Annotated in this window: 61 protein-coding genes (2 of these 61 only partly in view); 27 read left to right on the top strand and 34 right to left on the bottom strand. The window is 51.7% G+C overall.

Annotated features, from left to right (window positions below; translation table 11 throughout):
• A protein-coding gene (locus tag ACQ0MK_RS17865) for a response regulator transcription factor (protein WP_430473751.1) crosses the window boundary here: on the top strand, positions 1-48 show its 3' end. Its footprint begins 642 nt before the window's first position; only the last 48 of its 690 coding nucleotides appear in the window; the start codon falls outside the window, past its left edge; it ends in the stop codon at positions 46-48.
• 223 nt (positions 49-271) lie between these two features.
• Here ACQ0MK_RS17865 and ACQ0MK_RS17860 read toward each other — a convergent pair whose 3' ends face one another.
• Positions 272-967 (bottom strand): YggS family pyridoxal phosphate-dependent enzyme, encoded by a 696-nt coding sequence (locus ACQ0MK_RS17860; protein ID WP_430473750.1) that lies wholly within the window; start codon positions 965-967, stop codon positions 272-274.
• A gap of 81 nt (positions 968-1,048) precedes the next feature.
• Between ACQ0MK_RS17860 and ACQ0MK_RS17855 the strand changes: the two genes are divergently transcribed.
• Complete coding sequence (locus ACQ0MK_RS17855; protein WP_430473749.1) at positions 1,049-1,699, top strand: thiamine phosphate synthase; 651 nt, start codon at positions 1,049-1,051, stop codon at positions 1,697-1,699.
• A gap of 324 nt (positions 1,700-2,023) precedes the next feature.
• Complete coding sequence (locus ACQ0MK_RS17850; RefSeq protein ID WP_430473748.1) at positions 2,024-2,941, top strand: glycosyltransferase family 9 protein; 918 nt, start codon at positions 2,024-2,026, stop codon at positions 2,939-2,941.
• Positions 2,942-3,050: 109 nt separating this feature from the next.
• On the opposite strand, the gene ACQ0MK_RS17845 is transcribed toward ACQ0MK_RS17850, so the two are convergent.
• Positions 3,051-4,091 carry a porin gene (locus tag ACQ0MK_RS17845; RefSeq protein ID WP_430473747.1) on the bottom strand — a complete coding sequence of 347 codons (1,041 nt, stop codon included), beginning with the start codon at positions 4,089-4,091 and terminating at the stop codon, positions 3,051-3,053.
• Positions 4,092-4,692: 601 nt separating this feature from the next.
• On the bottom strand, positions 4,693-5,715 hold the full coding sequence (locus tag ACQ0MK_RS17840) for a porin (protein WP_430473746.1): 1,023 nt from the start codon (positions 5,713-5,715) through the stop codon (positions 4,693-4,695).
• Positions 5,716-5,968: 253 nt separating this feature from the next.
• Here ACQ0MK_RS17840 and ACQ0MK_RS17835 point away from each other — a divergent pair, with 253 nt between their 5' ends.
• The 5 genes from ACQ0MK_RS17835 (at position 5,969) to ACQ0MK_RS17815 (ending at position 10,560) form a co-directional block, all read left to right on the top strand.
• Positions 5,969-6,535 (top strand): DUF3576 domain-containing protein, encoded by a 567-nt coding sequence (locus ACQ0MK_RS17835; RefSeq protein ID WP_430473745.1) that lies wholly within the window; start codon positions 5,969-5,971, stop codon positions 6,533-6,535.
• Positions 6,536-6,761: 226 nt separating this feature from the next.
• Positions 6,762-7,223 carry a hypothetical protein gene (locus ACQ0MK_RS17830; protein WP_430473744.1) on the top strand — a complete coding sequence of 154 codons (462 nt, stop codon included), beginning with the start codon at positions 6,762-6,764 and terminating at the stop codon, positions 7,221-7,223.
• Positions 7,220-7,726 (top strand): LPS assembly lipoprotein LptE, encoded by a 507-nt coding sequence (lptE, locus tag ACQ0MK_RS17825; protein WP_430473743.1) that lies wholly within the window; start codon positions 7,220-7,222, stop codon positions 7,724-7,726. The genes ACQ0MK_RS17830 and lptE overlap by 4 nt, the downstream gene beginning before the upstream one ends.
• A 64-nt stretch (positions 7,727-7,790) precedes the next feature.
• The gene (gene holA / locus ACQ0MK_RS17820) at positions 7,791-8,822 is read left to right on the top strand and encodes a DNA polymerase III subunit delta (RefSeq protein ID WP_430473742.1); all 1,032 of its coding nucleotides are present in this window, start codon (positions 7,791-7,793) and stop codon (positions 8,820-8,822) included.
• A 253-nt stretch (positions 8,823-9,075) separates the two neighbouring features.
• A complete protein-coding gene (locus ACQ0MK_RS17815) occupies positions 9,076-10,560 on the top strand; it encodes a hypothetical protein (protein WP_430473741.1) in 1,485 nt (494 codons plus the stop codon).
• An 80-nt stretch (positions 10,561-10,640) separates the two neighbouring features.
• Here the strand turns inward: ACQ0MK_RS17815 and ACQ0MK_RS17810 are convergent, their stop codons facing one another.
• The 7 genes from ACQ0MK_RS17810 to ACQ0MK_RS17780 form a co-directional block, all read right to left on the bottom strand.
• Positions 10,641-11,837, bottom strand: coding sequence for a ParB/RepB/Spo0J family partition protein (locus tag ACQ0MK_RS17810; RefSeq protein ID WP_430473740.1), 1,197 nt, complete (start codon positions 11,835-11,837; stop codon positions 10,641-10,643).
• The gene (locus ACQ0MK_RS17805) at positions 11,834-12,661 is read right to left on the bottom strand and encodes a ParA family protein (protein WP_430473739.1); all 828 of its coding nucleotides are present in this window, start codon (positions 12,659-12,661) and stop codon (positions 11,834-11,836) included. The genes ACQ0MK_RS17810 and ACQ0MK_RS17805 overlap by 4 nt, the downstream gene beginning before the upstream one ends.
• Entirely contained in the window at positions 12,658-13,293 is a 636-nt protein-coding gene (rsmG, locus tag ACQ0MK_RS17800; protein WP_430473738.1) for a 16S rRNA (guanine(527)-N(7))-methyltransferase RsmG, read from the bottom strand. Before rsmG ends, ACQ0MK_RS17805 begins: the two co-directional genes overlap by 4 nt.
• Positions 13,294-13,690: 397 nt before the next feature.
• Entirely contained in the window at positions 13,691-15,592 is a 1,902-nt protein-coding gene (gene mnmG / locus ACQ0MK_RS17795) for a tRNA uridine-5-carboxymethylaminomethyl(34) synthesis enzyme MnmG (RefSeq protein ID WP_430473737.1), read from the bottom strand.
• A gap of 130 nt (positions 15,593-15,722) precedes the next feature.
• Positions 15,723-17,096, bottom strand: a complete 1,374-nt coding sequence (gene mnmE, locus ACQ0MK_RS17790) for a tRNA uridine-5-carboxymethylaminomethyl(34) synthesis GTPase MnmE (protein ID WP_430473736.1) — start codon at positions 17,094-17,096, stop codon at positions 15,723-15,725.
• A 155-nt stretch (positions 17,097-17,251) separates the two neighbouring features.
• Complete coding sequence (locus tag ACQ0MK_RS17785; protein ID WP_350045048.1) at positions 17,252-17,578, bottom strand: (2Fe-2S) ferredoxin domain-containing protein; 327 nt, start codon at positions 17,576-17,578, stop codon at positions 17,252-17,254.
• Between the two features lie 4 nt (positions 17,579-17,582).
• Positions 17,583-17,840, bottom strand: a complete 258-nt coding sequence (locus ACQ0MK_RS17780; RefSeq protein ID WP_430473735.1) for a DUF6489 family protein — start codon at positions 17,838-17,840, stop codon at positions 17,583-17,585.
• 323 nt (positions 17,841-18,163) lie between these two features.
• Here ACQ0MK_RS17780 and ACQ0MK_RS17775 point away from each other — a divergent pair, with 323 nt between their 5' ends.
• Positions 18,164-20,203 carry a thioredoxin domain-containing protein gene (locus ACQ0MK_RS17775; protein WP_430473734.1) on the top strand — a complete coding sequence of 680 codons (2,040 nt, stop codon included), beginning with the start codon at positions 18,164-18,166 and terminating at the stop codon, positions 20,201-20,203.
• Positions 20,204-20,253: 50 nt separating this feature from the next.
• On the top strand, positions 20,254-20,742 hold the full coding sequence (locus ACQ0MK_RS17770) for a methylated-DNA--[protein]-cysteine S-methyltransferase (RefSeq protein ID WP_430473733.1): 489 nt from the start codon (positions 20,254-20,256) through the stop codon (positions 20,740-20,742).
• On the opposite strand, the gene ACQ0MK_RS17765 is transcribed toward ACQ0MK_RS17770, so the two are convergent.
• Positions 20,737-21,132 carry a VOC family protein gene (locus ACQ0MK_RS17765; protein WP_430473732.1) on the bottom strand — a complete coding sequence of 132 codons (396 nt, stop codon included), beginning with the start codon at positions 21,130-21,132 and terminating at the stop codon, positions 20,737-20,739. The two genes, ACQ0MK_RS17770 and ACQ0MK_RS17765, sit on opposite strands and share 6 nt — an antisense overlap.
• 280 nt (positions 21,133-21,412) lie before the next feature.
• On the opposite strand from ACQ0MK_RS17765, the gene ACQ0MK_RS17760 reads away from it, so the two are divergent.
• Positions 21,413-22,387, top strand: coding sequence for a quinone oxidoreductase family protein (locus ACQ0MK_RS17760; RefSeq protein WP_430473731.1), 975 nt, complete (start codon positions 21,413-21,415; stop codon positions 22,385-22,387).
• A 55-nt stretch (positions 22,388-22,442) separates the two neighbouring features.
• Here the strand turns inward: ACQ0MK_RS17760 and ACQ0MK_RS17755 are convergent, their stop codons facing one another.
• From ACQ0MK_RS17755 to ACQ0MK_RS17695, 13 genes are all read right to left on the bottom strand, one after another.
• Positions 22,443-22,997 carry an HD domain-containing protein gene (locus ACQ0MK_RS17755; protein ID WP_430473730.1) on the bottom strand — a complete coding sequence of 185 codons (555 nt, stop codon included), beginning with the start codon at positions 22,995-22,997 and terminating at the stop codon, positions 22,443-22,445.
• A gap of 211 nt (positions 22,998-23,208) precedes the next feature.
• Positions 23,209-24,471 carry a transcription termination factor Rho gene (rho, locus tag ACQ0MK_RS17750; protein WP_350041078.1) on the bottom strand — a complete coding sequence of 421 codons (1,263 nt, stop codon included), beginning with the start codon at positions 24,469-24,471 and terminating at the stop codon, positions 23,209-23,211.
• Between the two features lie 379 nt (positions 24,472-24,850).
• Positions 24,851-25,210 (bottom strand): helix-turn-helix domain-containing protein, encoded by a 360-nt coding sequence (locus ACQ0MK_RS17745; protein ID WP_350045054.1) that lies wholly within the window; start codon positions 25,208-25,210, stop codon positions 24,851-24,853.
• Complete coding sequence (locus ACQ0MK_RS17740; RefSeq protein ID WP_430473729.1) at positions 25,207-25,734, bottom strand: Smr/MutS family protein; 528 nt, start codon at positions 25,732-25,734, stop codon at positions 25,207-25,209. The genes ACQ0MK_RS17745 and ACQ0MK_RS17740 overlap by 4 nt, the downstream gene beginning before the upstream one ends.
• A 100-nt stretch (positions 25,735-25,834) precedes the next feature.
• Complete coding sequence (locus tag ACQ0MK_RS17735; RefSeq protein ID WP_430473728.1) at positions 25,835-26,539, bottom strand: LutC/YkgG family protein; 705 nt, start codon at positions 26,537-26,539, stop codon at positions 25,835-25,837.
• Positions 26,536-27,972, bottom strand: a complete 1,437-nt coding sequence (locus ACQ0MK_RS17730; protein ID WP_430473727.1) for a LutB/LldF family L-lactate oxidation iron-sulfur protein — start codon at positions 27,970-27,972, stop codon at positions 26,536-26,538. Before ACQ0MK_RS17730 ends, ACQ0MK_RS17735 begins: the two co-directional genes overlap by 4 nt.
• Entirely contained in the window at positions 27,969-28,763 is a 795-nt protein-coding gene (locus ACQ0MK_RS17725; protein ID WP_430473726.1) for a (Fe-S)-binding protein, read from the bottom strand. The genes ACQ0MK_RS17730 and ACQ0MK_RS17725 overlap by 4 nt, the downstream gene beginning before the upstream one ends.
• A gap of 147 nt (positions 28,764-28,910) precedes the next feature.
• On the bottom strand, positions 28,911-29,858 hold the full coding sequence (locus ACQ0MK_RS17720; protein WP_430473725.1) for a substrate-binding periplasmic protein: 948 nt from the start codon (positions 29,856-29,858) through the stop codon (positions 28,911-28,913).
• A gap of 1 nt (position 29,859) precedes the next feature.
• Positions 29,860-30,567, bottom strand: a complete 708-nt coding sequence (gene dnaQ, locus ACQ0MK_RS17715) for a DNA polymerase III subunit epsilon (RefSeq protein WP_430473724.1) — start codon at positions 30,565-30,567, stop codon at positions 29,860-29,862.
• A gap of 17 nt (positions 30,568-30,584) precedes the next feature.
• Positions 30,585-31,160, bottom strand: a complete 576-nt coding sequence (gene coaE, locus ACQ0MK_RS17710) for a dephospho-CoA kinase (RefSeq protein ID WP_430476044.1) — start codon at positions 31,158-31,160, stop codon at positions 30,585-30,587.
• A 30-nt stretch (positions 31,161-31,190) separates the two neighbouring features.
• Positions 31,191-32,057 (bottom strand): shikimate dehydrogenase, encoded by an 867-nt coding sequence (locus tag ACQ0MK_RS17705; protein WP_430473723.1) that lies wholly within the window; start codon positions 32,055-32,057, stop codon positions 31,191-31,193.
• Between the two features lie 46 nt (positions 32,058-32,103).
• Positions 32,104-32,703: a Maf family protein gene (locus tag ACQ0MK_RS17700; RefSeq protein ID WP_350041068.1), complete on the bottom strand. Its 600-nt coding sequence runs from the start codon at positions 32,701-32,703 to the stop codon at positions 32,104-32,106.
• Positions 32,704-32,718: 15 nt separating this feature from the next.
• Entirely contained in the window at positions 32,719-33,543 is an 825-nt protein-coding gene (locus tag ACQ0MK_RS17695; RefSeq protein ID WP_350041067.1) for a pyruvate, water dikinase regulatory protein, read from the bottom strand.
• A 672-nt stretch (positions 33,544-34,215) separates the two neighbouring features.
• Between ACQ0MK_RS17695 and hemE the strand changes: the two genes are divergently transcribed.
• From hemE to hemJ, 3 genes are all read left to right on the top strand, one after another.
• A complete protein-coding gene (hemE, locus tag ACQ0MK_RS17690; RefSeq protein ID WP_430473722.1) occupies positions 34,216-35,253 on the top strand; it encodes a uroporphyrinogen decarboxylase in 1,038 nt (345 codons plus the stop codon).
• A gap of 164 nt (positions 35,254-35,417) precedes the next feature.
• Positions 35,418-36,521, top strand: coding sequence for a ferrochelatase (gene hemH, locus ACQ0MK_RS17685; protein WP_430473721.1), 1,104 nt, complete (start codon positions 35,418-35,420; stop codon positions 36,519-36,521).
• A 124-nt stretch (positions 36,522-36,645) separates the two neighbouring features.
• Entirely contained in the window at positions 36,646-37,074 is a 429-nt protein-coding gene (hemJ, locus tag ACQ0MK_RS17680; protein WP_430473720.1) for a protoporphyrinogen oxidase HemJ, read from the top strand.
• 123 nt (positions 37,075-37,197) lie between these two features.
• Here the strand turns inward: hemJ and secB are convergent, their stop codons facing one another.
• Together secB and ACQ0MK_RS17670 are read right to left on the bottom strand one after the other, a co-directional pair.
• Entirely contained in the window at positions 37,198-37,692 is a 495-nt protein-coding gene (gene secB / locus ACQ0MK_RS17675) for a protein-export chaperone SecB (protein WP_350045066.1), read from the bottom strand.
• Between the two features lie 329 nt (positions 37,693-38,021).
• On the bottom strand, positions 38,022-38,588 hold the full coding sequence (locus ACQ0MK_RS17670) for an FxsA family protein (protein ID WP_430473719.1): 567 nt from the start codon (positions 38,586-38,588) through the stop codon (positions 38,022-38,024).
• Positions 38,589-38,928: 340 nt separating this feature from the next.
• Between ACQ0MK_RS17670 and ACQ0MK_RS17665 the strand changes: the two genes are divergently transcribed.
• The 3 genes from ACQ0MK_RS17665 to ACQ0MK_RS17655 all read left to right on the top strand — a co-directional run bounded on the left by ACQ0MK_RS17665 (position 38,929) and on the right by ACQ0MK_RS17655 (position 41,443).
• The gene (locus ACQ0MK_RS17665) at positions 38,929-39,633 is read left to right on the top strand and encodes a Tim44/TimA family putative adaptor protein (RefSeq protein ID WP_430473718.1); all 705 of its coding nucleotides are present in this window, start codon (positions 38,929-38,931) and stop codon (positions 39,631-39,633) included.
• 182 nt (positions 39,634-39,815) lie between these two features.
• Positions 39,816-41,081: a murein transglycosylase A gene (mltA, locus tag ACQ0MK_RS17660; RefSeq protein WP_430473717.1), complete on the top strand. Its 1,266-nt coding sequence runs from the start codon at positions 39,816-39,818 to the stop codon at positions 41,079-41,081.
• Positions 41,078-41,443: a Dabb family protein gene (locus ACQ0MK_RS17655; RefSeq protein ID WP_350045069.1), complete on the top strand. Its 366-nt coding sequence runs from the start codon at positions 41,078-41,080 to the stop codon at positions 41,441-41,443. Before mltA ends, ACQ0MK_RS17655 begins: the two co-directional genes overlap by 4 nt.
• A 266-nt stretch (positions 41,444-41,709) precedes the next feature.
• Here ACQ0MK_RS17655 and rlmN read toward each other — a convergent pair whose 3' ends face one another.
• From rlmN to ACQ0MK_RS17625, 6 genes are all read right to left on the bottom strand, one after another.
• Positions 41,710-42,957: a 23S rRNA (adenine(2503)-C(2))-methyltransferase RlmN gene (rlmN, locus tag ACQ0MK_RS17650; protein WP_430473716.1), complete on the bottom strand. Its 1,248-nt coding sequence runs from the start codon at positions 42,955-42,957 to the stop codon at positions 41,710-41,712.
• Positions 42,958-43,218: 261 nt separating this feature from the next.
• Positions 43,219-43,779 carry an invasion associated locus B family protein gene (locus tag ACQ0MK_RS17645; RefSeq protein ID WP_430473715.1) on the bottom strand — a complete coding sequence of 187 codons (561 nt, stop codon included), beginning with the start codon at positions 43,777-43,779 and terminating at the stop codon, positions 43,219-43,221.
• Between the two features lie 292 nt (positions 43,780-44,071).
• Positions 44,072-44,629, bottom strand: coding sequence for a hypothetical protein (locus tag ACQ0MK_RS17640; protein ID WP_430473714.1), 558 nt, complete (start codon positions 44,627-44,629; stop codon positions 44,072-44,074).
• Between the two features lie 5 nt (positions 44,630-44,634).
• Entirely contained in the window at positions 44,635-45,342 is a 708-nt protein-coding gene (locus tag ACQ0MK_RS17635; protein ID WP_430473713.1) for a bactofilin family protein, read from the bottom strand.
• A 69-nt stretch (positions 45,343-45,411) separates the two neighbouring features.
• Positions 45,412-46,092 (bottom strand): EI24 domain-containing protein, encoded by a 681-nt coding sequence (locus ACQ0MK_RS17630; RefSeq protein ID WP_350041053.1) that lies wholly within the window; start codon positions 46,090-46,092, stop codon positions 45,412-45,414.
• A 519-nt stretch (positions 46,093-46,611) separates the two neighbouring features.
• A complete protein-coding gene (locus ACQ0MK_RS17625; RefSeq protein ID WP_430473712.1) occupies positions 46,612-47,301 on the bottom strand; it encodes a LolA family protein in 690 nt (229 codons plus the stop codon).
• Positions 47,302-47,536: 235 nt separating this feature from the next.
• On the opposite strand from ACQ0MK_RS17625, the gene gshB reads away from it, so the two are divergent.
• The 5 genes from gshB (at position 47,537) to ACQ0MK_RS17600 (ending at position 51,902) form a co-directional block, all read left to right on the top strand.
• On the top strand, positions 47,537-48,481 hold the full coding sequence (gene gshB / locus ACQ0MK_RS17620; RefSeq protein WP_350041051.1) for a glutathione synthase: 945 nt from the start codon (positions 47,537-47,539) through the stop codon (positions 48,479-48,481).
• 201 nt (positions 48,482-48,682) lie between these two features.
• Complete coding sequence (locus tag ACQ0MK_RS17615) at positions 48,683-50,212, top strand: alkaline phosphatase D family protein (RefSeq protein ID WP_430473711.1); 1,530 nt, start codon at positions 48,683-48,685, stop codon at positions 50,210-50,212.
• Between the two features lie 65 nt (positions 50,213-50,277).
• Positions 50,278-50,913, top strand: a complete 636-nt coding sequence (locus ACQ0MK_RS17610; RefSeq protein ID WP_430473710.1) for a glutathione S-transferase N-terminal domain-containing protein — start codon at positions 50,278-50,280, stop codon at positions 50,911-50,913.
• A gap of 94 nt (positions 50,914-51,007) precedes the next feature.
• Entirely contained in the window at positions 51,008-51,244 is a 237-nt protein-coding gene (locus tag ACQ0MK_RS17605; protein ID WP_430473709.1) for a hypothetical protein, read from the top strand.
• Between the two features lie 187 nt (positions 51,245-51,431).
• Positions 51,432-51,902: a GNAT family N-acetyltransferase gene (locus ACQ0MK_RS17600; protein ID WP_430473708.1), complete on the top strand. Its 471-nt coding sequence runs from the start codon at positions 51,432-51,434 to the stop codon at positions 51,900-51,902.
• A 3-nt stretch (positions 51,903-51,905) separates the two neighbouring features.
• Here ACQ0MK_RS17600 and ACQ0MK_RS17595 read toward each other — a convergent pair whose 3' ends face one another.
• Positions 51,906-52,382, bottom strand: coding sequence for a MarR family winged helix-turn-helix transcriptional regulator (locus tag ACQ0MK_RS17595; protein ID WP_430473707.1), 477 nt, complete (start codon positions 52,380-52,382; stop codon positions 51,906-51,908).
• A 122-nt stretch (positions 52,383-52,504) separates the two neighbouring features.
• Here ACQ0MK_RS17595 and ACQ0MK_RS17590 point away from each other — a divergent pair, with 122 nt between their 5' ends.
• The 3 genes from ACQ0MK_RS17590 (at position 52,505) to ACQ0MK_RS17580 (ending at position 53,865) form a co-directional block, all read left to right on the top strand.
• On the top strand, positions 52,505-52,978 hold the full coding sequence (locus tag ACQ0MK_RS17590; RefSeq protein ID WP_430473706.1) for a VOC family protein: 474 nt from the start codon (positions 52,505-52,507) through the stop codon (positions 52,976-52,978).
• 62 nt (positions 52,979-53,040) lie between these two features.
• Positions 53,041-53,424, top strand: a complete 384-nt coding sequence (locus ACQ0MK_RS17585) for a YybH family protein (RefSeq protein ID WP_430473705.1) — start codon at positions 53,041-53,043, stop codon at positions 53,422-53,424.
• A 39-nt stretch (positions 53,425-53,463) separates the two neighbouring features.
• A complete protein-coding gene (locus ACQ0MK_RS17580; protein WP_430473704.1) occupies positions 53,464-53,865 on the top strand; it encodes a VOC family protein in 402 nt (133 codons plus the stop codon).
• A 7-nt stretch (positions 53,866-53,872) separates the two neighbouring features.
• On the opposite strand, the gene ACQ0MK_RS17575 is transcribed toward ACQ0MK_RS17580, so the two are convergent.
• A complete protein-coding gene (locus tag ACQ0MK_RS17575; protein ID WP_430473703.1) occupies positions 53,873-54,145 on the bottom strand; it encodes a hypothetical protein in 273 nt (90 codons plus the stop codon).
• A 115-nt stretch (positions 54,146-54,260) separates the two neighbouring features.
• Between ACQ0MK_RS17575 and ACQ0MK_RS17570 the strand changes: the two genes are divergently transcribed.
• Together ACQ0MK_RS17570 and ACQ0MK_RS17565 are read left to right on the top strand one after the other, a co-directional pair.
• Complete coding sequence (locus tag ACQ0MK_RS17570; RefSeq protein WP_430473702.1) at positions 54,261-55,088, top strand: UDP-2,3-diacylglucosamine diphosphatase; 828 nt, start codon at positions 54,261-54,263, stop codon at positions 55,086-55,088.
• On the top strand, positions 55,085-56,130 hold the 5' portion of the coding sequence (locus ACQ0MK_RS17565) for a glycosyltransferase family 4 protein (protein WP_430473701.1). Its footprint extends 49 nt past the window's final position; only the first 1,046 of its 1,095 coding nucleotides appear in the window; it begins with the start codon at positions 55,085-55,087; its stop codon lies off the right edge, out of view. Before ACQ0MK_RS17570 ends, ACQ0MK_RS17565 begins: the two co-directional genes overlap by 4 nt.

Raw genomic sequence — 56,130 nt, 5'->3', positions numbered from 1 at the left:
GCCGCAATCCTGATTACAGAGCCCGGTGGGTATAAACTGATCCCCTAATGGGTTGCGAAACAGGAGAATAAAAAAAATCCCGGTATAACGGGATTTTTTTGTCACAGATTATCTTCTCAGGCGTCATTGAATTCGGGCCAATAATCCACAAAATTCGAAAATTCATGTTTTCCGACCTATCAGCCATCATTTTAGCCGTTTTTACTGCAAGTAAACACGATTTTGGACATAAATGCGATTTTTACCCCTAAAGAACAGGGATTTTTACGAATTAATAGCCTCTGGAGCCAAAAACAGCTGTCCCAACCCGCACATGCGTGGCCCCAAGCCGGATTGCAGACGCGTAGTCACCGCTCATTCCCATACTTCTGATTTCCAAACCATGACGATCTGCGATCTTACCCAGCAGGGTGAAATGCGGTGCAGGTTCCTCATCAACAGGGGGAATGCACATTAACCCCTTGATCGGAAGCTTCAGCTCCTCACGACACATGACAATGAATGCGTCAGCTTCCTTTGGTGAAATACCCGCCTTTTGGTCTTCTTCGCCGGTATTGATTTGAATAAGCAAATCCGGGCACTGCCCCGTATTATCACGATGCTTGGCAAGTGCATTGGCCAGTTTGGGGCGATCAACAGTTTCAATCACATCAAACAGATGGACCGCATCTTTGATCTTATTCGTCTGAAGAGGGCCAATCAGATGAAGTTCGATATCAGGAAATTCTTCGCGCAAACCCGGCCATTTTCCGGAAGCTTCCTGAACACGGTTTTCACCAAACACCCGCCGCCCATCAAGCAAAGCCTTGCGAACATGATCTGCTTCGTGATTTTTGCTTACACAGACAAGCGTGACTTCATTTTTGTCACGGTTAACAGCCGCACAGGCCGCGTTGATATTGTCCTGAATTTCAGCAAGATTTTGTGCAACATCGCTCTTGGCGGATGACAGATCATGATTGCTCATGGATGATTGGCCCTTAAATCGGTGACGGTAATATGCACAGCTTAGCTCACTTCAGATCCGTGCAGAATCGGGATACTATCAATGGATGACACCCTGTTAAAGCAGGCACGCCAACTCAATCTTCGCAATGGCGGCCCGAATTGCCCTATCCCCCCGATTATTCTTCTGACTGATGATCAGCGTTTGCCTGATCCAGCACCGGCGATCAACGCCTTACCCACTGATAGCATGGTGATTTTCCGCCAATATGACCATCCACACCGTGCGAAGCTTGGTGCAAAGCTGCGCAGTCTATGCCGTGCGAAAGCCATTCCGTTTTTGGTGGCAAATGATATCTCGTTGGCCCTGACACTGGATGCCGATGGTGTTCACCTACCCGAATATCGCATTTTGACGACGCCACACATCTATCATCAGATTCCGGCAACATTTCTGGTCACGTCTGCCTGTCATGGTCATGCGACCATCCGTCGATTGGGGATCTTGCCTAAACAGTATCGACCTGATGGCGTATTGATCTCGCCGATTTTTCCAACACACAGCCATCCGGGTAAAAATCCGTTGTCACTTAACACCGTTTTGACCATGGCCGAGTTGTGTAAGCACAGTGGAATGACACCGATCGGCCTTGGGGGCATTAACAAGAAAAATGTTGGAAACCTGCGGTCTTCATCGCTTGCATCTTTGGCAGGTATCGGGTTTTCTGGCGCGAACACTTCGCCAGTTCGGTGAACGGAGATCAGCCCCACAATGCCCCGTAAACTGCAGCCATCCCGCAAGAAATTTACCCGGTTCACGTCCAAGTTACCGTTTCAATTCGGATTGCCCAATGTCAGCCCGACACTGATGCAAACATCGGATAAAAGTCCGATCTATTTCACCCGAACCACGTCTTTGCTCCGACAACAGGTTTTGGCAAATGCCACCGGGGTAAAAATCAAATCGGATACGTTCCATCTGCAGGTTTTGCCACGAGATTCATGGGCTGAGATAGACTTTGCGAAAAGCGCCATCCTGTTTCTGGTTCCCGATGACGCGCTTGGTGATTGCGTTGGAATGACCTTGTTTCTTAAGGCGCTGAAACTTCGATATCCGAATGTGAAAATCGGCGTACTCAACAGCGGTAGCGCATCAGATATCTTTGCGCTCATCCCGGGTGTTGAGGTTTTTCAGCTGTTTATTTCTTCCAAGCAGCTCGCACGGTTTGACCGCGTAGTTGATCTTAGCGAGATGGAAGGCTGGCAAAATATCGCCACCATGCCGGTTAATCCGGAAGAAGCATTATGTGAGGCGTTTGGCATTGATCTTTGTCCACTTGTTGGGCGAAACGTGTCAGTTAAGCCAAGAATGAAGATCGGGATCGTACCAATGGCCTCTTCACCTTTGCGTACGTTGCCACCTGCCTTGATCCAAAGCATTACAGAGCTTCTTTCAAAACAGGATGTGGATATCACAATTGTTCTTAACGCCTATCAGGGTGTGATGAAGACCTATAAGACAGCACTTGGGCAACTTTCAGCCAAAAACATTCGCGTTCTTGATGGCTTTAGGACAATTGGCGAACTGGTTCAATTTGTTGAACAGCAGGACTATGTTGTCGTTGCTGATAGCGGGCCTGCCCATATCACGAAACTTTTTCAAACGCCGGGTATCGGAATATACAGCTCTGCCTCTGCTAAAACCTTGCAGGGGCGTCATGCTAATTTGCGAAACTGGCAAAGCGGGTTTTCTGGCCCCTACTGCAACGCCCCCTGCGGTCTTGCAAAATTGCGGGCAACGGTAGATGGCAAGGTCGGTTGCATGGGCAGTTTGAACCTTCCTCTCGAAGCACTTAGTGAACTCCCACAAGAACATGACCCAAAATTGGCTGCCTTACTTGTAACAGATCACCCTGTGCCGTGCGTTGGAACGCTCAATGACGATACCCCGGAAATCCTGAATTTGATTCAGCGGGATCTGGGTCTTACTCGTTAAAGTCAGTGATCATCAGCAAGCAATCACCCACTTCAAACTGTGATATCCAAAAGAAAAAGGGGCGGCCAAAGCCACCCCTTCGTCGTCTGCAATTTCCAATTCCGAAGAATTAGAAGGACAGTACCAGACCGGTAACTGCGCCATAACCGTCATTGTCGGAAATGGCTGCGTTGTCTGCTTCATCGTCGAACCAGAAGACAGAAGATTTCCAGGTCACGCCTGCACCAAGGGTGTAAGCAAGACCAAGATCAACCGTGCTGATTTCGCCGGTACTGGTTGCCGAAGTGGAGCCAACCTGACGGTTGCCGTATTCGGAATATGCGTAGGAGAGCGAAACTTTCGCTGCATCCATGGCATAGGATACGCCAACGTCATAGCTGTCGGTATCACCAGCAGTTGTGGAGTTTTCACCCTGTGCGTAATCGTCTTCGATATGGCCCCAGGAAGAACCAACGACGAAGTTGCCAAAGCCAACGGTTGCACCAACGCCATACCAGTTGCCTTCGCCCTGGTTTTCACCCACAGCGGAAACGCCGAAAGATACGCCATCAAAGTCGCCCTGGTAGCTTACGCCAGCAGAAACGATGTTGTCACCGGTACCATCGGTGCCGTTATAGCTACCGCTGCCATTACGCTGATTGTCATCAGCATAGGAAACGCCAGCCTGAAAACCGCCCAAATTCGGGGTGAAGTAGGTGACGCGGTTCTGGTCGCCGCTCGACGGAACGGTATCGATCAAATATGCATCAACCCAGTTGGTGAGATCGCCGTCATTGACGCCAACCGGACCAACAGACGGTGCAGTGATGCCAAGCGAGTCGGCTGCGCTGTCGTCTTTACCCAGTTTAACTTGACCAAAGCCACCATTGACGAACAGGTACTGTTCATCGATCTGGTCTCCAGAGGTTTCACCTTCGAGTTCGATTTTCGCACCGACTTCGATACCGTTATCAAGCGTGGTTTTACCAGAGAAGTGAACTTCTGTATCGGACTGGAAAGCGTTTTTGGATTCGCCAACGTCCTGATCAGCGATACCAGCCCACTGTTCCATGTAACCACCAACTTCAAGCTGGATTTTTTCAGAAGCCTGTGCGGAACCGGCAGCAGCAACAGCGACGAGCGCGCTGGTAGCAATAAGAATCTTTTTCATCTTTACCCTCAAAAAATGACGTTTACGGGATGAAGGGTTGAACCGAGCGGCCCTTCGATCTGTCGAGGGAGATAAAGCCATTTTAATGAATATGGGTCAACTGATGTAAATGACTGATGTTTATTTATTGACATGACTGTTGCATTTTTATCACATACAATCCCGATATATTTGCAATTTGATCTATCCAAATATGATCATGGGTCATTAAACTTCGGTATCAGATATAATTTATTATCTATGGGAATATAAATATATGTTGGTCAGTAATTTAAGCCGCGAACATTTAGATGTTACAACACGCTTGATCTGAGCTGCGAGGCACCATCACTCACCCAGAATAAACCAAGAGACCATCAACAGAATTGTAAATGGCAAGTAAACGAGATTCGGAAGAGGTTAAGTGCACATTGTTAGTGCTTAGCTTAACTGTCAGGACCAACACAGCACGGTAAAGTAAGGGCTAAATCGTCGATCACGTTGATCGCGATTACTGATGTCGAACGACACAGGAAATATCTGACAGAGAAATAGAGCTTAAACAAAAAAGAAGGGGGTGGAAAATCCACCCCCTTCAATTCTTCAACTAACCCAGAAAGGATTAGAAGGAAAGTACGAGACCGGTAACAGCACCGAAGCCTTCGTTGTCATCAGCGGTACCAGCATCCTGACCTTCGTCGTCGAACCAGAAAACAGAAGATTTCCAGGTTACGCCAGCGCCGAGGGTGTAAGCAAGGCCGAGGTCAACGGTGTTGATTTCGTCAACGCCCGAGGTACCTGCAGTGTCGTCGCTCTCACCATAAGCATAGGTAAGGGAAACCGAAGCTGCGTCCATTGCATAGGAAACGCCGATATCGAAATCGGTGGTGTCGTCAACATAGGTGGTTGCTTCACCAACACCGAATTCACCATCGGTTTCAGAAACGGATGCACCAACGGTGAATGCGCCGAAGCCAACATTCGCGCCAACGCCGTACCATTCGCCTTCGCCTTTGTGCTCACCAACGAGGGAAACAGCAACAGAAACACCATCGAAGTCACCACGGTATTCAATACCAGCAGAAACGCGGTTGTCACCGGTTCTTACAGTGTCATTGGTTTCTGAATCGTCATCATCAGCATAAGAGATACCAGCTTTGAAGCCACCAAGCGACGGGGTGTAATAGGTCAGACGTTTGGAGTCATCACCTGCCGGCACGGTATCTGGAACTGCATTAACGCTAACCCAGTTGCCAAGGTCGCCATCGTTCGCGCCAACTGGACCAACAGACGGTGCAGTGATACCCATGTCAGCAGCTGCACCGTCTTCAGCACCAAGCTTAACCTGACCAAAGCCACCATTGACGTACAGATACTGTTCGTCAACCTGGTTGCTAGCCTGCTCGCCTTCGAGTTCGATTTTGGCACCAACTTCGATACCGTTATCAAGGGTGGTCGAACCGGAGAAGTGAACTTCGGTGTCAGACTGGAAAGCGTTTACGGATTCACCACGATCTTCGTCAGCAAAACCAGCCCACTGTTCCATGTAACCACCAACCGACAGGCTGATTTTTTCGGAAGCCGAAGCCTGGCCTGCGAATGCGACAGCGACGAGTGCGCTGGAAGCAACAAGAATCTTTTTCATCTTTTCCCTCAACGTCTTTGTTAGCGTATTTCACGCTACAAAAATTATTTGGACAGCTTTTGCCGCCCGGTTCGATATGGATGGAGCCATCATTTAAAAGCCACGTCAACCAATCCTGTGACCTAAATGATACATTCATCACGCACTGTGGCAAAAAAAACACACTGGTTTTCTTTGATTGCAACGAAGTTCCGCCCTATATTCGCAGCAATTCTTGGTTTCACCCCTTTTTTAAAATGTCTAAAGGCCGGAAATGGTAACCTTTTCTTCGTTCAAGCCACTGATTTCAGGCGCAGGGTTCGCTTTAATCCTTGCTGGGTGTTCTTATGGTACGGTCGATTATGATCAGTTCCCCGGATCTGCGACGACAGATGAACGCGTGAACGGGCAGGCCATGACCCGTGCTCAGGAGAAAGAACGCGGTAGCCTATTTGGGGAAGGTGGCCTGAACCTCTTTGGCGGCGAAGATAGTCAGAAAGGCGGCGGAACGGGTATTGGCGTCAACACGTTCCTGTGGCGTGCCACGCTTGATACACTTTCTTTCATGCCACTGAATTCTGCAGATCCATTTGGCGGCGTCATTATTTCAGACTGGTATACGCCTGTTGAAACACCAAATGAGCGTTTCAAACTCACGGCTTATATTCTTGGCACAGCGTTGCGTTCCGATGCCATCAAGGTTTCAGTGTTCCGCCAGGTGAATGTCGGACCGAACCAGTGGCAGGATGCCGTCGTTGAAGAAGGTACTGTGACTGCAATGGAAGACGCGATTTTAACCCGTGCCCGGCAGTTGCGCATTGACAGTGCAAACGCCCAATAGAGTTATGCTCGCACGCGCACTATATATATCGCCTGAATATAACCCCCATTCGCTGGAACGCGACTGGGGGTTCTTCGTGCGAGCTCAACGCCCGGAAATTTATGGCGATCTCCATAATGGGCTTGCTGCGCTTCGCCAAACATTGCTTAAGACCATATCGAGACACTGCGTTTCGGACATACGCTCTGGCCCCCTGACAGAACCCGGTCAGATACAGACGGCCTCCTTGGCTGCAAAGGTTTCCACCGATGCTGTTTCAAACAGTGCTTTGGAAATATACCGGGAAGTTGGGTTGGATGTTCTGATCTTATCATTGTTGGCCGATGTACCTATTCACCGACCACTCAACCTCGCCCATAGCAGTTTGGTCGGTCATTGGCGCTGGCTTCGGCAGGTTTGGCGACTCATGGCACCTTTATCAGCTAATGCAAAACCGCAAGCGCACGTCACCGCAGAAAAGGTGCATAGCAGCATCGCTGATGTTGTTGCACAGGGCCGCAACAACATCGCCATTGCGCTGCTCCGCCAAAGCTTCCAAGAGATAGAAGACGCGGATGCGGCCGAATTGGCAGATTCGCATCAATCTTTCCTTGCCAATCTAACTCTGTTTTGCCCTTTTATCGGAACCGAACTATTGTGGCGGAAAGGTCTGATCACAGCACCCAAGGCAGAAGGCTTGATTGAATGAGATTGCGGGCAGTTTTACCGGTTCTGGCACTTGTTGCACTGACAACACTCAATGCATGCGGATTTCGCCCGCTTTATGCCACAGATAGCAGCGGCCAAAGCACCGCATCAGATATGGCACAAGTTGATATTGCCCTGATCAATGACCGTGTTGGGCAGGTCACCCGGAATGCGCTTCTCGAAACCCTTACGCCACGTGGTCAGGTTTCCAATCCCCTTTATGATCTGACAGTCACATTGACCGAATCGACAAGCGGGCAAGGCTTCACCAAAGATAACGAAGCGACCATTTCCGATTATCTTGTGACCGCACAATACCAACTCACACGCAAATCCGATTCGAAAGTTTTGCGCAAAGGCACCGTTCGCGCCCGCACAAGCTTTAACATTGTCGATTCCGATTTTGCGAGTATCGAGGCCGAAAACGCCGCGCGGACCGATGCCAGCAAGCAACTTGCCCAACAGATGGCCAATCAGGTCGCGATCGGGCTGCGGTCGCAATAACCCTGCATTTTACACGGCATATCCATCGATATGACTTTAACCACAAAGATGAATAAGGGGCTCCATGAAGCTTAAGGCTGCTCAGGTCGAAACCTTTTTGCGCGCACCGGACGCAAAGGCCCAACTCGTCCTGATCTATGGAGAGGACGAAGGCCTTGTGCGTGAGCGTGCTGTCCGCCTGGCAAAAACCGTGATTGAAGACCTTAAAGACCCCTTTCGCGTCATCGAGCTTGGTATTCCCCAACTGAAGGAAGATGGCGGACGCCTGCGTGACGAGGCCGCGGCGATCAGTTTTGGTGGCGGACGCCGTGTTATTCGAATCCGCGACATTGGCGAGGCACAGGCCCCGATCATTGCTGATTTCCTGGGTGATCCGGCGGGTGATGCCCTGATCGTTATCGAAGCCGGAAGCTTGGCGACCAAATCAAAGTTGCGTCAGGCCGTGGAAAAGGCCGGAAACGGTATGGCGCTACCCTGCTATGCCGATAGCGGCCGTGATATCGAAACCCTGATCCAGTCGATCATGGAAGAACACAAACTGCGCATTGACCGTGATGCAACACGCTATCTGGTCGCAAACCTTGGCTCGGATCGCATGATTTCGCGAAGCGAGCTTGAAAAGCTTGCCCTCTATGCGCTTAAGGAAGGCCAGGTAACCCTTGCCGATGCCATGGCATGTGTTGGGGATAGTTCCGCACGTCACTATGATGATGTCGTTCAGGCCGTGTCACAGGGCAATGTCGTCAATCTTGATGCTGCCTTGACCCGATTGGTCGAAGAAGGCCTCAACCCGGTCGGCGCCCTTCGTATGATGATTGGCTATTTCCAGAAACTTCATCTGGTCAAAGGCCAGATGGCCCAGGGTACGAACGCCGATCAGGCCATGAAGTCCCTGCGCCCGCCCCTGTTCTTCAAGGCCGCAGATCAATTTCGCGCCAACCTGAACAATTGGGCCGTCAATAACCTGCAACGTGCTTTGCAAATCCTTCTGGAAGCCGAAAAAGACTGCAAAAGCGGTTTGGCAATTCCGGAAACCATTGCCCATCGGGCCATGATCAAAGTCGCGGTTGCCCGTCAGAAACAAAACCGTCGGTAAAATCTGGCGAAGTATCTGGGGCCTGAACCCCATCTTGATGCTGCACCGCACACCAAATTTACGTTCATGCCTGTTCTGTCTCTTTTACACAGAAAGACATCCCTCTTCGGTATAGCCGTTCTGTTCAAAGGCCAGATCATTTCCCATCTCAACAGGGACAGTCGCTTGAGAAGCAATAATGCCGGCACCTCGAATGTTCGGCAAACCGGGACATTTCGGCACTTACTGAACAAGTGAAGAGAGAGACATCACCATGAACAATCGATTCTATCGCGTCCTTGCTGCGGGGATCATATCAAGCTGTGCAGCCGGTATTTCTCTGAACGCATCGGCAGGAACATCCATTTTGCCCTCCGATGCGTTCAACAGCTGCCCGCTTGATAAAGCCGAGATGCAAAACTGGTTTGCTGGCAAGGAAATCACGCTTAATGGCAAGGTTATGCCTGCGAACAGCACGCTTTTCCCCGAACAGAACACCAATTGCGACTTCTTTAAATGGTCTGCTCAGATGTTTTTGTGGCTGACATCACCTGCCGAACTGAAATCCACCGGCGATATGACATACGTCTTTGATGCAGACGGGTTCTATGACATCTCGCCTGAAAATGACAAAGGTGTGCGTAGTTTCCTGAAGAACGACAGCCCGATTAACAACTTTCTGATCCGGGTCAATAAACAGGATCAGGATGTGCCAACAACCATCGGTGAAACCGGACAAGCGGGTGGAGGCGGCGTTCTGATATCGCAGGCCGGATCGCTTGTGTATTACGGCATTCACACAAATACGTTCTATGGCGCGTTTCTAACCGGTCAGAAGGCTGGCAAAATCAATCTTGGTACATTCCCGACGACAGAAGCCGACAAGCAGGAGGTCGTAGATTATGCCAAGGCCAATGGTCTTGACGATTCCGCGCCGATGGCGCTTGCCATGGAGCTTAAAACCTCCTGGGTCGATGCCAGTACGGTTGCCAATCCGGAAAGCTATGTTCAGGTAAAGGCCGAAGTTCCGAAATATGACACCAGTGTCCCGACCCAATGGACACTTGATGGCAGTGAAACCAAGACCCTTGCGCTGACCGGGATGCATGTTGTCGGATCCGTGCTTGGACATCCCGAAATGATCTGGGCGACGTTCGAACACACCAACAACACGCCCAACAAGACGTTTTATTATCAAAGCGGTGCCAATCAGGTAACGGAAACCAAATTTGACGAATCGGCGACCGACTTTACGTTTTATGCGCCAAATACGCCTGATAACGGCCTTAACGTTGAAACTGCCCATATTGATAAATCCGGGAACATCGTCCTGACGTCCCCGGCAACACGGATCGTTCCGACATCTGTTGTCAGAACAAACCCGTGGGGGTCGGCCGGCTCAGATGTTAATAGTGCGGTCGTCAATGCGCAGATCATCTCGATGAACAACAATGTTCTGGGCAATTTGATCGCGGGAGATGTCCGGGGAAATTACGTTCAGATCGGGTCCGTCTGGACGCAAACCGGCATCATTCCCCAAAGCCCGACTCCCGACCAGACCAACAGTTCTGTCGCCCTTTTGGCGCCAGAAGTGGGATCCTCACGGCTGGCCAATACCACCATGGAAACTTATTTTCAGGGGGCTGAACTTGGCAACTGCTTCCTCTGCCACAATGCAGGCGGATCACCTGCACCAGAGGCAAGCTTTGGCGATGAAGAACTTAGCCACATTTACTTCGACCTAGCACCACTGAAATAGCCGAAACCCGTTCAGGATCACATGCAAAAGGGCCACCTCAACGGTGGCCCTTTCTCTGATTTAATGCTCAGCAGTTCGGATTATTTGATCAACTCATCAAGTTCGTCTTCACTGACTTCATCGCTTTCGATCGGATCATCCCCTTCGGGACCTTCGATAACAAAATCCTCGTCATCCTCCATATCGCTTTCAGGCAATGTCGCATCGGCAATGCTTTCCAGCTCTGCCGTCAGATCAACGTCACCATCAGATGCCGACACATCGTCGTTGTCATCATCTTCAATAAACATCGAGTCGAATTCATTCTCATCCGAACTTGTCGAGTCGCTGCTCTCTTCATCGCTGGTCAAGTCACCAGCTTTCCCATGCGTCAACCGCTGTAAAATATCATCAAGCTGCTCAAGCGTTTCATAGCGGATCGATATTTTCCCAGCCGCGCCATCAAAGTCGATATTAACCGCCAACCCCAACATGTTGCTAAGGTCACGCTCCAAAGACACTGTATCTGGGTCTTTATCCACAGACGAACGTCCATATGACTTCTTCGGGCGCGATGCTTTGCCGCCATCTGTTTTGACCAGTTTTTCGGTCTGGCGAACATTCAGGCCCTTTTTAACAATCTGACCGGCAAGCTCGACAGCATTTTCAGCACCCAACAGCGCACGTGCATGGCCAGAGCTCAGAACCTTGTCAGACAGCATTTGTTTGATCGGTGCTGGCAGTGCCAGCAAACGCAAACTGTTGGCGATGTGGCTTCGGCTTTTACCCAGCGCCTGACCCAAAGCTTCCTGCGTATGGGAAAACTCGCTCATCAGGCGGTTATAGCCTTCGGCCTCTTCAAGCGGCGACAGGTCTTGGCGCTGCAAGTTTTCAATCAGGGCAATTTCGGCCGTTTCGCGATCATCGAAATCTCGGACAAGAACCGGCACTTCATGAAGCTGCGCGCGCTGTGCTGCCCGCCAACGACGTTCACCGGCGATGATTTCATAGGTGGTTTCACCGGTCGAGGATGCCCGAACGAGAATCGGCTGAATGATGCCCTTTTCACGGATCGAGGCCGCCAGATCATCAATGGCTTCGTCGTCAAAATTACTGCGTGGCTGAAACGGTGAAGGTCTCAGATCGGTAATCGCGATCAACTGGGTTGTGCCACCTGGCCCCGGATGGCCGGTCGGCGCATTTTCGCTCCCGGCAACGGCAACACCAACATCCTCGTCTTCTTCCCCAAGAAGTGCTGAAAGTCCGCGTCCCAAGCCGCGTTTCTTTGCATCACTCATGCTTTAACCCCTTCGCGTTTCAGGACTTCACTTGCAAGATTGAGATAGGCCCGTGAACCCGGGCACTTTATGTCATAGACCAAGACCGGCGTTCCGTGACTTGGTGCCTCGGACACGCGAACATTGCGCGGAATGACAGTTCGATAAACCACATCCCCGAAATAATCGCGCACATCATTGGCCACCTGTGCTGACAGGTTGTTACGCTTGTCATACATGGTCAGCACGATGCCCTGGATTTCAAGATCCGGGTTGAAAGCCTTTTTAACCCGCTTGATGGTGCGAACCAAATGACTGATCCCTTCAAGCGCAAAGAATTCGCACTGCAACGGTACAAGCACCGCATCCGATGCCACCAGCGCATTCAAGGTCAGAAGCCCCAAGGATGGTGGACAATCGATCAGAACGTAATCAACATCCTGCGGCAATTTGGCCAGCGATTCTTTTAGCTGCATTTCACGGCGCTCAAAATCAACCAGCTCAATCTCGGCACCGGACAAATCCATACCGGATGGCACAATCGACAAACGCGGGATCGCCGTATCTTTACGCGCTTCTTCCAGCGTATTTCCGTTGATCAACACGTCATAAGAACTGATCTCACGATCTGATGGACGCAAGCCAAGGCCGGTACTGGCATTGCCCTGCGGGTCAAGATCAACGATCAGAACCCGCTGTTTGACTGCCGCCAACGCCGTTGCCAAATTGATGGTCGTGGTCGTTTTACCAACCCCGCCCTTCTGGTTGGCGATTGCGATGATCCGTGGGCGGTGCCCCTTGCCACTAGACTGGGTAGAAAGCGGTAGATCAATTACATCAGTCACCGGCCAACTCCTTTTAAGATCATCACGACACCATCCGGGTCCACCAGGCTGGCATGCGTGGTTACATCAAATGTCCAACCGGCTTCGCGTGCGTCCGCCAGCTCATCCTCAAAGGCACGTCCCTTCAGCAGCACATAATGGCCACCGGCTTTTAAATGTCTTTGGCCAAGTTCAAGAAGCTTTGGCAAAGGCGCAAAGGCCCGCGCCGTAATCACGTCAGCGTCGCGCGGTGCCGCAGTTTCGATCCGTTCCCGAGCAATTTCGGTCTGATCTAACACGCCGCAAACGCGGGCTGCTTCCATCAGAAAGACGGTTTTCTTGGTGTTGGATTCCATCATCGTGACATTTCCAGCGCCTAAAATCGCTAAAACGATCCCAGGAAATCCTGCGCCAGAACCAAAATCAACGATTTTCCCGTCCGCAGCGACATCCTGCAGATACGGCCAAAGTTGTGCAGAATCCTGTAAATGACGTCCCCAAACGTCTTCTGCCGTGCTGGCGCCAACGATATTAATACGCGGCTGCCACTTAACGACAAGATCTGCATAAAGGCTCAAACGGTCCAATGTTTCACGTGAAACATTCAAATCGCGTTCAAACCATGTTTTTACGGGTGCGGAAATGGATTGCATAAATGATTTATACGTCCAGTTTTAAAAACACACCAGACTTGTTTTCCAAACTTCATCACTTTTCATCGTCCGGGAATCGATAAAACGATCAAAAACACATCAAATGTTTCACGTGAAACACACCAACCTGCATTTTTGGTCGAGCCAATTCACTTCATAGCGCATTGTTCCGGAAACGATGACGCCAACTCAAACACCCAGAAAAACAACCTTAGCCTCCCCCTACTCAGGAGCACATACTTGGTGACGTCTACATCGGTCGCTTTAATGGGAGGCGGAATCTCAACCATACGATTGAAACGCCCATCCTGACTAAACACATACCCACATCAAAAAACCCGGCTGCACAAGCAACCGGGTTGATGAAGGCCAGATGGCCGAAATTGAGTATCAGATGTTAGGCGCTGCGGACGTGGCCCTTGGCCATATGCTTATGGCTTTTAATATGACCTAGCAACGCCGTCACCGCCGCCGGGGTGACACCGGGAATACGCGATGCCGCGCCGATCGTTTCCGGCTGGATTTCTTTAAGCTTAAGCCGGATTTCCACCGACAGGCTTCCGACCTTATCGAAATCAAGATCGCGCGGCAGACGCAATTCTTCGTCGCGGCGGAAGGCCGCAACATCGGCAGCCTGACGATCAAGATAGCCTTTATACTGGGCATCAATCGCCACCTGTTCCTTGATCGCCGGATCAAGGTCTTCGAGCTGCGGCCAGACTTTTACGATGGTCGAAAAATCAATGTCAGGATATGCCAGTAAGTCATAAGCACTGCGACGTACCCCGTCCTGATTGATCTTGATGCCAAATTTGGCCAGCGCATTTGGCGTCTCGGCCAAATTGGACACCTGATCCTTGGCGGTATGAAGGGCTGCTTTTTTCGCCCCCCAAACCTGTTCACGGGCTGATGCGATGCAGCCAATATCAAGACCACGATCCGTCAAACGCTGATCGGCATTGTCGGCCCGCATCATCAGGCGGTACTCGGCACGCGAGGTAAACATACGATAAGGCTCGCGCGTGCCAAGGGTGACCAGATCATCGATCATGACACCGATATAGGCATCTGCACGATCAAGGATGAATTCACGTTCGCCACCATCTGCCACCAATGCTGCATTCACACCAGCAATGAGCCCCTGCCCGGCAGCTTCTTCATAACCGGTCGTGCCATTGATCTGACCGGCAAAGAATAATGCGCCGACCTTTTTGGTTTCCAGCGTATGGCGCAACTCACGCGGATCGACAAAGTCATATTCAACCGCATAGCCCGGACGGAAAATCTCGACCTTCTCTAGCCCCGGAATGGTGACCAGCATGGCAAGCTGCACCTCTTCTGGGAGCGAGGTTGAGATACCGTTTGGATAGATCGTCGGATCATCCAGGCCTTCTGGCTCCAAAAAGATCTGGTGCTGATTCTTTTCGGCAAAGCGCACGACCTTGTCTTCGATCGACGGGCAATAGCGCGGACCACTGCTTGTGATCTGGCCGCTATACATCGGCGCACGATGAAGGTTAGCACGAATGATTTCGTGCGTGGCTTCGGTCGTCCAAGTCATATGACACGGGATCTGCGGAACCGTAATTTCCCTGGTCAGGAATGAAAACGGTTCAGGCGGCGTATCACCCGGTTGCTCCTGAAGACTGGACCAATCAATGGTCCGTCCATCCAGACGTGCCGGTGTGCCCGTCTTAAGACGACCCAGTTTGAAATCATATTTCTCAAGCGTATCGGAAAGCCCCATAGCCGGCGCATCACCAATACGGCCGGCCGGCGTGGTCTTCTCACCAATATGAATAAGCCCGCGCAGGAATGTGCCTGTGGTCAGCACCACCGCACCGGCGCAATATTCTGTGCCATCGCCGGTGATCACGCCAGCAACCCGATTGTTCTCATCAATGATCAGGTCTTCAACAGCACCTTCAAGGATTGTGAGGTTTTCCTGATCGGCCAGAATGTCCTGAACGGCTTCGCGGTAAAGCTTACGGTCGGCTTGCGCGCGCGGCCCACGAACAGCCGGTCCTTTGGAACGGTTAAGCATACGGAACTGAATACCGGCCCGGTCAATTGCGCGGCCCATGACACCGTCAAGCGCATCAACTTCGCGAACCATATGTCCTTTGCCCAAACCACCAATGGCCGGGTTACAGGACATTTCACCAATGCGGTCTGCCCGATGTGTGACGAGCGCTGTTTGCGCCCCCATGCGTGCAGCGGCCGCCGCGGCTTCGCAGCCAGCATGTCCACCGCCAACAACAATCACATCAAAACGGCTATGCGACACATTCTGTGACATCGAATTCCTCACTCAATCCCCTATCAGCACATCTGACGGGTTTGAACCTTGTCTGGTTCGAATAGGCTTATGCGGCCCATTGACGGGACAATGTTTCACGTGAAACATTTCTAGGGAACAGTCCCTGATCTTATTTGCCGATACAGAAGTCCCCGAAGATAATATCGAGCAAATCTTCCACATCGACACGTCCGGTAATCTTGCCAATTTCGCGCACTGCAAGGCGTACATCCTCGGCAGCGAGTTCAGCGATATCGGTCTGCATTCCGCGATCCAAATGGTCGCTGGCACTTTCAAGTGCCCGCCGGTGCCTGATACGCGTTAGGGGCACTGGCCCGGCAAAATCGAGCCCCTCTTTTACGCGAGTCTCCAGCAGTTGCAAGAGGGTTTCCATCCCAAGCCCGGTCATGGCCGATATGGTCAAAACGGGAAGCTCAAGACGATGTCCTTCAACCGAAGCGCCCTGCCAGACTTTGGGGATCGCCGTCCCATCGTCTTCATCGACCTTGTTGATCAGGATAAGAGTATTGGCATCAATCACCCGGGCGGCTTCGGGATCAATATTTGGCCAACCTTCCCGGTCAATCACAACCAGACGCAGATCGGCATTTTCCGCCCGTTCCGTCGCCCGGCGGACACCTTCGGATTCAATGGCATCAACGCTTTCGCGCAGGCCCGCCGTATCAACCATGGTCACCGGAAAACCGCCAAGATCAAGATGCACTTCAATCATGTCCCGCGTAGTCCCGGCGATCTCGGACACAATGGCGGCATCGCGCTGGGCCAGACGGTTGAGCAAGCTGGATTTACCGGCATTGGGCGCACCGAGAATAACAATCTGGAACCCTTCACGCAGGCGCTCCCCGCGGCGGTTATCAGCAAGATGGCGTTTAACGTCCTCATTCACCGCAACCAAGTCACCCCGCACGACCGGGACAATGCCATCAGGTAAATCTTCATCCGGGAAATCAATATCGGCCTCGATATGGGCCAATGCCTTCATCAGACGTGCCCGCCAGCCTTCATACAGGCTGCCGAGTTCACCGGCCATCTGGCGCACGGCTTGACGGCGCTGGGCGGCGGTTTCAGCATCAATCAGATCGGCAATACCTTCGGCCGAGGTCAGGTCCATCTTGCCGTTCTCGAACGCGCGGCGGGTATATTCGCCGGGATCAGCGACCCGCAAACCGTCCTGGCGCGACAGGCAATCCAGAACACCTTCAATCACCGCCCGCCCGCCATGGACATGCAATTCAACCACGTCTTCGCCGGTAAAGCTTGCCGGACCCCGGAAATAGATCGCCACCGCATCATCAAGCCGTTCACCCGAGTGCGGATCACGGATCGGCGCATAGACCGCATGGCGCGGCTTGGGCACGTCACCCCGGCCCAAAAGCGCACAGATCGTTGGCCCTGATAACGGCCCGGACAAGCGAATAACGGCGACCCCCGCACGCCCGGCCCCCGATGACAGGGCAAAGATGGTTTCTCGGCTTGCAATCATGTTTCGTCCGTCATTCTTGTGGTGGTAGACCAAGGTAATCCTGCGGTCTGGCAATAATGAAATTCTGTGCTGTCGATATCGTTCAGACCGACCCAAAGGTCAACATGCAGCTTCGTCCAAAACTGAAAACGGCCCCATTTTCGGGACCGTTCACATCATCCCTGATCGGGGGAAAGCTGTAATCTTTTAACCACCTGCCCGCCAAGCAAATGATCGGTCAGGATGGTGTCGATGTCTTCCATCGTTTCATAGCGATACCAGGTCCCTTCGGGATAGACCACCATCACCGGGCCCAACTCACACCGATCAAGGCATCCTGCGGTGTTAATCCGGGTCATCGGAAGACCAAGTTCCTTGGCCCGTATCTTCATATAATTGCGAAGCTTGGTCGCACCCTTGGACTGGCAACAGCCCCGCTCATGGCCGCTTGGGCGTTCGTTCTGGCAAACAAATACATGTGCCTGATAGTAATGGTCACTCACGAATTCAGTCCTTGTCGCCTTTGGGGCCGCCATTGGCGCCATTGAACTGGCCCCAGAACGCTTTTTGCAACTGTTCCCAATTCTGAATGCCTTGGGGCATCCAGGTATTGATCATGGTTTCCGGGTCCATCGCCGAAAGATTGGCTTTCATCCGGTCTTCAACCTCTTTCATCATTGCCTGCTGCATCGGCTGAACATCAGGTAGACCAAAGAAGGTACGCGCCTCTTCCGGGGTGCATTCGATGTTCACGGTTACTTTCATCGCCCTGATCTCCTGCTTTCTTTTCTGTTCTTCTATGTTTCTATGTGTTTGGCCGGTTCATTATGACGACGCCTGCGGGCATCTCAATCACAATAACGGTTTAAAGCACCATATTGGCCCGTAACCCGGCAATATCACGATTTTGCGACAAATAATTACAGCCATTTGCCTTTATGGATGATGGCGTTACCCTTAGAGTCCGTCAAACATTCTGGGCGCCATACATTTTTACAGGATCAGGGTCCGCATTGATCGTGTAATTGCCCACCCAAAACAATAAAGCAGCTCAGGCTTCACCGCCTAACGGGCAGCAAGGAAGTGACATGGAACGCGCACGCAACAATCTTGGTTCGGAAACCAGCCCCTATCTCCTGCAGCACCGCGACAACCCTGTGCACTGGCAGCCCTGGAGCACAGAGGTGCTGGCAGACGCCAAGGCCGCCAACAAGCCGATCCTGCTTTCGGTCGGGTATGCTGCGTGCCACTGGTGCCACGTCATGGCCCATGAAAGCTTTGAAGACGACGCCATGGCCGGGCTGATGAATGATCTGTTCATCAATATCAAGCTTGACCGTGAAGAACGGCCGGATTTGGATGCGCTTTATCAAAATGCCCTTGCCCTGCTCGGCCAACAGGGCGGCTGGCCGCTGACCATGTTTTTGACCCCTGATGGGGAACCGTTCTGGGGCGGGACATATTTCCCGAAAACCGCGCGCTATGGCCGACCGGGTTTTGATGATGTTCTTAAAACGGTTGCGAAAATCTATGCCGAAAAACCCGACGACGTACGCCATAACGTCACACAGATTTCAAATGCCCTGATTAAAATGAACAGTGCAGCAACCGGCTCTGTGCCAAGCCTTGATATGATTGATCGGTGTGGTCATGGCAGCCTGCAAATCATGGATGGTGAAAATGGCGGCACGTCCGGTGCGCCAAAGTTCCCACAGCCCAGTCTGCTGGCGCTGTTGTGGCGTACAGGTGTGCGGACCAACGACAATGATCTGCAACGCATCGTCAAGCACAGCCTTGATCGCATGTGTCAGGGCGGGATTTACGACCATCTTGGCGGCGGCTTTGCGCGATATGCGGTTGATGACCAATGGCTCGTCCCACATTTCGAAAAGATGCTCTATGACAATGCCCAGCTGATTGATGTTTTGTGCGATGTTTGGCGCGTTGATCCCAACCCGCTTTATGCCAAACGGGTTGAAGAAACCATCACCTGGATATTGCGCGAAATGCGCATTCCCGGTGGCGCCTTCACCGCAAGCCTTGATGCCGACAGCGAAGGCGTCGAAGGCAAGTTCTATGTCTGGTCCGAAGCCGAAATTGACGACCTTCTGGGCGATGATACGGATCTGTTCAAGAAATTCTATGACGTCTCAGCCAACGGTAATTGGGAAGGCAACACGATCCTGAACCGCACGGCGTCGGGTCTTGGTCTTACGGATGAGGCGACCGAGGAAAAACTGGCAAAGCTTCGCGCAATTTTGCTGACCCGACGGGCCCACCGCATTCGCCCGGGTTGGGATGACAAGGCCTTGACCGACTGGAACGCCATGACGATTGCCGCCTTTGCCGAAGCCGCCATGACGTTTAAACGCGCCGATTGGCTTGATTACGCCAAGCTGGCCTATAATTTCGTCACCAGCACGCTGATGGAAGGAAACAGGTTCCTGCACAGCTACCGCGATGGCAAGGCACAGCATGCCGGCATGTTAGAAGACTACGCCCACATGATCCGGGCGGCATTGCGCCTGTTTGAATGTTTTGGCGAGGATGCCTATCTGCGCGAGGCCATTGCATGGTCGGAAACCGCTGAAACCCTGTTTGCCGATCCGAAAGGCGGTTACTTCCAATCGGCATCGGATGCCAGTGATCTGATTGTCCGCCAAAAACCCCACATGGACAATGCAGTACCGTCGGGGAATGCGATCATGGCCCAGAATTTGGCAAAGCTTTATGCCCTGACCGGTGATACCAAATATCGGGACCGGGCGGAAATTACGATCGCAGCCTTTGGCGGACGGCTTGAAGAACAATTCCCCAATATGCCCGGCCTGCTACTGGCAGCAGAAATGCTGCAAAACCCGGTGCAGATCGTTTTGATCGCCAAAGACCGCAGCCAAAACTATCTTGAAATGCGTCGGGCGATCTTTGCGGCATATCTGCCCAACCGGGCGATTACCATTCTAACTGACGGTGATCCCCTGCCCGACAGCCACCCGGCCCACGGCAAAACCGCACTTGATGGCAAGGAAACCGCCTATGTCTGTCAGGGGCCGGTATGTTCCGCCCCGGTCACGTCCCCAAATGACCTTGCCAAATTGCTTGCCGATCTGCCCGCCAAGGCGGCATAAGGCAGAAATACTGTAACGCCACCCACATCATCGTTCGGAAAGATCCCAACATGCCGCAAATTTCGATCAACAGCCCAATTGGGGCTCTGACAATTTTCGAGTTCGATGATCAAATCGTTGCACTTGATTGGGGCTTTGTCGACGAGATGGAGCCAAGCCCGGTCTTGGAAGAGGCAAAAAAACAACTTAACGCCTATTTTTCCCACACTCTGAGCCGCTTTGACCTTCCTTTGGCGCCCGATGGTACCGATTTTCAAAAAGCCGTCTGGGAGGCCATGTGCAAGATCCCGGCAGGGCAAACCGCAACCTATAAGGACCTTGCCGCCGCCGCAGGATCGCCTAAGGCCTTCCAGTCTGTGGGAACAGCATGCGGCCTGAACCCGATCCCGATCATTATTCCCTGCCACCGCGTTCTGGCATCGGGTGACAAACCCGGTGGTTATTCCGGTCAAGGTGGGCTTGAGACCAAGCGCGCCCTGCTTAAAATCGAAGGTGTCGAACTTCCGCTTGAGACCGATCAGGGGACTTTACCGTTATAAATCAGGTTTATAGCACACGGCCTGTAATTTATTGCCATCGGGATCGCGGACATAGGCAGCATAGTAATTCGGGCCATAATGGGCGCGCAGTCCCGGTTTTCCTGCATCCATGCCGCCATGCGCCAAAGCAGCGGCATGAAAGGCATCCACCTGCTTGCGGGTATCGACGTTAAAAGCAACATGAGTGCCATTGCCCCAAGTCGCCGGACGTCCGTCTTCAGGGGTATAAATATAAATCGTTGGCATTTCACCATTGCGATCATAGGCCAATGGTTTTTCTGCGGGCTTGGGCAGGCGTTTAAAACCGATGGTCGCCAATGCTGCATCGTAAAAAACCGCCGCACGGGATTTATCGTTGGTTCCAAATGTGATGTGACTGATGATGGACACGAAACCACCCTCCTTTTATGGCCCGGAAATCATGGTGTTCACTCGCAAGCGAGATGGGGAATTGGAGCACGATTGCCCGCTTCGTGCCAGAAATAAGCATCAGACATCAAAACCACTTTCCCCACCGCCCGCTGGTCATCCCCTTAATCCCTGAATCGGCCCTGATCTGTAAAATTGCCCAACAGTTCGGCGTAATCCCCTGCTGCAAATCCTTGATATCTACCCTACACTGCGCCCATTGACGAAACAGGCGTTCAAAAACGCAAAATGGGAGGTCAGAATGACCAAAGCATTCCGCTTTCATGAAACCGGCGGCAGTAATGTACTGCGCTTTGAAGACCTAGAAGTCGGTCAACCGGGATCCGGTGAAGTCCGCCTTGCGCAAAAGGCCGTTGGCCTGAACTATATCGACATTTATTTCCGCTCCGGCGTTTATCCTGCCCCTGCCTTGCCATCGGGTCTTGGCCTTGAGGGTGCAGGCGTGATTGAAGCTGTTGGCGAAGGTGTCAGCGATCTGGCCGTTGGTGATCGGGTCGCCTATGCCGCACAGCCGCTTGGTGCCTATGCCGAAGCCCGCGTGATGCCGGCCAAGGGTCTGGTGAAAATCCCTGACGATGTCAGCTTTGAGCTTGCTGCAGCTGCAATGTTGCAGGGCATGACCGCACAATATCTTTTGCGTCGGACCTATAACGTCAAAAAAGGCGACACCATCCTGATCCATGCCGCGGCAGGTGGTGTTGGCCAGATTGTCTGTCAGTGGGCCAAACATCTGGGTGCAACCGTGATTGGTACCGTCGGGTCCAAGGAAAAGGCCGAAATCGCCAAGGCAAAGGGCTGCGATTACCCGATCTTGTATCGTGACGAGGTGGTCTCGGAACGCGTAAAAGAAATCACCGGCGGCCAGGGCGTTGAAGTTGTTTACGATTCTGTTGGTAAAGACACCTTTGATGACTCACTTAAATGCCTGAAACGTCTGGGCATGATGGTCAGTTTCGGACAGTCATCCGGTCCGGTACCGCCCGTCGCCCTGGCGCAGCTGGCACCGGGTGCCTATTTCCTGACCCGGCCAAGCATCTTCCACTATACCGCCACCCGTGAAGAGCTTCTGGCCACCGCAAATGATCTGTTTGACGTCCTGAAATCAGGTGCGGTCAAGATCGATATCACCGCGACCTATCCTTTGGCAGATGCCAAACAGGCGCATGAGGATCTTGAAGGCCGCAAAACAAACGGATCGATTGTCTTTACGGTCTGAATATCTCGCACGCTATTACGTTGATATTACATATATTTTTGAAGCAGAGGCAGGGTTAACCCCCTGCCTCTGCTTTTTGGTCTTCGTGGAAAGCACGCACATCGCGTGCAATCGCATCAAAGCGATCTGACAGCCCATCGCTGACTTCGCGGCAGGGGGCAACGACGGCCTCAGCCCAATCGACATAGGCCAGAATTTGTTCTTCGTCCCAACCAATCGGGGTGTCGGTCAGCATCGCACCAACATTGGCAACTTTATCGGCCAATCGCACAAGTTTGGCGGCAGCGGTAAGGTTCGGGGCACGTTCGACCTGTTTTGCCTTGCGCTCATCACGCGGCAATCCTTTGTCATCGCTGACTTCCTGAACGATATGGGCAACGACGTCGTTAAAGCAGGCAGCAATTTCATCGCGCGTCGCACCACAATCCTCGATCACGTCATGCAGGACCGCTGCACATAGAATGTCTTCGTGCGTTTGCGGTTCGCATTCGACAATCAGCCGGGAAACCTCAATCGGATGATTGATATAAGGTTCCTCGGCTGGTCCCTTGCGGCGCTGATCACGATGCGCACGGGCGGCAAAATCGACGGATTTAAGTAAAAGCTGCATTGAGCGCAAAACGGTAGTGAATGAAGACCATCAGAGTCACACGGCTTTTCGCCCGATTCAAGCTCTCATCCCTTATCAATCGGGATAATATACTAACTGACTGATATAAATACGGGTTTTCATATTCATCAGACAATAAAAAACGGGGCCCGTAAGGCCCCGTAATTCATCAGACTATTTCCCAAAACCGGCAAAATCCGCCGGGTTCCGGTTATCCATTCATTGAATCGAAGAAGTCGTCGTTGCTCTTGGTTGTTTTGAGCTTGCCCAAAAGGAATTCCATCGCGTCCTGTGGCCCCATCGGGTTGAGAATACGGCGCAGAACCCACATTTTCGACAGGACAGATTTGTCGACAAGCAGTTCTTCCTTACGGGTACCCGATTTAAGGATATCAATCGACGGGAAGATACGTTTGTCAGACAGTTTGCGATCCAGAATGAGCTCGGAGTTACCGGTCCCTTTGAATTCTTCAAAGATGACCTCGTCCATGCGCGAGCCGGTATCGATCAGGGCGGTTGCGATGATGGTCAACGAGCCGCCTTCTTCGATGTTACGGGCCGCACCAAAGAAACGTTTCGGACGCTGCAGCGCGTTGGCATCAACACCACCGGTCAACACCTTGCCCGAACTTGGAACAACCGTGTTATAGGCACGGGCCAAACGGGTGATAGAATCGAGCAGAATGACGACGTCATGCTTATGCTCGACAAGGCGTTTGGCCTTTTCAAGCACCATTTCAGTTACCTGAACGTGACGCTGTGCCGGTTCATCAAAGGTCGAACTAATCACCTCGCCTTTGACCGAACGGTCCATATCGGTCACTTCTTCCGGACGTTCATCAATCAGAAGAACGATCAGATAGGCTTCCGGATGGTTTTCTTCGATCGCGTGCGCAATATTTTGCAGCATCACGGTTTTACCCGTCCGCGGCGGTGCGACGATCAAAGCACGCTGACCTTTACCAAGCGGGGCAACAAGTTCAATCACCCGATTGGTGGTGTCCTTATTGCCTTCCTGATCAACATTCCGCTCCATCTTAAGCGGCTCGTCAGGGTAAAGCGGGGTCAGGTTATCGAAGTTAACGCGCTGGCGGACCTTTTCCGGCGCATCAAAGTTGACTTTGTCGACTTTGAGCAGCGCGAAATACCTCTCGCCTTCCTTCGGCGAGCGGATCTGGCCTTCCACCGTGTCACCGGTGCGCAAGCTAAAGCGGCGCACCTGACTTGGGGAAACATAAATGTCGTCCGGTCCGGCAAGATAGTTTGCCTCGGGACTACGCAAAAAGCCAAAGCCATCCGGCAGCACTTCAAGAACACCCAGACCAAAAATGGCGTGGTCGTTCTCGGCCAACTGTTTGAGAATGGCGAACATCAACTCCTGTTTGCGGAGCGTGCTGGCATTTTCGATTTCAAGCTCATCAGACAGAGCAAGCAGCTCGGTCGGAGATTTCTTTTTAAGGTCTTGAAGATGCATATGTGCGTTTAATGATCTGTGGTTGCCGGAAGGGCGAATTTTTGAATGGGATAGGATAGAAGGTGCGGTTGACCGTCAGGCAAGGCACTCAGGCAAATTGCTGGGGCGTGCGGACAGTTCAAAACCTTGTAGTTGCATAAAGGCAGGGCATTTTCATGCTTCTGGATCGAAACACATCCGATTGATACCCTCGATACTGACAATAGTCAAACCGTGATTCACGTAATGTCGCTATTTTGTTGCCTCTGGTGCACAAAAAACACGATCCTGTAACCAACTTGTGGTTCCAGGGTCATAAAACTTGTCAAAACCCCGCCCCGGAACAGTAAACTTGCTTAAGTTTGCACAGCCGTTCGAATATCCCTGCCCTATCCCCAGCCTAGGCATGGCGTTCTCTGATGATTTCGAGCATGCGCGAAAGCTGATCATCGCTGAGACCGGCAATCCGTTCAGATAAAAGATTGGCCAATTCGGTTGCTTCGGGCTCAAGCCCGGCGGTATCAACGGTAATTTTTGGATGAGAAAGCTGTGCCAACCGTTTGATATCGTCAACTTCATCCCAAACCAGATTAAAAAACCCGCAAATCTGTTGCACCAAGCCGGGGCTTGGCCGCCCGCGATGTCCATGCTCAAGGGCGGACAAATAAGCCGGAGACAATTGCAACGCCGTTGCCATATCGGTCAGCGTCACGTCGTTGCGGGCCCGTAATTCCCTGATGCGATTTCCAAAAGGTGTCACGGGCGTCTCCGTTTCAACAAAACATAAAAGGCCCCGGCACCGCCGTGCTGGATCTGGGCCTGATTAATCGCAAGAATCCGGGTGCGCAGGCGGGGTGCACTTAACCATTGCGGGGTACGTGATCGCAAAAGCCCCGTTCGGCCATATTCATCGGCGCGTGATCCCTTACCGGTAATCACCAAAACGCAGCGTTTCCCGGCCCGCCAGCTGTCTTCGATAAAGGCATTTAACGCATTATGCGCGACATCTTGCGTCATGCCATGCAAATCAATGCGCCCATCAATCGACATTTTGCCTTTTTGGAACTTGGTGGCCGTCGACCGGTCAATCCCGTCGGTTACACCGGGTTTAAGTTCTTCAAGACTGCGGTTTTTGATCTGTGGTCCGCGATCCGCATTACGCGCCGAGGGTAAATTACGTGCCGCACGGCTTTCTTCTGAGCGTTCAATGTTTTCCGACAATTTATCTGGCCATGAAATCGCCGTGTCGCTGGTGTGGGTGTCTTCGTCTTCAGGCACAAACATGGCATCGCCACCCTTGCGCCTTTTAGTGCGCAAAGGTTTGACGTCACGGGTGAAAACCTCCCACAGGGCCTTTTCATCCTCATTGACGGTACGGCGTCGCTTATTTGTTTTCTTTTGTGTCATCCACCAGAACGATATGCAGTCGGCGCGGACCATGTGCGCCAAGCTGTATCGTCTGTTCGATATCACCCGTTCGCGAAGGCCCGGTCACCCATAGGAATGTTCGCGGCATATTGCCGTGTCCTTCCTTTTCGCGCAACCGCGCCCATACTTCTTCATATGTCCCGACGATATCGCTGATCCGAAGGACGGCAATATGCGTATCTGGAAGCATGTTAAGGGTATAGGGCGTGCTTGCCCCGCTTCTTAACATCAAACTTCCGGTTTCCGCCACCCCGGCAAAACTTGACGTAACCGAAACCGCATCTTCAGCACCGGCAATTCCGGTGCTGACTTCAAGCGCCGTACCACTCCAGGGTAGTCCGGAAACTGCAGCATCGGGCGATGTTTTAACCCGTGCCGGCAAATTATGATCGGCGAGAAAACGGGCAACTTCGCGCGGAATATCACCATCACTGACAACCATACTGACCGTGGCATTGACACTTGTTGCCATCTTCTCAAACAGTTCAACCTGTTGATCATGGGCAAGTTGGGCGCGCATCGGCACAACCGGATTTGCTTTGGGCGACGCCAGACGTTCTGTCACTGACAAGGGTGCCGCTTCACCAGCTGACCGGCCAAGACTTTTGCGAATCCGCCCCAAAATAGCATCGCGAGAGGTTCTATTTGATGTCGTGCTCATTTCGAACCTCCTTTGGCCGATTGTTTTTCGGCCCAAAGCTGCTTGAAGGTTTTGCCTTCCGGTGCCGGAAAATCACGCATGTCTGTCCAACCACCAGCCAGTGGCAATTTGACAATACGTCCCTTGCCGCCTGACATCTTGTTTAAGACCCTTGATGCGATGGCGGTAAGTGCGCCGTAAAGCTTTGGTTTCGATGCAAGAAATGCCCACGTTTTGATACCGTAACGGAATGAAGCCGGGCTTAGATGTTTTTCAAACTCCCGTTCGCGCCAGTGCCGCATCATTTTGGGCAACGGAATCCGCATCGGGCAGACTTCTTCGCATTTTCCGCAGAAGGTGGATGCATTTGGAAGATGTCCTGCTTCATCGACACCAATCAAAGATGGCGAAAGCACGGAGCCCATCGGACCAGGATAAACCCAACCATAAGCATGTCCTCCCACCGCCCCGTAAACCGGGCAATGGTTCATACAGGCCGCACAGCGAATACAGCGCAGCATATCCTGAAATTCGGTGCCCAACATGTTGGAACGACCATTATCAAGCAGGATCACGTGATATTCTTCAGGCCCGTCAAGATCATCTGACCGACGCGGTCCGGTCGAAAATGTCGTGTAAGATGACATTTCCTGTCCTGTGGCCGAACGGGCCAGAACCCGCAGAATGCTTGTCGCATCTTCAAGGGTCGGGACCACCTTTTCCAGACTGGCAATTGCAATATGAACCCGTGACAAAGTCTGGGTCAGATCGCCATTGCCTTCATTGGTGACAATGACCGACGTGCCGGTTTCGGCAATCAGGAAGTTCGCACCGGTAATCCCGATATCGGCGGCAAAGAAATGCTCGCGCATGATCTCGCGGGCTTCATCAAGCAATTCGCGCGGTTCAACCAGTGATCTGTTGGGGTCGCGGCCCTTATGGGTTTCGCGGAAACTGTCTGCCACCTGTTCTTTATGAACATGGAGCGCCGGGGCAATGATATGACTTGGCGGCTCGTTGCGCAGCTGAATGATATATTCACCCAAATCTGTCTCGACGACCTTAAGGTCCTGTTTTTCAAGGAAGTCATTCAGGCCGATTTCCTCGGAAATCATCGACTTGCCCTTCAGAACCGATTTGGCGTCCTTGTCACGGCAGATTTTGGCAACCACTTCGCGGGCTTCTGCAGCATCCGCACACCAATGCACATGACCGCCATTGGCCTTGACGTTTTCTTCGAATTTCAAAAGGTAATGGTCAAGATTTTCAAGCGTGTGGTTTTTAATGTCACGGGCCTGATCTCGCAGGGCCTCAAATTCCGGCATGCGCAATACGGCATTGGTCCGATTAATCTGAAAACCGGATTTCAATCGGCCAAGGGCGCGCTGAAGGCTTTCATCACGCAGTGCGCCATGCACGTTTTCTTTGAATTTTGGCGATGTGGATACATTCATGACATGTCCGCCCCATCCTTGTTCGCACCCGAACCAGCGATTGGCGGTGCCGCCATGGTCATATCCGCCAGAACTTCTGCAACATGACGGACTTCAACATTTGATCCTTCACGTGCAAGTTTCCCGGCCATGTTCATCAGACAGCCAAGATCCCCGGCCAAAAGCGTTTTTGCCCCGGTCTGGGTGATATCGCGGGTTTTATCACCAACCATTTTGCCCGAGATTTCCGGATATTTGACGCAGAACGTTCCGCCAAACCCACAACAGGTTTCCGGCTCGGTCAGCTCAGAAATCTCAAGCCCTTGGATGGAATTTAACAATTTTCGTGGCTGTTCTTTGACACCCAGTTCGCGAAGGCCCGAACAACTGTCGTGATAGGTCACCTTGCCTTCAAACCGGGCCGGGACCGCATCGACCTTCATGACACCTGTCAGGAAGGATACCAGCTCATAGGTCTTGTCAGATAACGCCTGAACCTTGTCCGCCATCGCCGGATCATCAGCAAAGAGTTCGGGGAAATGCTTTTTGATCATGCCTGCACAAGACCCGCTTGGCGCAACGACATAATCATAATCGGCAAACATATCGATCAGGGGCCGGGCGACCTTGCGGGCGGATGCATTATCACCGGAATTAAACGCCGGTTGCCCGCAGCAGGTCTGATACATCGGAACATCAACGTCGCATCCGGCTTCTTCAAGCAGCTTAACAGCGGAAAACCCGACGGTCGGACGGAACATATCGACCAAGCAGGTAATAAAAAGACCAACGCGCGGTTTGGAAGGCGTCATGGCGTATCCTCTCTCGGGGCTTTTGGCCATGCACGGACGGGTTGGAGGTGCGGGAATCCGTTTGGCCAATATATCCTATAATTGGTAATACCAATTTTGGGTATTCAGGTCCAGACCAAGAACATCCAAATCAACATTTGGATGATTTTACGGACCAACCCCGTCAAGATCGATGCAACTGACCCCGTTATTATCAAGGTTCAGCATCGCGCTTAGGAAAGAGCCCTCAACATTTGTCGAAAGACCATGTGCAGCACGGTTTTTCACAAAAAACCCGTTGGTTTTAAAGCCATCAAGCACAGTCTGCAGGCGGGAAACATCTTCATCGGGAACATCGCCACTGATCGCGATATAGAGATAACAACTGCGATAGGGCACTACCCCATTAATATCTGGAATGCCCTCGTTCCCGTCCTGATCTTTGGCTGCATTAATATAATGGCGCAGAATATTGCCCCCAACTGCGATCAGATCGACGCGATCGGCCAACATCATCGGCAGCAAAAGTTCTTCGCGGGGAACAGCAATGATATGTTGTGCACCGCGTTGATGTAGATACGTTTCGCGGGCCGATCCCATCAATGTTCCGATACGGGCCTGCGCCAGGATTTTATCGAAGCTCATCTCCGACCAACCCTTATTGGAAAATCCATAAAGGTTCCAAATTGCCCGGCTTACCGGCCCCACCCATTTGAATTGGTCTTCGCGGATTTCCGACCGTGTCGCAGGGTAAATCACATGGCCTGATTCACGAGCAGCTAACTCCATCTCACGCTTCCAGGGCATTTGTGCAACGATCTCGGTCTGTAATTCTGCTTTGTTAAACAGCTTGATCGTAAGATTGTCGAAATAGCCGGGTTCTGGCCGACCCGATGATCGAACACGGGCATTTTCAGACAAATGAAGAACATAACGCCCACCAAACGGTTTCTGCACCGAAGCTTGATAAACGAAATCATCGCTTTCCTGGGCAAGAACGGGCGCAGTTATTGGACTTAGAACAATAAGAAGGAATACCGTGAAGATCGATGACATGGCGAACTTTGAGTAATTCGCCTTGGAAAAACGGAATATTCGCCAATCCCGTTTTGGCATCTCAGGCCTCGTTCTTCTTAAGCCAGAGCGCCTCTTTGACCTTGGTTTCGATATAGGCCTGATGGGCGGCAAGTTCCGTATCACTGATCACGTGTGGTCGCGGTTCCAGCCGGTTTGATTTCGGCCCCAAAACCCGCTTGGTTTCCCCACCACCATCCGCATTTTGCGCATTCGGATCAAGGGACAAACCATGCTGCCGACCGCCAAGAAGTTCCAGATACACCAGTGCCAAAAGATCGGAGTCAAGCAGGGCGCCGTGAAGTGTCCGGTTGGAGTTATCAATCTTGAACCGGCGACACAGCGCATCAAGGCTAACCGGCGATCCGGGGAATTTTTTGCGCGCCATCTGAACCGTATCAAGGGCACGATCCATGGCAATGCGCGGCTTATCAAGCCATTCAAGTTCCGCATTCAGGAACTTCATATCAAATGCAGCATTGTGAATGACCAATATCGAATCATCGCCAATGAATTCGAGAAAATCATCCGCAACTTCGGCAAAGACCGGCTGGTCTTTCAAAAACTCGTCACCAAGGCCGTGAACATTAAAGGCCTCGATCGGCATTGGGCGTTGCGGATTGATATATTGATGGTACTGGCGACCGGTCGGCATGTGATTGATGAGTTCGATACAGCCAATTTCCACCAGACGGTGGTCAGCATAGGGATCAAGACCAGTCGTTTCAGTATCGAGGACAATCTCACGCATATATCAGGGTCCGATGATCAGCTTAGTTGGTTAACAATACCCTGAATATATTGAAAAGTTACAGCTCGTCCCAGCCCTGTCGGGATGACAAAATCGGCACGTCGACGCTTTTCAATATCAGGCATCTGTTTGGACAGAATGGCGGAAAATTTGTCATCCGTCATCCCTTCTCGCGCAAGAACACGCTGGCGTTGAACAAATGCCGGGGCTGACACAACCGTGACGATATCACAGCGTTTTTCGCCGCCGGTTTCATATAAAAGCGGGATATCAAGCACCACCAACTTACGACCCAACCTTTGCTGGCTTCGTAAAAAGCGAATTTCTGCGGCCCGGATCAAGGGATGCAAAATTGACTCAAGCTTTTTCAAAAGCACGGGATTGGCAAAAACCTGCTGGCCCAACACCCGCCGATCAATTCGGCCTTTAATGATGACATCGGGAAAGGCCTTGGCAATCGGATCAAACGCCAAACCATCGGGTGCCATTAAAACATGGCTGCTGGCATCGGCATCATGAACCGGAACCCCAAGATGTTTAAACATCTTGGCCGCGGTGGATTTCCCCATTCCGATGGATCCGGTCAACCCCATAATCACCATAGTCAGATCGTCCTTGGGTGCTTAATCCGGTGAAAGAACAAAATCGCGCAGTTCCTGGGTGACTTCCGGATCAATCCCGAACCAGCGATGAAACCCCGGCCGCGCCTGATGCAGCAACATGCCCAATCCATCGACAACCGGATTGCCACGCGCTTTGGCCTGCCCCAAAAGATCGGTCATAAGCGGCGCATAAACGATATCGGTCACCAAGGCCGATTTTGGCAAACCATCAAGATCGATTTCCAGCTTGGGCTGCCCGACCATGCCAAGGCTTGTCGTATTGACCACCAAGAACACATCGCAAAGGGTTTCTGGCGCCAACGGCCAGTCCACCACTTTGATCCGGGGGTCATTGATTTCTGTAGCCAGATCTTCGGCGCGTTTACGGGTGCGATTGGCGATCCGAATTTGCGGACTGCCTTCATCCAGAAGGGCAATCAAAACCGCCCGTGATGCCCCACCAGCGCCAAGCACCACCGCCGGACCGGAACAAAATGCCGCGTTCGGGGCTTCCTGACGCAGGTTTTCCATAAACCCGAAACCGTCAGTATTATCGCCCAACATCCGGCCATCTTTGGCAAATGTGACGGTATTGACCGCGCCAATTCTGCGCGCACGATCAGACAGTTCATCACATTCAGGCATCGCCATTTCTTTTTGCGGAATGGTCACATTGACCCCGGAAAAACCCAGATTTCGCAATGAAATCAACGCCGCCTGAAAGTTGTCCGGTTCGACCGGCAACGGCATGTAACAGCCATCAATCCCGTATTTCGCCAACCAGTATCCGTGCAAGCGCGGCGATTTTGAATGCGACACCGGCCAGCCCATAACACCGGCCAGGCGCGACGTTCCAGAAAGGGTGCGAAAAGGATTACGGGGGGTCATGTTGCGGTATTTCCTGCCTGAAGATCGGATCAGTTTATTCTTTTCATTATGCTTTTAGCACACCGTGATCACGCAAAAAGCCAATCAATGGCAACAGCGGCAATCCAAGAACAGTAAAATAGTCACCGCGGACTTCGGTAAACAGCTGTGCGCCGATGCCTTCAAGCTGATATCCGCCGACACAATGAAAAATCTCTTCGCCGGCGGCATCAAGATATTCATCAAGCCATTCTTCGGTGAAATTGCGCATGGTCAGATGGGCGGTATCAATCGTCCCCCAAATGCGCGAGCCCTCTTTATATATAACAGCCGCCGACACCAATTGATGGGTTTTACCGCGCAGCGCCAAAAGCTGGGCGCGGGTATGATCACGGTCAACCGGCTTGTCAAACCAGATGCCATTGCATTCCAACATCTGATCAGCCGCGATAACAATCGCGTCCGGTCGCTGACGATACATCCGGAGCGCCTTCATTTCCGCAAGCGTTTCGGCGGCTTCGGCGGCATTGGCACCCTCGGCCTTCATCGATTGTTTATAGCCATCTTCGTCAATCATCGAAGCAACGGCTTCGCATTCAACGCCTGCGTTTTTCAGCATGGTGTGACGTGCTTTGCTGCTTGAAGCCAGAATAAGCCGGTGGGTCATTCGTTAAATATCCTGTTAGTGTCCGCGACGGTCATACATGGTGGCCAAAATCATGGCCGCCGTTTCTTCAATCGATCGGCGGGTGACATTAATGATCTTCCATCCGCGATCGGTAAAATAGCGCCGTGCCTGATGCACCTCATCACGTACCGCCACCGGATCAACGTAATCCCCACCTTCGCCGCGTTCGATCTGGCGCAGGCGGTTTTTACGGATGGAGACCAATTGATCAACATCCTTGATCAGGCCAACGATCAACGGCTTTTTAAGTTGATCAAGTTCGGGCGGTAGCGGACATCCGGGCACAAAGGGAATGTTGGCGGTCTTGATGCCGCGATTGGCAAGATAGACCGATGTTGGCGTTTTTGATGTGCGCGATACCCCGACAATCACGATGTCAGCTTCTTCCAGATCCCAGCCAGATTGGCCGTCATCATGGGAAAGTGTGTAATCAATCGCCTCGATCCGGCTGAAATATTCTTCATCCATTTTATGAAGCGCGCCGGTTCGGCCGCGCGATTGCTGACCCAAATAGCCGGCCATCATGGTGACGGTGTTGTCCAACACATGGCTATGCGGAATCTGAAGTCTGCGGCAGCCTTCTTCGAGTTTGCGGCGAATATCGCTGTCAAACACGGTGTAAAGGACAATCCCCGGATTGCGTTCAATATCGGCCAAAACACGGGCCAATTGCGCATCGGTTCGGATCAGGGACCAAACATGTTCATGCGCACGCACATCGGGGAATTGGGCAATACAGGCACGTGCGACCCCGTCAACGGTTTCGCCGGTTGAATCGGAAACCAGATGAAGATGGAAAATTTTATCTGTTTCAACCATGGCCCAATCCGTCTTTTGGCGATTTTTGCCGATGCAAGGGTTCAGTTATCCACTTTTTGCTGCCCAAGCGATTTTTGTACTTATTATTTTAGGTGTTCGATATTTCGATCACTAGCCACATGGATAAGGTATATTAGCTCAACCCGGAGTTACCAGTCCGGAGTCGGCCCTGTGGACAATTGTGGATAACGGGTGCGACTCCGGCCCAATGTTTTCCACAGGAATTATCCTCCACGTCATACAAACTTTCTCAAGACGTCTGTCCCGAGCGGGATAAGTGTTTATTTTTTCCCGTAATAGCAGGGATAAGACTGCAAAAACCAGCCTTATTCACGTTATCCCCGTTATTCAAAACGCTCTTATCCCAAGGCAGAGTCTGAGAGTCGTTCGGAGTCGTGCACAGTTTTCCCCAAATTGGCTTGAGATGAGTCATTTTTCCCGAGTCGAAATGTGAATAAACTGTGCGTTAAATTTAATCCCTGTTATCCACAGGTATCTACCTACAAACAACATCCTTTTTTATTAAATAAGGTTTTGTTAGGCAGAACGTGGAAAACGTCCCGGCCAAGGCCACAGGACAAAATTCACGGAATTACAAAATTGGTTCTGGTCTTTAGGGTCAGAGCCCGGAACCAGATAAAAATCGATCGGGAAAGACGAACAGGAAACCAGATGCCCAACACCAAAAAGACTTTCTTGCGTGCCCTTGATGGCGAAACACTCCCCGTCCCGCCAATCTGGTTGATGCGCCAAGCAGGTCGATATCTGCCAGAATACCGCGCAACCCGTGGCGAGGCAGGATCATTTCTTGATCTTTGCTATAATCCCGATCTTGCCTGCGAAGTTACGTTGCAGCCGCTTCGGCGCTATGACTTCGATGCGGCAATTCTGTTCTCCGATATCCTGGTTATACCGCAGGCACTTGGACAGCACTTGGCCTTCAAGCAGGGTGAAGGCCCACAGCTTGAGGCCATCCGCGATGCTTCAGGCCTTGGCAAATTATCAGTTGATGGCATTCATGACACGCTTGGACCCATCTACGAGACTGTTTCAAAGCTTTCCAGTGCCATTCCAAGCCATACAGCACTCATCGGGTTCGCAGGGGGTCCGTGGACTGTGGCGACCTATATGGTCGAAGGCAAAGGCAGTAAGGATTTTGCCAATATCCGTCGCTTTGCCTATGGCGATCCGGTTGGCTTTGGCAAACTGATCGACATTGTTGTCGAAGCGACGACGCAATATCTGCTTAAACAGGTTGAAGCAGGTGCAGAATGCATTCAGCTGTTTGAAACCTGGGGCGGTGTGTTGTCTGAAACCGGCTTTAACCGCTGGGTTATCGAACCGACCAAGCAGATCGTTGCCAATTTACGCGAAGTTCATCCTGATTTGCCGATTATTGGCTTCCCGCGTGGGGCAGGTCTTCATCTGATTGATTTTAAAACCAAAACCGGTGTGACCGCGATTGGAATCGATAGCGGTGTCAAGCTCGACTGGGTGGCTGAAAATCTTCAGAAACTGGGTGCGGTTCAGGGCAATCTTGATCCGATGCTACTGATTACCGGCGGGGATGCGATGTTTGAAGAAACCAAACGCATTCTTGATACGCTGGGCAAAGGACCGTTCATCTTTAACCTTGGCCATGGCATCACCCCGGAAACACCGCCGGAAAATGTCGATAAGCTGGTGAAATTTATCAGGAATCAGCAGTGATTTTTGAAATCAATCAAATCGATTGGAAAATTCAATGCGTATAACGGCTTAAATCCGTTGCGCTTCGGCCGTCTTTACCCAATATAGGCCCGGAGCGGACGGGTTTATCCATTACGATTTCCAGTTTGTCGGGAACTGGTCAAAACGCCATGAAGGATAGCCAAATGTCCGAGACTACGCGTAAGAAACGCGCCATTGTTCTTTTCAATCTGGGGGGGCCGGACAGTCCAGAAGCGGTTGAACCGTTTTTGTTCAATCTGTTCAATGATCCGGCAATTATCAACCTGCCCAATCCGTTTCGCTATTTGTTGGCAAAGCTGATTTCGCGCCGTCGTGCGCCGGTTGCCCAGGAAATATATGCCCATATCGGCGGTAAATCACCCCTTTTGGAACTTACTCAGGATCAGGCAGATGCCCTGCAGGCAGCGCTGAATTCCGAGGATGACGGGTATGAAAATCGTTGCTTCATCGCCATGCGCTATTGGAAACCGTTTGCCGATGACACAGCAGAATTGGTCAAGGCTTGGGGGGCTGATGAACAAATTTTGCTGCCGCTTTATCCGCAATTTTCCACCACCACCAGCGGATCATCGGTCAAGGATTGGAAACGGGCCTGCCATAAAGTGGGCTTAACTGCGCCGATCAAAACGGCCTGTTGTTATCCGACCAATCCGGGCTTTATTGACGCCTCGGCCGACATGATCCGCACAGGTTATGAAACCGCGGTGGCAAAGGCCAAGGAACTTGGTATTGCGGCACCGCGTCTGTTGTTTTCAGCCCATGGTGTGCCCAAGGCCGTGATTACCAAGCGCGGGGATCCCTATCAGTCGCAGATTGAAAAAACTTCTGCTGCTGTGGTCGAGAAGCTTGCGATTGAAGGTCTGGACTGGAAGGTTTGCTATCAAAGCCGGGTCGGTCCGATGGAATGGATTGGGCCATCGACCGAAACCGAGATCGAACGGGCCGGCAAAGAAGGCGTTGGCCTTGTCATTGTGCCGATTGCCTTTGTGACCGAGCATTCTGAAACGCTGGTTGAACTTGATATCGAATATGGCGAACTGGCCCACGAAAAGAATGTCCCGATTTATGAGCGGGTCCGCACGGTTTGTTCCCATCCGAAATTCATCAACGGACTTGTTTCGGTTGTAAAACAAACCCAAAGCGAGTTTGATCAAAACGGGTCGGATGACTACACGGTCGAAACCCGTGGCTGGTGGTGCCCGGATGAACATTCCTGTGCAGTTGCCAAGCAACCTGGCGGGGCATAAGTCAATTAATCAATGATATCAGGCCGGTTACCGCTTCGGAACCGGCCTGATTGTTGTTATGGTTCGGGCGATCCCGCAGATCACAGCCAGACACATAACAACAGCCAAATCAGAGAAGAGAGAGATGGATACATACAGCATTATCAAATCCCTGCATGTCATCAGCGTGATTGCCTGGATGGCAGGTCTTCTCTATTTGCCCAGACTTTATGTTTATCACTGCGAAGTTCAACCGGGCTCGGAAGCCAGCGAGAAGTTCAAAATCATGGAACGTCGGCTTTTGCGGGCGATTATGAACCCGGCGATGATTGCGTCATGGATTTTTGGTGGCTATCTGATCCACGAAATCGATGCGATGTCCCAAGGTTGGTTCCATGTGAAGCTTCTATGCGTGGTTTTGATGACGGCCATCCATATGGTTCTGGCACGCTGCCGCCGCCAGTTCGAAGCGGATGCAAATACAAAATCACAGAAATTCTATCGTATTATCAATGAAGTACCGGCTGTTTTGATGGTTATTATTGTCTTTATGGTGATCGCAAAGCCGTTTTAATCTGGGATTTTTACCCGATTATTTAGGCGGGCATTGCATTTCATTACGATAGTTAAATAAAAAGGCCGCCAGTTTGGCGGCCTTTGTTTTGGTATCGAACCAAATAGATGTCTACGGGGTCAATCAGGCATTTCCAGCCGGTTGACCATCCATCTGTTTGGCGAATTTCTTGCGGAAAAGATCAGCAAAATCAATCTGCTGCATCATCAGTGGTGGGAAACCACCATCCGCGGTCAGGTCAGATACGATCTTGCGAACATATGGGAACAGAAGACGCGGAACTTCGATCATGAGAACTGGCAGACGATGCTGTTCTTCAACATTCAGCGTGACAACCGCGCCGTACTGAAGCTCGGCAATGAAGGCAACCTTATCGGCAACGTCGGCTTTGACGTTGATTTTAATGGTCACTTCATGAAGCTTCTGATCTTGGGTGGTGCGGGCTTCGACATCGACATCGATGTTGATTTTCGGCTGCTCTTGAAGCGCAACGCTTTCCGGTGCATTCGGATTTTCGAAAGAAAGATCCTTGATGTACTGGGTATGGATCGTGATCGGATTTGCGGCGGGCTGCTGTTTTGCAGCGCCCTGTTCTGCACCGGTGGTATTCTCGGCCATTAAAGTCTAGCTCCCTTAATTCATTGGGTCTTAATCAGAAAAAAGCCTTCAGGCGCGGTTTGAACAGCGATGGCCCTGATGGGATTTTGATCATTCACCGTTGCTGAAATGCTTATTTCTGACGCCGCGTAGTTGCGGCAGATGATCTGGCCTAGCACGGATGAGGAGTGCGGGCAAGCCAATCAAACCGACTGCAAAGCGCATATTTCTGCGGGTTTTCTTGATGCGATGTTCAATCGGTTATGGCTACATCAGCACAGAATAAAAGAAGCTTGGCCGATGAACTTGGCCAAGCTTCTGAAATTGTGATTTTCCTGTGAAATTGCCGATCAGTCTTTTGGTGGCAAGTTGCGCGGACCATCGGGGTTTGAGCTATCCGCCGCAGCGCTGTCATTTGAAGCATCATCGGGGCTGACATTTTCATAATCGCCATCAATGATCGGGCCGGCACCACGTCGTGCCCCGCCAGCCCCACCTGCACCACCACCGGGACGACCGCCACCAAATCCGGCACCCCCGAAATTGGTGCGAATATTGCCCGATTGAACCAGTTTCATGATCACCTTTGCCCCGACCAACTGGCGAAGCGGCGGGATTAGAAGCAAGAAACCGAGTGTATCGGTGACAAAACCCGGGGTCAGCAGCAAGACACCGGCAATGAGAATGCAAATACCATCAAACATCGCACCGATTGGCATTTCCCCCTGATCCATTTGGCTTTGGGCTTTGGCAAGGGTTTGCAAACCTTGGGCACGCATCAGGGATGTTCCGATAATAGCGGTCAGGATGACAACGCCAATGGTTGGCCACAAACCAATCAGATCGCCAGCCTGAATAAAGACCGCGATTTCAATGATCGGCATTGCGACGAAAATGACGAGGAAATAAAAACCCATTTTTTCTCCGTTCCTTGGCGAATTTGACCGCGAATATCTGATTTAAAACAATGCATTTTAACGCCAAACCTGACGAAGTGCTGAAACTATTGCAGAAAACAACTTGGATTTCAGTGATTTCCCATTAGTCTGCAATGTGTATTGGTCGGAAAACTAATGCCATAACTGGACGAAAATGCGGCAAATCGCCAATTTTGACCTTATATGAAGGTGAAGATGATCACATGCATTAACGTGATCACTGGTTGCCCTTGCATTTGGTTGGGTTCATACCATCTTTCGTCCACGGTTGTGATATCAATCCGGCCTGTTTGAAACCATTAGGATCAAGAGATCGGTCTTGCAGTATTTCGATATCTTCTTATTCGCACTGATAGCTGTTTTTCTTGTACTGCGCTTGCGCGGTGTACTTGGCCGTCGCACAGGCAATGAAAAACAGGGTCAGTCCGATATTTTTGGCCGTCAGTCCCATGAAAATGACACTGATAAAAGTCAGAATGACACCGCAGCGCAGACCGACAATGTTTATCGCTTACCTGACTCCGATAACGATCAGGATGCGTCAAATGTTCCTTCGGGTACTTTTGCAACCTTGCAGCAGATTCAAAAATTCGACCCAAGCTTCACCCAGCAGGATTTCCTGAATGGTGGACGGATGGCGTTTGAAATGATTGTTGAATATTTTGCCAAGGGCGACAAGGACGGTCTGAACCCATTGCTTTCAGCGGAAGTTTACAAAAACTTTGCCGCAGCGATTGATGCGCGGGCTGAAAAGGGCGAGCACGAGGAAACCACATTGGTTGGTATCAAAAGTGCCACTATCCACGATGCCAGCCTTGAAGGCCGTACAGCCTATGTCACTGTGAAATTCGTCTCCGAGGAAGTCTCGGTTATTCGCAATGCCGAAGGTGCCGTTGTCTCTGGTGATCCCAACAAGGTTGTCGAAGCAGAAGACCTTTGGACCTTTGCGCGCAATGTTGAAAACCGCGATCCAAACTGGCAGCTTGTTGCGACCGAAACTCCGGAAGAAGAAACCGCACATTAACCGGTTTCCCGACACACAGATTTATCAGGCGATCCGAGCATATCGGGTCGCCTTTTTTGTGCGTGTTTGCAGGTTAGAACCCATCGAATTATCGGCTTGTTAAGCATGTAGCAGGCAAAATTGACATTCCTTATGCCGTGGTCAAAGCGGCGCATTGTGCTTGTCAGTAAACGGGTTCTATCTTGAAACGACGTTTGGTTTTATCGCGCTATCTCAGTCTTATTTCCGTTCTGTTTGGGGCAGGTGCTGCTCTGATCTGGATGTTCTGGCCCGACATCACCGGGGACATCGAAGAACCGGCCAAACAGGAAGATATCCTGACCCTGCGTCCGGTGACATTTGCTGATCTTGATGGCTGGCAAAGTGACGATATGCGCCCGGCGATCCGTGCGTTTGCACGGTCCTGCAAGGCAATGTTGCGACGTGATGATGACAAGATGGTTGGCCCCGATGTTCGCATGGGCACCATCGGTCAATGGCGCAATTCATGTGAAACGGCGGTGTCGTTGGATGTTGATAGCCTGCGCAAAGAAGACGCCCGCGCCTTTTTCCAAAGCGATTTCAGACCGTATCTTTCGGGCAATGGCGCAAAGCCCGAAGGCCTGTTCACAGGATATTATGAACCGGAACTGCGTGGAAGCCTGACCAAGGGCGATCAGTTTCAGACCCCGATTTATTTAAAACCGGATGACATGGTTTCAATTGATCTTGGTGATTTCCGCGATGATCTTAAGGGAACCAAACTGGTGGGCCGACTTAGCGGCAGCAGTGTGAAACCCTATTTCAACCGGGCAGAGATCGAAAACGGTGCACTTTCCGGCCGCGATCTTGAAATGGTCTGGGTCGATGATGCCGTTGATGCCTTTTTCCTGCAAATTCAAGGATCCGGGCGGGTGGTTTTGCCTGATAACAGTGTTTTACGGGTTGGCTATGCCGCGACCAACGGGCATCCTTATTTTGCTATTGGGCGTGAACTGATTGAACGCGGTGCCTTAACGCGTGAAACGGTTTCTCTGCAAACCATCCAGAAATGGCTTCATGACAACCCGGACGAAGCAGACGGGGTGATGAACACCAACGCATCCTTTGTCTTCTTCCACCCACTTAAAACCGACCCTGATGACCCCAACGGCGGGCCATTGGGATCCCAAGGGGTGGCGTTGGAACCGGGCCGGTCATTGGCCGTCGATCGACGGTTTCATGCGATGGGGGTTCCGGTCTGGCTTGAAACCCGTGATCCAATGAATTTGGACCGCAAATTTAATCGTCTGATGATTGCGCAGGATACCGGTGGGGCCATTCGTGGGCCGGTGCGTGGCGATATCTTTTTCGGACCCGGGGATGACGCAGCCCTGTTTGCGGGTCATATGAACAGATCGGGACAGAAGTTTGTTTTGTTGCCAACCCTCATTGATCCTGCGAACTGGGTGAAAGATCCCCCGAAATGATCCGTCATATCGTTCTTGTACAAGTATCAGGAAGCATTCCCGCCGACCAGATCAAGGAAGTCCTTGTGGGTGTTGAAGCAGCAGCCTTTGAAACACCGGGTATGGTTGCGTTTGCCGGGGGCGCAAAAACCACCGGCAGTGGTCTTAGCCAAGGTTTTACCCATGGCTATACCATCGACTTCTTTGATGAAGAGGCCCGCGATATCTATCTGGCGGAGCTTGACCGCGATGGCATCGGGCGCAGGCTAACGGATATTGCAGTTGGCGGGCTTGGTGGTGTCCTGGCGATGAACATCGATATTTCAGATATCAGAACCCCTGAAGATAACGGCGGCAAGAAATTACAAGCACGCTGGATTTAATCAAAATAGAATAATCAGACAATTTCTATTTCACGAAAATATCGCTTTATTTCGCGATATAAAGCCGAATAATTTCCCGCCAAAGACGTTAATCAACAATCCTGCCATCACCAGAGTGGCCGAGATGATCTTGATCGTTCCGAAATCTTCGCCCAGATTTGAACATGGATGTGAAAGGTTTTCTCATAGAAAAACACCGGACAGCATGGCCATCCGGTGTTGATCGGAACTTTGGGATTATTGCGGTCTAGACCGATATTTGGTGCTTACTGAGCCGCAACAACGCTTTCGTTGCTGGTTTCACCTGCACCGGATTTACCACAGCCTGAAACGCGCGATTTACGCTGGCGCTGGCTTTCGGATTTCAGCTGACCACAGGCGGCGAGAATATCACGGCCGCGCGGCCAGCGGATCGGCGCTTCATAGCCATTATCAAGCAGGATTTGCGCGAATTTCTTGATATCGTTGGTCGGCGTGCATTCGTAATCTGATCCTGGCCATTTATTAAACGGGATCAGGTTAAATTTGCAGTGAACGCCTTTGACCAGTTTGGCCAATGCACGGGCATGTTCTGGTTTGTCATTAATGCCCTTGAGCATGACATATTCCATGGTGATCGGCCGTGAATTGGACATGCCCGGATAATGACGGCAGGCATTCATCAATTCTTTGAGCGGGTATTTCTTGTTGATAGGCATGATTTCATTGCGCAGATCATCTTCTGGCGCATGCAGTGAAATCGCCAGACCAACGCCAAGTTCTTCGCCACAGCGCACGATTTCGGGCACCACACCAGATGTCGAAAGTGTCACGCGACGGCGTGAGATCGAAATGCCTTCGCCGTCCATGGCAATGCGCAGGGCATCGCGGACATTTTCATAGTTAAACAGTGGCTCGCCCATGCCCATCATGACGATGTTTGACAGGCGGCGAATGCCGTTGGACGGGGTTGGCCATTCGCCGTAACTGTCGCGCGCAATCATGAACTGGCTAACGATTTCACCCGGTGTCAGGTTACGCACCAGAAGCTGGGTACCGGTGTGGCAGAACTTACAGGTTAGGGTACAGCCAACCTGGGACGAAATGCACACAGCACCGCGGTCTTCGTTGCGGTCCGGGATATAAACGGTTTCGGCTTCATTCCCGTCATGGAATTTCATCAGCCATTTATGGGTATCATCCGTGCTTTTCTGATCTGCTGTGAGAACCGGGCGGCCCACATAAAATTCCTGCGAAAGGCGATCGCGCAGCTTTTTAGAAATATTGGTCATTTCCTCGATGTCTCTGACACCGCGGTTATAGATCCAGTTCCAAAGCTGTTTGACGCGAAACTTGCTTTCGCCCATATCCGCCATCAATTCGGTCAGTTCTTCACGCGGGATCCCCACCAGATCGCGCCGACCGTCGGCTGCCTGCCCATTGGCGGCGCGCGTAACGAAATCGGTAAGCGACGGGCCGTCTTTTTGAACGATTGCTTCGGTCTGGGGTGCGTTTTCGGTCATGACATCGGTCATCCCGGGTTCTCTCTTTTGTTCTGGTGGTATTGCCGACCGTTTTGATACGGGCATTTTCGGGCGTCTGCGGGACTATACCAGAAAATGCGTCAAAATGGACCGGAACGTAAAACATGCACGTAAAGCTATGGCCCCGCATATAGCGGGGCCGGGCCGATTTAGAAATGATAAATTTCACATTGCTGCCATCGCGCATATGCAATCACGGTTGCAAATCCGCACGCACGCACTGCACTTACCGGTTTGGCAAGCTTTGATCTGTTAGATCGGCTTGGTGTTACAAGCCTTTGAAATTGCGTTATAGGCGGCGGTAAAGCCGGACAGTGAATAGGTATCGGTGGTTTTCGTCCCGCGGGACGAATAGCCAACCAAAACCATTGTCGAACCCGATTTCATCGCACTGACCAATTTACGATCGGTTTCAGCATCGACGGCCCAAGCGGAATCCGCATGGGTAAACAGGCTGAACTTGTTGGAATCGATTCGAAGATCAACCGTGCTTTTGTCTTTATAGGTGTAACCGGTGATGAAGCTGACTTCATTGACCAGCTTCAAGGCCGGGCGATGGGTCACCATCACATAAATCTTGCCGCGTTGGGTGTAGTCACCTTTGGCCGAAGTTGGCTGACTGCCCATATAACAGACTTTTTGGCCTTCTTCGGAATAGGTATAGGCTTCCCACTTGCCGTAAACATCAATCAGTTTTGGCGCATTCTGGGCCTGTGCTTTGCTGACAGGTGCGCTCACTGCGATGATGCAGACAAATGCAGAAATAAAAGCTGCAAGCGAGGTTCTGACGAGACGATGGGCGTGTTTTTTCATGAGGTCGCGTATCGTGTCTGAAGTTTCGGGACAGACCCCGAGGGGCCGAGAAGAAGGTAATAAAGCCACAGGATATGGCAAATTTATGAGGTTCCTTATCCGAGCCTGCCAACAAAAGGTAAAGATTAAACCAAGGAACGAAGCAGGATCGTTCAAAAATCACAACTTAGCAGATTATCTTTATGTTTCAGCACGCTAGGAAAGGCACAAAACCGCAATTTCCGGCGAACTTGAGTGATCTCGATTACACTCAGAAACTTGCTGTGGGCAATTTATCCTAGTCTGCGTGGAATTATCCGCGACCCAGGTTGAGTTTCACCACCTGATCAAGGCAGTCTTGCAGGGTGATGGTGTTGTTGCCACGGCGCATTCGTGCCAGCATATGGCGCAGTTCGCGGGGGTCACCTTCGGCTTTTGGAACGAAAAACGCATCAAAGGAACACTGTTCGGAGCGATATTGCCAAACCCGGATATCACCTTCGGCCCGGATCATTTCCGGTGCGCCGATTTTCGATTCGAAATCGGTTTCAGACAGCCCTTTAAGGGTTTCGGTCGGAACAGGTTTGAACGGAATGGCGGCAACCGTCGATTCGGTCTTGCTTTTCGGCTTCTTCGCCGCGGTCCCGCTTGTGGCGGGACGCCTGGTGGTTGCTGTCGTTTTGGTCGTGGTGGTTTTAACATTGCCCTGATTGGTGGTCTGGCCGTAACTGGTATTTGTCGTGCCCGGTGGCACGGTACTTCCGCCACAGGCACTTAAACCCAATGCAATCATGGTTAAAAGCAATAACACCCCGAACGGACGGATGATGTCTGTTCGGGGTGTTTGTATGATCAAACCTGAAGTGCGCACGGGGATCAGGAATCTTCCGATTTGCGTGGAATGGTGATCGCAGCACTGTTGCCGCTGCGCGACGTACCATCATCGCTGCTTTCGACATAGTCGAGTTCACCCTTGATGCGCGCACCATTTTCGATCTGAAGCGATCCATAGGTGATTTTGCCGCTGATCTCGGCCGAGTTAATGATCGTGACCCGACGGGCCGTCAGATCGCCTTCAAATTTGCCGCTGATTTCAGCTTCTTCAACCTGTGCCGAACCAACAAAGGTCCCGCCATTTGAAACTTCCAGACGCGAGCATTCTTTGATCTGTGCTTCAACAACGCCTTCAACGACCAGAACTTCGCAAGATCCGATCTCGCCTTTCAGCGTGATGTCGCGACCCACGGTCAGCTTTTTGCCTTCAGCATTGCTGCTGGCACTTGCCGGACGACCTGAGTTGCCACGGGTCGGGATTTCAAGCGGGCGTTTTGGGATTTCCGGACGGAAGCTGGTGGAATGCGGTTTACTGGACATTTGCGGTTCATCCTTTGTGCGCGGCTTGGTGAAGAGCTGCGGCTCAGTTCGTTTTTCTGTTTTTACGGCATTGCCGGAATTGGTGGTCTGATCAGCTGCAACATCAGATGCCTTGGTCTTAGAAAGCGTCTCTGATCCACCCAAAGGAGATGTATCGGACGAAGCCGCACTGCTGTCGACTGTTTTATTGGCTTTTTTCTTTCCAAACATTGAATGACCAGATCCTTAAAGTTGCAGTTTCGGTTCTATGATCTGTTCTGTGTTCGCTGGTTTGTGACCTTAGGCCGCAGTGTTGGGCACATAAGTACCAAGGCGAACAGAATAATGGACCATAAAGGCAGTTGCGATAATCGGGGCGACCAGATTGACGAATGGAATGGTCATCAAAAAGGTCAGGCCAATTCCGGCAACCCAAAGTTTTTTCTGACGGCTTTTTCGGATTGCTTCGACGGTGCGCGCATCATAACGACGTGCAGCAACCAGTTCAAAATATTCACGCGACAAAAGATACCCATTCATCGTGTAAAACGCGATGACATAGAGCGGTCCCGCCAAAAGAAGCGGCAAGATCAGAATGTTAAGCGCAAGTGCGGTAAGGGCGAATTTTAACCCGCCGATCAGGGCCTCGCTGATGGGTTGCGGGCGGGTATCAGGCAGTGTTGGATAATATTTGTCTTCGACCGCATCGGCAATCTGATCAAGCAAAAGGCTTGAGATCAGAACCGTGGCTGCGGGAAACAGCAACAAAACCAACAATGTCAGGCCGATACCAAGAATCCAGTCAACCGCACTTTCAAGCCAGCCACCATCGGTAAAGAAAGTGACGGAGTTCAGCGCAAACCAGATCAGAACCCAAAGACCAACAATGGTGGCCAATGCGCCAGCTACACCAATCAGCACGACTTTGCGAAAACGCGGGTCGGAAAATTGTGAGATGGATTTCAGAAAGTCATTGATCATCGAAGCTGTCGGTCCCGTCCTGTCATGTGTCGAAATTTTCCCCCCAAGGGGATCATGCCTGACATTCCTAGGCAATTAAAATTAACAGCCGATGAAATCCTGTGCCCGCAGCATGAATTTTTCCCGAATTCGCATGAAAGTCAGGATCAATTGAGGTTCGTCTTATCGTGGGGATCGGGCAAAAAAAAGGCGTCCGGCCAGGGGGGGAGAACCGGACGCCAGCGCTCCGATGATCTGGAGCGTGAGGAAAGGTAGGGGAGACCTTTTCCTCACACCGGGTTCCAATCATTTATCAGGAACCTTGTGACAGACTCACATATAGGGATCACACCGGTTCTGTGCCATAGCATCCGACCCGGAAAACCAAGAATTTTCGAATGATCTGGTGATTCTTGCGCAATATGATTTTCGTTACGAAACCGCAATTGTGCCAAGGGCTTGAATCAAAAAATGATTACGTTTTGACGGCCCTGATTTTTCATTGACCATTTCCCGATAAGGAATGACAAATTTTCGTGATCAGTTGCGCTGATTGGGCCAGATACGCTCAAACTTAAACAGTTCGGGATCAAGCGATACGCCTTCTTCGGTGTTGAAAAGCGTCACGGTGGTTTCAATCCCGGTTGGATCGGTGACGATCCATTGGCGCAATTGCATCGGTTTTTCCGCAAAGACCAAGGTGACACTGCCAGCACCTGGATCGGATTTGCGCACCAGTTCCACCCGGATGGTCTCAGCCGTCCGGCTGTAGTCGACAACTTTGACCTTGTCGGTCAGTGAAACATTTTCGGCCAGAATGATCCCGGCGGGCGTTTCATCGATGTCGAAATAGGTCGGGGCGTTGATTTCCTTGTCATAGTAAATGAAATCATGCCCAGTCGAGACCAGAAGGATTTGCGCCGGCGGGTTATATTCAAACCGCATCTTGCCCGGACGTTCCATGTAAAGCTTGCCTTCCGCAGCACCGCCATCCGATGAAATCTGGACGAAATCGGCCCTCAGCGTCGTCATGTTGCCAAGATAACTTTCGATCTTGTTGGTCATGTCCGGACTGATTTTGGATGCCGACTGGGCGTGGGCGGCCTGGGGCAGGAATGCGATACTCGTAATCGCACCAAGACCAACGGCGATGGCGATGACAGCAGCTGCAAGGGCAGAACGGCTTTTCTGAGCGCGTGTAGGCACATTGGTCTGCGAATTTTTGGTCATAAAAGTCATATGCCTGCCCGGTCTTCAAAACATTTAAGTGATCGCGATTGCGGAAGATGAATGGCGGATGATAAAAATTCTGCCAAATGAGTATTCATCAATTGCAAATTACATATCGCATCATTTGGCCGGGAAGGCCAGCCGGGTCAAGCTATGCCCGCAAATGATCACAATTGGCCGCTTTGGGCCATATTTGCGGGTACGGCATAGTGCCGGTGAAGAGGAGAACGCGTTAATGAGCCGTATCGTTGCCATCCAGATGGACCCGATCGAGACAATCGATATCAAAGGGGACTCCACCTTTGTCATGGGCCTTGAAGCCCAGGCGCGTGGATATGACCTTTTGCATTATCATCCAGATGACATGTTTTATGATCGCGGGCGGATCAAGGCAGAAGTCCGCCCGATGACGCTGCGCTATGAGCAGGGCAATCATTATGATCTGGGAGATGCCCGGATCATTGATCTGGCCCGGGAAACCGATGTGATCCTGATGCGTCAGGACCCACCGTTTGACATGAATTATATCACGGCAACCCACCTACTCGAAGCCATCCACCCCGAAACTTTCGTCGTCAATCATCCGGGCCATGTGCGCAATGCACCGGAAAAGATTTTCGTGACGGAATTCCCCGATCTGATGCCGCCGACCCTGATCACGCGATCGGCTGCGCGCATTCGTGATTTCCGCGAAGAATACAAAGACATCATCGTCAAACCATTGTTTGGCAATGGCGGCGCGGGTGTGTTCCATCTTAAACCCGGCGATGAAAACCTTAATTCCTTGCTGGAGCTGTTTGCCGCCCAGTCCCGCGAACCTTTGATGGTTCAGGCCTATTTGCCCGATGTGCGTAAAGGCGACAAACGCATCATTCTGGTCGACGGTGAGCCGGTCGGTGCGATCAACCGCGTTCCGGCCGAAGGCGAAGCACGCTCAAACATGCATGTTGGCGGGGTTGCTGAAAAATCACTTTTGACCCCGCGTGAGCGTGAGATTTGTGAACGCATCGGACCGGAACTTAAAAAGAGGGATCTGATTTTTGTCGGGATTGACGTGATTGGCGATTACATGACCGAAATCAACGTCACCTCGCCAACCGGCTTGCAGGAAGTGAACCGTTTTGACGGTGCCAAACTGGAAAGCCTGATTTGGGATGCGATTGACAACCGTTTGGCATGATGTGACGGGTCTGAGATGATTTTCAGGGCAAGTGATCACGGTCGCTTGCCCTTTTTTGTGCCAATTGCTTTGATGAAGTGACATTGGGTTCCCTGCCCGATCAGAACGGCCAAGAGATGCATCAGATGATTGGAACTGGAACCAAACCGCCAATCAAACGTATGATTTGAGAGATTATTTCGCGCAAGGTAACAGGATTGCATGACCCAGAACCAGAATTCCGAAATTTCCGATGACGGTCTGTTTGGGCCTTTTTTGTTTGCGCGGGGCAATGATGGGAAGAACAACCGTCTTGCTGCCTTGATCGTCGCACCTGACGATATGGCCTTGCCGGAACTGCGCGCGATGGACGGCGATCCGGTGACTCCGGAAAAGCTGACAACCCTGTTTGGCAGAAGCTATTGGCGGTTTGATTTTGAACTGCCCGCAGAAGGCCGGTCATATTATAGTTTCGATTCCGTAATATATGCCGTTTGTAGCGATTTTAGCTCGGATTTACATATCGGATTTGTGTCGTGCAATGGTCAGGAAGACGGGGATCTTGACCGGCCGCTGGAAGATCGCAACGCGCTTTGGATTGATCTTGCCGACCAACATAAAAAGCGGCCGTTTTCATTGCTTTTGCATGGTGGTGATCAGATTTACGCCGATGGTGTTTGGCAATGTCATCCCGATATCATTGCATGGCAAAAAGCCCGGCGTCGGGAAAAGCTTGCGACCGATTTTTCCGATGAGATGCATGATGCGGTTTTGAAATTCTATCTTGATCATTATCTGGCGATTTACGGCCAACCGCAAATCAGCCACATGCTGGCCCGTGTGCCGTCGCTTATGATGTGGGATGACCATGATATTTTTGATGGCTGGGGCAGTCACAAAAAATGGTTTCAGGGGGCGGCTGTGGCACGTGGCATGTTTGGCTGTGCGCGCGAAGCATTCTGTTTAATGCAGCTTTGCAGCGGTGCGGACAGCCGTAGCCATCAGAATTCCGATACTCATTCCAAACCGGAAACCGTTACTGATCCGGGTTCTGTTGCCGGTGCCCTGCCCGATATGGTGTTTGACCCTGATGGCAAAAGCCTTGCCTGGCGCGTCGATTATCCGGGGTTTAGCGTTATTGCGCCCGATCTTCGATCTGAACGGACGCCAAGCGATATTATGGGTGATCACGGTTGGCGCGATATTGTGCCAACCCTGAATGCCATTCCCGATGGCAACCGCATTTTGATGATGTCGAGTGTGCCGGTGATCGGGCCGCGTCTTTCATTGGTGGAAATGTTCCTTCATATGATGCCCCATGCCCAGAAATACGAAGATGATCTGCGCGATCAGTGGCAAAGCCGCTGGCACCGGCGGGAATGGTGCCGTTTTCTGGAATTGCTTGAACAGGTTGCCAACGATCATGATCACGAGATCACGCTGCTGTCGGGCGAAATTCACGTTGCCACCCGTGGGACATTTGAAACCACGGGCAAAACCATTCATCAACTGGTGGCGTCGGGCATTTCGCATACCGCCCCGCCCAAGGCCTTTGCCCGTGGGTTGGGATTGCTGGCATGGATCGGGGATCATCCGTTACCCGATCGCCCGACACGGTTAAAACCGCTTCCTGAACGCAAAGGTGTCTATTGTGCGGCGCGAAATTACCTTACACTGACCCGTAAAGATAAGAACTGGAACGCAAACTGGCATCTTGAAGGGATCGGCTGGACCCCGGATTTGGCGATTTAAGGTCGCGGAATTCATCAGGGTCGGTTTGATTGTCGCCAGTTTGATCAGGATAAAGGGCCTGGATCATGATGCAGCTTTACTATTCGCCAACGTCGCCTTTCTCGCGCAAGGTGCGGGTTGTTTTGCGTGAGCTTGGTCTGGAAAAACAGATCAGCGAAATTCTGATCGATCCATGGACGGATGCGGCCCTTCGGGCCCACAACCCGTTGTCCAAGGTGCCAACCCTGATCCTTGAAGACGGCATGGCGGTGTTTGAGTCTGCGGTAATTTGTGATTACCTTGATCAGCTATCGCGGTCTTCCGGTGCATCAGTGGGCGTTATTCCCGAAGAAGGTGTATCGCGCCTTAATGCCCTGAAATGGCAGGGGCTTGCGGATGGTATGATGACGGCGACCGGGCGGCTATATGCCGATTCAAACCGTGATGAAAGTGATCGTTCCGATTTCGTAATGGAGCGGCAGGCCCAAGCCATTCAAAGCGGTATTGATGCAATCCTTGATGGTTTGGCGCAGTTGCGCACCGAAGATCCGCATTTGGGCACATATTCGGTTCTGGTGGCACTTTGCTATATTGATTTTCGTTGGCCGGACCGGCGTTTTGATATTCCGGTGCGGGTGCGCGACTGGATGGCAATCATGTCTGAGCGGGAATCTTTTGCCGAAACTGTTTTCCACTTGCCCCATGATACGGATCAGAAGTGAATTGCCTGTGGGAAGGTCATAGGTTAAAGCCATCGTGATCCAAGCGAAATCGCGCTATAATGCGGTTTGACCCCAAGCGAAGAAAAGAGCCTTCATGACCGAACCGACGATTACCAAAGCAATGCGTGAACGTGCCTGGGCCTGCGCCGGCCGGATTGACGGCGAAGATGCCCGTGAAGTGCGTAAGCACGAAGCAAGCGGCATCACCATGAAAAAAGAAAGCTTTGGCAAGTTTCGTAATTTCGGCTGGACTGTGGTCAACGAAGAAGCTGTTCCGTGCCGCAAGGAATTCCTGCCGCCTCAGGGCGCAGCTGCGCCGTCCAAGGACTAGTGCCTGCCGTCTTCCGGGGCGCAGTGCCATAAACGTGATGGGCGGTGATCCGCCGGGCAATTGACAAATCAACCGGTTAACGGCGCAATGGACCTTGGTTCTTGCGCCTTTTTCATATCTCTTACCGGTCCCGTTCCCAATGATTTCCAGCACAGCATCAAAATCCCTGCCGTCGCAAAGGACAATCATGTTTGTGCGTCTGGGCGATATCGCGCCAGCAATCATCATTGCCCATATGTCTGATCCGCGCATGGCGGAACATATGCCGCTATTGTCCGGTCCTTGGGATCACAGCGATCATGCGCGTTTCATGGCGGCTAAAGATACCTGTTGGCTGCGCGACGGGCTTGGTCACTGGGCGATTTTGATCGATGGAGACTATGTTGGCTGGGGCGGGTTTCAGAAAGAAGGTGATGACTGGGATTACGGATTGGTGCTGCGGCCCGACTGCTTTGGGCTTGGTCTTGCCATCACGCGCAAGGCTTTGAATTTTGCCCACAACGATCCATGGATTGACGATGTGACCTTCCTGTTACCGCCAACGCGCAAACATTTACGCGGTCTTGAACGCCTTGGTGCCCGGTTTGTCGGGCAGGTTTCCTATGACGGCGAGACATTCTTGAAATATCGCCTTGATACGCCAATGCCGGTGTTCTGACGGTTATTGCGGTTCCTGAGACAGGCTGATCAGATCGGCCAGAAGTTGTTCGGCATTGGAATCCGCAACAAGGCCTTCAAGGTCGCTTTGGGTTTTATGCCAGATCGGAAAGGCGCGCGTCAAAAGCGCCATACCATTATTGGTCAATGTCAAAAGGCGCCCGCGTTTATCCTTTGGATCCGGGGTGATTTTAATCAGGGCACGGCGTTCCAGTGGTTTTAGATTGGCGGTTAAGGTCGTTCTATCCATCGCCAGAAGATCCGCGACATCTTTCATATGCGGTGGGTATGGCCGGTTCAGCGACATCAGCAAAGAATATTGCCCGCTGGTCAGATCAAGAGGCCGAAAGGCGTCGTCAAACCGGCGCGCAATTGTGCGTGCCGCGCGCCGCACATGCAGGCAAAGGCAGGAGTCCCGTACCATGATCGTATCGGCGTAGGGGACAGTTTGATCGCTATGGTTGAAATCTTTTTTTGACATGAGTTAATTATGTTGATATCAACGTATTTGTCAAACAGGAAAACCATAAAAGACTAATCAATCACAAGGTTTTTCAACATTTGGCCATCGTGATCCGTTCTGCCTGGCAAGGAGGATGCCCTATGCAGAAAGTAACACCCTTTCTGTGGTTTGACGGCAATGCCGAAGAAGCCATCAATTTCTACGCATCGGTTTTTCCGAACGCGAAAGTTGGCGACATCATGCGCGTCAGCAAAGCCGGCCCCAGCCCGGAAGGCAGGGTTCTGACCATTGGTTTTGAACTTGAAGGCCAGAAATTTACTGCTTTTAACTTTCCGTCCGATTTCAAGTTTACCGAGGCGGTTTCATTCGTCGTGTCCTGCAAGGATCAGGCGGAAGTCGATCATTACTGGGACCGCCTTTCAGAAGGCGGCGAGCCGCGTGATTGCGGCTGGGTCAAAGACCGGTTTGGGGTCTTCTGGCAGATTACCCCGACTCGTCTGATTGACCTGATGACCGATCCGGACCCGAACATTGCGGCGCGTGCCGCGACATCGATGATGACCATGCAAAAGATCGATATCGCCACGCTGGAACGCGCGGTTAAGCCGGGTTGACGTCCCAAAGCCCTTTGAACATCTATTCGCCCCCTCGTGCCACCACCTGAAGGATACGTTCGATGACTACTGCCAAACAAGCAAAGGACATTGATGCCATCATGGCGCTTTATAGCGATGACATCTGTTCCTATGACGCGGTTGGAACATTGCAAATTAACGGCGCACGTGACTATCGCGCCCACTGGCAACGCTGCATGCCCGAAAAGGATGACGTGATCATCGACATGCAAAGCCCGGTGATCCGTGTTTCAGGCCATCTTGGGGTTGCCCGGTTTTTGATCCGGTGTGGCCTTTGCAAAGACGATGGCACCGAACAGGCAAGCTGGATGCGGGCAAGCTACCACCTTGAAAAGAAAGATGGCGCGTGGCGCATCTTCCATGAACATTTTTCCGTGCCTTTTGATTTTGAAAATGGTGCCGCCCAGTTCGGGCTGCATCCCTAAACCCACGCCCACACCATTTTGAAACAAGGGAATGCTCCAATGAAAGTGATCAGCTATTTGAATTTTGACGGAAACTGCCGCCCGGCGATGGAATTTTATAAATCCATTCTGGGGGGCGAATTGATCGCCATGCCGTTTGGCGACACGCCCATGAGCGACGATATGCCCGATTTCGCCGATAAAATCGCCCATGCCTGTTTGATGGGGGATGACTGGCACATCATGGCATCCGATTGCCCGCCCGGCCATTTCGAAGCAATGAAGGGCATGAATATTTCCATCCATGTGCCTACTGCTGCGGAAGGAAAGGCGTTGTTTGATAAACTGGCTGTGGATGGCACCATCACCATGCCGTTTGAGGAAACCTTCTGGTCACCGGGCTTTGGTCTTTTGACCGACAAGTTCGGCACACCCTGGATGGTCAATACAGATATGGCGTAAGCAACGCCTATGAATTTAGGCCAAGCGTCTGCTTTTGAACGATTTGTTGCCTTGATCCCCATTTCCCGTCAAAGTGAAGCAACTTGGGGTTATGGGGATCAGCCAACATGACAGCACCGGTCACGACCGTTGCCTTCGCCGGAATCGAAGCCATCCCGGTGGATGTCCCGATGTATACGGCAAATGAATTGCCCGGTAAGGCGGTATCGACATCCAGCAATTGGGTGAGATCCGCTTTTTTGGCCGTCAGGTCGGCCATATCCCCCAAATACACCCCCATAAATTTTGCCCCGAAAACTTCGCCGAAGGAAACATCGCATTCCGATTTTCCAAGTGCGTCAGGTGGTTGCCCGAAAGTCCGTTCTGCGCAGATGGCTAATTAGGAGACGTTAAGGATGGCGTCGTCATCGCCACGTAAGGTCAGGTCGATCTTTATTTCTGATATCCATCTGGGAACCCGGCACTGTCAGGCTGAATTGGTTACGAACTTTTTGGCCGCCTTTGAGGCTGAAACCATTTATCTGGTTGGTGATATCATTGATGGCTGGCGTCTTAAGCGGTCGTGGTATTGGCCAGAATCGCACGAGGCCGTAATCCAGAGTCTGCTGACCAGTGCGCGCGGTGGGACCAAAGTCTTTTTCATTCCGGGAAACCACGATGAATTCGTGCGCAGATATGCCGATAGACTGGTTGCCAAGGTGGCTGTGCGCGATCAGGTGATTCATCACACGGCTGATGGTCGACGTTATCTTGTGACCCATGGTGATCAATATGATCCGGTGGTGCGAAAGGCCACTTGGCTGGCCCATATTGGTGATCGGTTTTACGAACTAGCCCTTACCAGCAATACGGTTGTGAACTGGGTGCGTCGCCGATTTGGCCTTGATTACTGGTCACTTGGTGCCTTTGCCAAACGCCATGTGAAAAGTTTCATTGGCATCATCAGCCAGTTCGAAACCATCGTTGCAGAAGATGTGCGCAAGCGCGATTTGCACGGTGTCATTTGTGGCCATATCCATCATGCTGTCAGTCGTCAGATGGGGGGCATTCACTATGTAAATGCCGGCGATTGGGTCGAAAGCTGCACCGGGATTGTTGAGGCGACCGATGGGCGTCTTGAAGTCATTCGGTGGACTGAAAGCGGCCAAGATATGCAAGCAGTCGCGCACAAGGAAACACCCGTGGGCTCGCGCGCCTCAAAACCGGTTAGCCGAATCCGATGATCGGTAAAGTAAAACCGGCTTTCACAGGGGATGAAAAGGCCATCCTGATTGTCACCGACGCCTATCGTCCGCAGGTTAATGGTGTTGTCCGATCCATTGAATATATGGAAGAAGAATTACGCGGCATGGGATTTCGGGTTGAGATCCTGTCACCTGATAGATTTCGAACCATGCCATGCCCCGGATATGCCGAAATTCGTCTTGCACTGACCCGTCCGGCAACGCTTCGCAAGCATATGATTGCTGCGGGATGTGCGCATTTACACATTGCGACCGAGGGGCCATTGGGCCTTATGGCGGCCAATATCGCGCGACGTTTGAGCTGGCCGTTTACGACGGCCTATCATTCCCGTTTTCCAGAATACGCAGCCGCCCGCGTGCCGTTGCCTGCGGCGTTCTTCTATGGCTGGTTCCGCCGGTTCCACAATAAGGGGGATGGTTGCATGGTCGTGACAGAAACCCTGAAAAGCGATCTGGCGAATCATGGTTTCAAACGCCTGATGCGCTGGTCGCGCGGTGTTGATACCAGCCTGTTCCGATCGACCCCGGAAACCGATCTGGTCAACGAAGTGGTGGCCGATCTGCCCCGACCGATCTTTCTGTATGTCGGACGTGTTTCCGTCGAAAAGAGCATACCGGACTTCCTTGATCTTGATTTGCCCGGCACGAAGATGGTGGTCGGAGATGGCCCGGAACTCGAACGTTTGCGTCGTAAATACCCCGGCGTTCAGTTCACGGGTGCTAAGACGGGAACAGATTTGGCGCGCCATTACGCGAATGCGGATGTTTTCGTTTTCCCGTCCAAGACCGATACGTTTGGTTTGGTCGTTCTCGAAGCATTGGCCTGCGGCCTCCCCATTGCGGCATATCCGGTGATGGGCCCGCGTGACGTTCTTGGCGAACATGCAACGGGACCTGAAAGAATTGGTGTGTTGTCCGAGGATTTGCGACAGGCGGCACTGGACGCGCTTGATATTCCGTCTGATCGATGCCGCGCATTTGCCTTGGGCTATGGTTGGAATTCATCCGCACAGCAATTTAG

This window comes from Thalassospira lucentensis (assembly GCF_050516545.1).
GTDB classification, from domain to species: Bacteria; Pseudomonadota; Alphaproteobacteria; order Rhodospirillales; family Thalassospiraceae; genus Thalassospira; species Thalassospira lucentensis_C.
This window is presented reverse-complemented; position numbering and strand designations above follow the sequence as displayed.

Coding starts and splice junctions, on each gene's coding strand:
- lptE (WP_430473743.1), top strand. CDS start 7,220: ATGAGATTGCGGGCAGTTTTACCGGTTCTGGCACTTGTTGCACTGACA.
- ACQ0MK_RS17760 (WP_430473731.1), top strand. CDS start 21,413: ATGACCAAAGCATTCCGCTTTCATGAAACCGGCGGCAGTAATGTACTG.
- ACQ0MK_RS17645 (WP_430473715.1), bottom strand. CDS start 43,779: ATGAAAAAACACGCCCATCGTCTCGTCAGAACCTCGCTTGCAGCTTTT.
- ACQ0MK_RS17625 (WP_430473712.1), bottom strand. CDS start 47,301: ATGACCAAAAATTCGCAGACCAATGTGCCTACACGCGCTCAGAAAAGC.
- ACQ0MK_RS17860 (WP_430473750.1), bottom strand. CDS start 967: ATGAGCAATCATGATCTGTCATCCGCCAAGAGCGATGTTGCACAAAAT.
- ACQ0MK_RS17725 (WP_430473726.1), bottom strand. CDS start 28,763: ATGACGCCTTCCAAACCGCGCGTTGGTCTTTTTATTACCTGCTTGGTC.
- ACQ0MK_RS17570 (WP_430473702.1), top strand. CDS start 54,261: ATGGCGTCGTCATCGCCACGTAAGGTCAGGTCGATCTTTATTTCTGAT.
- ACQ0MK_RS17580 (WP_430473704.1), top strand. CDS start 53,464: ATGAAAGTGATCAGCTATTTGAATTTTGACGGAAACTGCCGCCCGGCG.
- mnmE (WP_430473736.1), bottom strand. CDS start 17,096: ATGATTGCAAGCCGAGAAACCATCTTTGCCCTGTCATCGGGGGCCGGG.
- hemH (WP_430473721.1), top strand. CDS start 35,418: ATGTCCGAGACTACGCGTAAGAAACGCGCCATTGTTCTTTTCAATCTG.
- ACQ0MK_RS17740 (WP_430473729.1), bottom strand. CDS start 25,734: ATGTTTGTGCCTGAAGACGAAGACACCCACACCAGCGACACGGCGATT.
- ACQ0MK_RS17755 (WP_430473730.1), bottom strand. CDS start 22,997: ATGCAGCTTTTACTTAAATCCGTCGATTTTGCCGCCCGTGCGCATCGT.
- ACQ0MK_RS17590 (WP_430473706.1), top strand. CDS start 52,505: ATGCAGAAAGTAACACCCTTTCTGTGGTTTGACGGCAATGCCGAAGAA.
- ACQ0MK_RS17605 (WP_430473709.1), top strand. CDS start 51,008: ATGACCGAACCGACGATTACCAAAGCAATGCGTGAACGTGCCTGGGCC.
- ACQ0MK_RS17735 (WP_430473728.1), bottom strand. CDS start 26,539: ATGAGCACGACATCAAATAGAACCTCTCGCGATGCTATTTTGGGGCGG.
- ACQ0MK_RS17575 (WP_430473703.1), bottom strand. CDS start 54,145: ATGGGGGTGTATTTGGGGGATATGGCCGACCTGACGGCCAAAAAAGCG.
- ACQ0MK_RS17655 (WP_350045069.1), top strand. CDS start 41,078: ATGATCCGTCATATCGTTCTTGTACAAGTATCAGGAAGCATTCCCGCC.
- ACQ0MK_RS17695 (WP_350041067.1), bottom strand. CDS start 33,543: ATGGTTGAAACAGATAAAATTTTCCATCTTCATCTGGTTTCCGATTCA.
- ACQ0MK_RS17720 (WP_430473725.1), bottom strand. CDS start 29,858: ATGCCAAAACGGGATTGGCGAATATTCCGTTTTTCCAAGGCGAATTAC.
- ACQ0MK_RS17600 (WP_430473708.1), top strand. CDS start 51,432: ATGTTTGTGCGTCTGGGCGATATCGCGCCAGCAATCATCATTGCCCAT.
- ACQ0MK_RS17670 (WP_430473719.1), bottom strand. CDS start 38,588: ATGGGTTTTTATTTCCTCGTCATTTTCGTCGCAATGCCGATCATTGAA.
- ACQ0MK_RS17615 (WP_430473711.1), top strand. CDS start 48,683: ATGACCCAGAACCAGAATTCCGAAATTTCCGATGACGGTCTGTTTGGG.
- ACQ0MK_RS17730 (WP_430473727.1), bottom strand. CDS start 27,972: ATGAATGTATCCACATCGCCAAAATTCAAAGAAAACGTGCATGGCGCA.
- ACQ0MK_RS17835 (WP_430473745.1), top strand. CDS start 5,969: ATGGTAACCTTTTCTTCGTTCAAGCCACTGATTTCAGGCGCAGGGTTC.
- coaE (WP_430476044.1), bottom strand. CDS start 31,160: ATGGGGTTGACCGGATCCATCGGAATGGGGAAATCCACCGCGGCCAAG.
- mnmG (WP_430473737.1), bottom strand. CDS start 15,592: ATGTCACAGAATGTGTCGCATAGCCGTTTTGATGTGATTGTTGTTGGC.
- ACQ0MK_RS17780 (WP_430473735.1), bottom strand. CDS start 17,840: ATGAAAGTAACCGTGAACATCGAATGCACCCCGGAAGAGGCGCGTACC.
- ACQ0MK_RS17770 (WP_430473733.1), top strand. CDS start 20,254: ATGCCGCAAATTTCGATCAACAGCCCAATTGGGGCTCTGACAATTTTC.
- gshB (WP_350041051.1), top strand. CDS start 47,537: ATGAGCCGTATCGTTGCCATCCAGATGGACCCGATCGAGACAATCGAT.
- ACQ0MK_RS17855 (WP_430473749.1), top strand. CDS start 1,049: ATGGATGACACCCTGTTAAAGCAGGCACGCCAACTCAATCTTCGCAAT.
- ACQ0MK_RS17585 (WP_430473705.1), top strand. CDS start 53,041: ATGACTACTGCCAAACAAGCAAAGGACATTGATGCCATCATGGCGCTT.
- ACQ0MK_RS17810 (WP_430473740.1), bottom strand. CDS start 11,837: ATGAGTGATGCAAAGAAACGCGGCTTGGGACGCGGACTTTCAGCACTT.
- ACQ0MK_RS17705 (WP_430473723.1), bottom strand. CDS start 32,057: ATGACCCCCCGTAATCCTTTTCGCACCCTTTCTGGAACGTCGCGCCTG.
- rho (WP_350041078.1), bottom strand. CDS start 24,471: ATGCATCTTCAAGACCTTAAAAAGAAATCTCCGACCGAGCTGCTTGCT.
- ACQ0MK_RS17845 (WP_430473747.1), bottom strand. CDS start 4,091: ATGAAAAAGATTCTTATTGCTACCAGCGCGCTCGTCGCTGTTGCTGCT.
- ACQ0MK_RS17840 (WP_430473746.1), bottom strand. CDS start 5,715: ATGAAAAAGATTCTTGTTGCTTCCAGCGCACTCGTCGCTGTCGCATTC.
- ACQ0MK_RS17815 (WP_430473741.1), top strand. CDS start 9,076: ATGAACAATCGATTCTATCGCGTCCTTGCTGCGGGGATCATATCAAGC.
- ACQ0MK_RS17595 (WP_430473707.1), bottom strand. CDS start 52,382: ATGTCAAAAAAAGATTTCAACCATAGCGATCAAACTGTCCCCTACGCC.
- dnaQ (WP_430473724.1), bottom strand. CDS start 30,567: ATGCGTGAGATTGTCCTCGATACTGAAACGACTGGTCTTGATCCCTAT.
- holA (WP_430473742.1), top strand. CDS start 7,791: ATGAAGCTTAAGGCTGCTCAGGTCGAAACCTTTTTGCGCGCACCGGAC.
- ACQ0MK_RS17610 (WP_430473710.1), top strand. CDS start 50,278: ATGATGCAGCTTTACTATTCGCCAACGTCGCCTTTCTCGCGCAAGGTG.
- ACQ0MK_RS17775 (WP_430473734.1), top strand. CDS start 18,164: ATGGAACGCGCACGCAACAATCTTGGTTCGGAAACCAGCCCCTATCTC.
- rsmG (WP_430473738.1), bottom strand. CDS start 13,293: ATGCAATCCATTTCCGCACCCGTAAAAACATGGTTTGAACGCGATTTG.
- secB (WP_350045066.1), bottom strand. CDS start 37,692: ATGGCCGAGAATACCACCGGTGCAGAACAGGGCGCTGCAAAACAGCAG.
- ACQ0MK_RS17635 (WP_430473713.1), bottom strand. CDS start 45,342: ATGTTTGGAAAGAAAAAAGCCAATAAAACAGTCGACAGCAGTGCGGCT.
- hemE (WP_430473722.1), top strand. CDS start 34,216: ATGCCCAACACCAAAAAGACTTTCTTGCGTGCCCTTGATGGCGAAACA.
- ACQ0MK_RS17850 (WP_430473748.1), top strand. CDS start 2,024: ATGACCTTGTTTCTTAAGGCGCTGAAACTTCGATATCCGAATGTGAAA.
- rlmN (WP_430473716.1), bottom strand. CDS start 42,957: ATGACCGATGTCATGACCGAAAACGCACCCCAGACCGAAGCAATCGTT.
- ACQ0MK_RS17630 (WP_350041053.1), bottom strand. CDS start 46,092: ATGATCAATGACTTTCTGAAATCCATCTCACAATTTTCCGACCCGCGT.
- hemJ (WP_430473720.1), top strand. CDS start 36,646: ATGGATACATACAGCATTATCAAATCCCTGCATGTCATCAGCGTGATT.
- ACQ0MK_RS17700 (WP_350041068.1), bottom strand. CDS start 32,703: ATGACCCACCGGCTTATTCTGGCTTCAAGCAGCAAAGCACGTCACACC.